Source organism: Jeotgalicoccus sp. S0W5 (assembly GCF_011634875.1).
Taxonomy (GTDB): Bacteria; Bacillota; Bacilli; order Staphylococcales; family Salinicoccaceae; genus Jeotgalicoccus; species Jeotgalicoccus marinus.
Genome location: NZ_SIRQ01000003.1, coordinates 57672 through 112983, shown reverse-complemented (window position 1 = coordinate 112983; position 55312 = coordinate 57672). Strand labels below are relative to the sequence as shown.

Here is a 55312-nt window from a genome sequence, read left to right as displayed (position 1 = left end):
TTTAGCGGACCGCTGTCAGTTTCACAGCGAGCCGATAAATCCCTAGCGGACCGCTGTCAGTTCCACACCGAGCCGATAAAGACAAACTACCTCCATCATTCAACAATTTTCACCCAATCTTTATATCTTATGTCCTTTATCGTCGTCATAGCTTCTTCAAAATCATAAAATTTAAATTTATAACAAGCAGTTTTCACACTTGTATCTCTAGTACAAAATTTTGCTAAATAACGTTTAATGGTAGTATCGGACAACTGATGATCCGCCAGCTGCAGCACCTTCCTCTTAGTCATTTTTTCATCAGGGAAGAGGAATTTAAAATCGCTAAAGGTACGTAAAACGTGGGTACTATTACTCTCCTTCGTCCCGCAATTTGCACACAAAAAATGGAATTGACCCTTCTCCAAATCAAAGTGCCCACAAACCCCACAATAAAGACCCAGCTTCAACGTCTTTATATCTACAGCATTTGGTAAATAGGGATTTTCAGCTATAGCAGTTTTAATTATTTCAGCTGCCTTCTTTGTACGATTGCCTACAAAACTACTACCCCGACTTGAAAAGTATGATCTAAGATAATTTCGTAACACGGTGGTCTTCCAGATCTTATCGTCGTCACTAATCAACCTAAAATCATCATTCACAAAGACAGTGGCTGACTCAACAATGTATTGAATGTTGTTCTCTGTCATTAGGCGCTGAAGTTTGTTTTTTGCTCGCACTGTTTGAACAAAAGGGTTATCACTCATCTGCCTTTGATTTCGATACCAATTACCATTTTCAAATCTATATTCACCGCTGTAGTTTTTGATTTCATTGAGTGATATTCTATCTTCAGCGATGATGATGCTATCAAACTGGGTATAACTTTTACCGATTTTCAAAAAGACATCACGAAATATATGCATATTTCTGTGGCCGGTTTCATCCAAAATCAAATCGTAATTCTTTTCTCCGATAAACCCCTTATGACTTGTTCTCAAGGCGGTTTGTTCTTCTTCTGTCAATACTCGACGTTTTCCTAAAGCGGCATAATGTAAAAGTTCGAATGGTTGCTTACGATGATTTAAGAACATTTTTCCTCCAATTTGTATATTTCCTCACTTCTATTTATACATGGAAAATATAGTTTTTCAGCTAAAAGCCCTCACAAATACAATAATGGCAAAAGTGTAAGTACTTATTTGAAAAATGGTAAAAAGCACCATACAAAAATCCCCCAGACTAGGAATTAGTCTGGGGGATTTTTTAAATACTATTTAGCGTATTCTATGGCCCTCATCTCACGGACAACTGTCACTTTTATGTGTCCTGGATATTGTAGTTCATCTTCTACTTGTTTTTTAATGTCTCTTGCTAATCGATGGGCTTTAAGGTCATCGATATTTTCAGGACTTACCATGACACGAATTTCGCGTCCGGCCTGAATTGCAAAGGTTTTTTCAACGCCTTCATAGCTTTCTGCTATGTGCTCTAGTTTTTCTAAACGTTTAACGTAGTTCTCGAGTGTTTCGCGTCTTGCACCTGGACGGGCAGCTGATAAGGCATCTGCCGCTGCAACAAGGATTGAAATGACGCTTGTTGGTTCAGCATCACCGTGGTGTGATTCAATTGCGTTGATAACTGTGTCTTTTTCCTTGTAACGTTTAGCAAGTTCAGCCCCGATTTCAACGTGTGATCCTTCTAGTTCATGGTCGATGGATTTACCGATATCATGAAGTAGCCCAGCACGGCGAGCGAGTGCAACGTTTTCGCCGAGTTCTGCTGCTAGGATACCTGCAAGATATCCAACTTCTATTGAGTGCTTGAGGACGTTTTGTCCGTAGCTTAGACGATATTTCATCTTACCTAAATGCTTAGAAAGTTCTGGATGTAAGTTATGAATGTCGAGTTCAAATGCAGCAGCTTCACCTGCGTCGCGAATTTCAGTTTCCATATTGCGACGGGATTTATCAACCATTTCTTCGATGCGTCCTGGGTGAATTCGTCCATCTTCTACGAGTGCTTCTAGGGCACTTTTCGCAATTTGACGACGAATCGGATCAAAGCCTGATAAGATTACCGCTTCTGGCGTATCATCGATGATGAGATCGACACCAGTCAGCGTTTCAAGTGTTCTAATGTTACGACCTTCACGGCCGATGATGCGACCTTTCATCTCATCATTTGGTAGGTTGACTACCGACACTGTGGACTCGCTTGTATATTCTGCTGCGTAACGCTGTGCCGTTAGAGCAAGCAGTTCACGCGCTTCTTTTTCTACATCGCGGGTCATTGCTTCTTTCTTTTCTTTTACCATTACAGCCATATCATGTGACAGTTCTTGTTCTACTTGAGAGAACAACTCTTCTCGCGCTTCATCACGAGTCAGTCCGGAGATGCGGGATAATTCTGTTTCTTGTTGACTAATTTTTTCATTAATCTCGTCATCCTTGGCATCTACCATCTGCTGTTTTTCTTCAATTTTAGCTTCTTTTTGTTCCAACGAGTCATCTTTCTTATCTAGCGTTTCGCTTTTACGATCTAAGGATGATTCTCGTTGAATTAATCTGTTTTCATATGCTTTCATCTCTGCGCGTTGACGATTCATATCATCATCGAAAGCTTCCTTCAGATTTTGGTTTTCTTCCTTCGCTTCGAGCAGCTTTTCTTTCTTGAGATTGTCAGCTTCTTTCTCTGCTTCTGAAATTATATGATCAGCTGATGTTCTCGCTTGTTGCTGCTTTTTCGTCAACATGTTATTGACAATAAAATATCCGATAACAACACCTAGAATAATACCAATTAGGATGAAGAGAATGTTCATTAAGTCCACAATAAACACCTCCCTATCTCGGTTCTAAAGTGTGTTAAATATAATATGAGTTGAATTAAAATATTATATATTACAATTTTAAATATAATGTTACATAAAAGCAAGCACGAGAATTTACATTTCCCGTGCTTGCCGACTTTTAATAAATTGCTATATAAGCTTATTTTAATTCATCTTCATCAAAGAGTGTACTTTCTTTCTCATCCTCTTCTTCAGTGACTTCAATATCTTCCCCAAAGCCGAGTGCCGAGCGCAGTTTTCTTTGGATTTCTTCGTATAGTTCAGTGTTTTCTTTTAGTGTATTCTTCGCATTCTCTTTACCTTGGCCAAGTCTTTCACCATTGTAAGAATACCAAGCACCACTTTTTTCAATGATGTCTTCTTCTACACCAAGGTCAATCACTTCACCGACGCGAGAAATACCTTCACCATACATGATGTCGACTTCTGCCACTTTAAACGGTGGTGCAACCTTATTTTTTACAACTTTAATCTTAGTACGGTTACCAACGATATCTTGACCGACTTTAAGACTTTCCGCACGGCGGACTTCAAGACGTACTGAGCTATAGAATTTTAGGGCACGTCCGCCGGTTGTTGTTTCTGGGTTACCGAACATCACACCAATTTTCTCACGAACTTGGTTGATGAATAAGGCAGTTGTGTTTGACTTAGAAATGGCACCTGAAAGTTTACGTAGTGCCTGAGACATCAGACGGGCTTGAAGACCCATGTGAGAGTCACCCATCTCACCTTCGATTTCCGCTCTAGGTGTTAGGGCTGCTACAGAGTCGATAACGACCATATCTACAGCACCACTACGTACGAAAGCTTCTGTAATTTCTAGTGCTTGCTCACCTGTGTCTGGTTGTGAAATATATAAATTATCAATGTCTACACCAAGATTCTTAGCATATTCTGGATCGAGCGCATGCTCTGCGTCAATGAAGGCACAGATGCCTCCATTTTTCTGAACTTCTGCAATCGCGTGTAGGGATACTGTCGTCTTACCTGAAGATTCCGGTCCATAGATTTCTATAATTCTGCCTTTAGGATAACCGCCTACACCGAGTGCTCTGTCTACTGTGACTGATCCTGATGAAGTGGTTTGTACCTTACGTCCAACGTCATCTCCTAGCTTCATTACCGAACCTTTACCAAATGATTTTTCCATATTTTTAATTACTGTATCTATCGCTTTATGTCTTTCGTCCATAATGTACCTCCAGTCGTGATTTCATATTTATTATATCACTCATAAAATAAAAAAGCGAATATATGTTCGCTTTTAAATACAAAATTTTAATTTTTGCTGACCATTTTCTAATTACCGCCAGGATTCATTACTAAACTTCACTTTTCTGTTGGTTTTTATCGACAATTTTTTATTTATGGTCTGCCTTAAAAACAGCACGGCCTTTAACAAAGTATTCGACTCCAGATAAGATCGTAAAGAAGACTGCAATGTACATTAATACCATACCTGGTGAAAATGGTAGGAAACTTGTCATAATATCACCGAAAAGTAAAAATACTAGTGCAAACATTTGAAAGACCGTCTTCACTTTACCAAGCTGGCCTGCTGCTGACACGTAGCCCTGCTCAATTTGTAAGAGTCTTAAACCTGTGACTGCAAATTCACGTGCGATGATGACGACTGCAATCCAGGATGAAATAACATGCCATTCAACTAGGACAATTAAACCGGTCGTGACAAGGAGTTTGTCGGCAAGCGGATCTAAAAATTTGCCCATGTTGGTAATGAGATTCCATTTACGGGCTAAGTAGCCATCTAAAAAGTCAGTCAATGCGGCAACGATAAAGGTAACAGCAGCAATGAGCTGTTCAATACGGATAACTTCCCCACCGAGGAAGGTCGTATTGCCAAAACCGAAATCGACTAAGGCAAAGATTAAGAAGACTGGAATAAGGATGACTCGAAACACAGTCAACCAATTAGGTATATTCATTTTGTCACTCCCTCGTTATGTTGAATTGATAATATATTGTTACCGTATCACCACGTAAGGAATTGTCGAGTGGCTGACCATCAATTGAGACATCAAAATTCGTAGAGTTTCCGAGTGCCAAATTTAATACAGACGCTTCTGGATCAATATCAAAAGTGCCACCTTCAGATTCCTCATATAGATAAGAATTTTCAAGGTCATCAGTTAGGCTAACCCAAGAAGGCTCATCTCCTGAAATTTCCACTGAAAAAGTGTCACTCGTCGTAATATTGTATATCAAAGTATTACCTTCACGATTGACAAAACTCACATCGGTTGTCGGCGCTTCTTCAGCTTCTTCCTCGCTTGTTTCCTCTGTTTCTTCTTCAGCTGTTTCTCCTTCTGGTTCTTCAGATTCAGCTTCTTCTTCTGGTGCTTCGGTCGATTCTTCTTCATTTGATGAAGCAATGTCATCAATAACTTCAGAGTCTGTTTCATAGACCCGTTTAGTTTCAAAGAGGTCACCTTCAGAACCGATTTGCAAAAGTACAAGCCAAACAACAAACAAGACTAGGATCATCGTAATAAAACCGATTAAAATTTTCTTTAAGTATTTAAAGTCCTGATCTTCTTTTTGATTTCTCTTCTGCTGATCTGTTGTCGCTTTTGGAAGCTCATCACTAAAACGCTCAAAGAGCATATCAGCATCGAGTTTTACGTAATCAGCATACTTTCTAATAAGGTGTTTGGTATGTTTCGGTTCAGGGAGTTTTGATAAGTCACCCGCTTCGATAATTAAGATGACTGATTTTTTTATACCTGAGCCACTTTCCATCTCTCTTAAAGTGATGCCGGATTTTTCCCTTTTATTTTTTAAGTAAGTCCCTAGTTTCATAATCTTTAGCTCCAATTAGAAAAAGTCCATGTTGTCACTTTCAAACCAGTGACGCTTCTTATGTTTTTCATAAGTAATTTCTTGACCTTCGTACTCACGTATTTCAATAATGTAATCAAAATCATCTTGAGTCAGTTTAAAGTAAGGATCTTCCATTAGTAAGTCAGGATGTTCGACGACAGTCGTACCCTCGTAGTTTATAATTTCGTTGACCAGACGTTTATGTTCATTATTTGTTGATTTAGATGTGACAGCACCGTCTATAATGTAGACGTTACCTTTGTCGTATTCCTGTTTGTGAAGACTCGTTCTTTCCGTCTGTTTTAACATTGTTGACGATAAGAACAACCACTTATCACCAGCTGTCACGCTCCCCGCAACTACGGATTCTGTCTTACCAACTCTTGGCATGCCGCGGACACCAATTAAGAAAGTATCATCAATCTCAAATAAACTCGCTAGAAAGTCAACAACAATACTAATTTCATCACGTGTAAAACTAAAGATATTCTTGTTCTCTTCAGCACGTTTGATGAATCGGCCATGACGTAGGGTCAAACGGTCAGTAATGGTCGGTTTTCTAATCTTTATAATTTCAATCTCATGGATGTGTCTGACGATGTTTTTAAAGCGTTCTAACTTCCACATATCGTCCGTACGAATCAACAGTGCACGCTGTGAAACTTCAACACCGTTAATCGTTTTAATTGAAAGACCAATATTACCTAAAAGACTTAGAATATCGCCCAGTAAACCTGGCCTGTCATCTAAATTTTTATATTCTAAATACACCTCTACTGTACGTTCAGGATAAAATTCAGGTTGTGTTGGATTCATGTAAACCATCCCCCGTTGATTTTTAAAACCTCTCCCGTAATGCTTCGTGCTTTACTAGATGCTAAATAAAGAGTGAGGTCTGCCACTTCTTCAGGCTCAATTAAACGGCCTTGCGGCAAATCTTCTAACATATACTTTATGTCTTCTTTACCTAGCTTTAATGTCATTCTACCACGGACCACACCAGGTGCTATAGCATTTACTGAAATTCCTGACGGTGCAAACTCCTTGGCCAAGGATTTGACCAAGGTCTCCTGTGCACCTTTAAAGGCACTATAAACACTTTCCATACTTGAGCCGTATGTCCCCCATACCGAGGACATGACGATAATCGATGCTTGCTCACTTTCTCTCAGCTTAGGAAGCAATATCTGAATAAAAGCGACCAAACTACGTATGTTTATATTGTACTGTTTATCGACAGTGCTTAAATCCGTATCTTGGATGAGTTCAAACAAAGCTTCTCCTGGAGTGTAAATTAATGTATCGATGACATCAATGTGTTGAAAGTATGACGCTAGATCGTCCCTTTCAATTGGCTGACTCAAGTCTAAATAATGATGGGTACTTTGAAATTTCGGCGCCTGTGTCTTTGAGAATGTGATGACATCATCATCTTTAAATTTCTTATGGACCGATGATCCGATATCACCACTTGCACCGACGATGACAACCTTAGTCATGTGGCTTCACGATGACACTTGAGACATTCATTTCATCGATAGAATTATTAAAGAATTCCTTCAAGTCATCTAAGCTAATACTATTGATTAGATCTGGCACTTCATAGAGATCGGCACCATCAAAGAGATACTTAGTAAACTGATTCGCAACGTATTCTGGAGAGTTTAAGCTCGTTAAATAATCACCTAATAACTCTCGCTTTTGACTCTGCAATCGCTTCTCGCTGAAGAAATCTGAGTCTTTAACTTCTTTAATAATGCGGATTATTTCTTGTGTAAATGTTTCTGGATGTTGAGTTTCCACAGCCATCAAAGTATGACGCACAAGATTATCTTCTTGATAAGAGAAATTAAAGGAATCATCTATAATGCCACGTTCTAAAAGATCCTCATAATAACTAGACTGTTCGCCAAAGACCATATCTAAGGCAAATAACATCGCTGCATCACGTTTTGATCTTAAATGACTATCTGCATCATCCGGGAGTGATTTAAAACCGAGCATCACTTTTGGTGTGGTCACTTGCAGATGAAGTTCTTGATTATAACGACTTACACCATAAGGTTCTTCTGGTAGGAAGCGTTCAATGTTTGATGGCGTCGTTGTCGGACGTTTATTTTGATGCGTTTCGATAAAGTTAAACGTTGCTTCGATATCGAAATCTCCTGCTAAAATCATGACCATATTATCCGGTGCATAGAATGTCTCATGGCATAGATATAAGTGTTCTGCAGTAATTTCAGAAATCGATTCTAAAGTCCCTGCAATATCAATTGCAACAGGTGAGTTTTCATACATTGAATTTAGGGTCTCATGGTAGAGTCTATAGCCTGGATTATCCTGGTACATCTTTATCTCTTCATTGATAATACCAATTTCCTTATCCACTTTTTCAGGTGTAAAATATGGAATTTCAACCATGTTCATCAAGAGCGTTAAGTTCTCTTCAAAATTTTCCGTAGCACTGAATAAATATGATGTCCGGTCCACTGAAGTAAAGGCATTGGCACTGGCACCCATTTCAGAAAACTTCGTAAAGACGTCACCTGATTCTTTGTCGAACATCTTATGTTCTAAAAAGTGAGCGATACCGTCTGGAACATTGTAAACCTTATCACCTGACTTAAAGTGATTATCAGTCGAACCATATTTAGTTGTATACGTTGCAAACTTTTTGTTATAACCTGACTTGTCGATAATATACACCTGTAAACCGTTATCCATTACCTGTTTATAGACGGTTTCATCAACGTGTTCATAGTATGTTTTTGTATACTTAGTCATCATTATTACCGCCTTTCAGCGTATATACTGTGTCCAGTTTAATCTTAGTAGCAAGGTTTATGATATCTGCCTTAGTGACTGCTTTTAATTGTTCAGTCCATTCTTTAACTTCTTTAGTCGTCGATTGATCTCTCAGTAAGCGATTATAATTTAAAGAGATCAAGCCTCTCGGCTTATCCATGGACTCTTTTCTTGAAGATAACATATTACGCTTGATTTCTTCGACGAAGCGCTCATCAAAATCACCATCTAAAACGCGATCAAGTTCTCGTTTAACTGCATCTTCAAAGACCTTGATATTGTCGTTATCTACCCCTGCTAGAACAAAGAGATAACCATTTTTAATATCCACTTGTGAATGGATGGAATATGCTAAGCTCATCTTCTCACGAATATTCGTAAATAAAAGTGATGAAGCAGAACCGCCAAACAATTGGTTGAAGACATTCAATGCCATGACATCACCAGGTTCAGAATACAGTACCCTAAAGCCTAGGTTAGCTTTCGCTTGTTCAATACGGCTTTCTGTCGTCTTGTACTTCACGTCCCCAGGTGCTTGTATTGGGTAGCCTTTATAAGGATAGAGCTTAGGTTCTTCTAATTGATGAACGTTCGCTAAGGCATCAAATACCTTATCATCCACTTTACCGGCAACTAGAATTGACATGTCGTTGTTAGCCATCATATCAGCATGAGCTGCTTTAACATCATCTAGCGTTAATTGTTCTAAGACTTCAATATCCCCAAATGATAAAATCCGGTACGGCTCATCATCAAACATAGTCTCTAAGAGAGACTCAAAGGCACGTTGGGCATAGTTATCCTTCATGCTCGTCAGACGATTTTTTAAAAGTCGCTTCTCTCTATCGAAAAATGCCTGATCTTCCTCACTATAAGAGAACGGTGAATACAACACATCTTTTAAGAGTGCTGTAATATCACCAAGCATATCCATATCTTCAAGAATAAACTTATCGTTTACAAATTCAATTGACACTTTTAATAGGTGGTCACTACCCTTCTTAATGACGTTAGAAGTTAAGTGTGCACCGTAATGCTCAGCTAAGTACTCAAGCAGTTTGGCATTAGTCGGATGTTCACTTGTTCTTTTGACCATCATACGACTGAGTAAACTCCTTGTTGTTGCCCCTTGTTCAGTCAGTGGCGTACGGAAGTAGATGCTGACGACAACTGTCTTAAACTTTTCGGTATATATTTTTACGATGGGTACATTATTAATAATTTTTTTCTCTACACCTTGCATAAGAAAAACTCCTAACTAATCTTCATGGTTTTCGATCAGGACACTCCGTGGTTTCGACCCGCTCGCCGGCCCAATTACACCGTTAGCCTCTAGGTCATCAACGAGGCGAGCGGCGCGGTTATATCCGACTCTGAACTGGCGCTGTAATAGACTGGCAGACGCGCGTTGTTCTTCGATGACGAACCACTTCGCATCTGGATATAGGTCATCATCGGATTCAACTTCTGATTTTTCTGCTTGTTTTTGATTCATGATGACAGATTTCTCATAGTTTGCTTTCATCTGCTCTGTTATAAATTCTACTATATCTGTGACCTCTTCATCATCTAGGAAGGCCCCTTGAACACGTAATGGCTTAGAGCGGCCTGATGGTAAGAAGAGCATGTCACCACGACCGAGCAGTTTTTCTGCGCCCATAGAGTCAATGATTGTGCGTGAGTCTGTTTGAGAGCTGACTGCAAATGCGATGCGGGACGGAATATTTGCTTTAATTATACCAGTAATGACGTCAACTGATGGTCTTTGTGTTGCGATGATAAGGTGAATTCCTGCAGCCCTAGCCATCTGGGCAATACGAGTAATCGATGCTTCTACATCTTTTGAAGCGACCATCATAAGGTCAGCGAGCTCATCGACGATGACGACAATGTACGGTAATTTTTGTACTTTTTTCGGATTATCAGCAGTCCGTTCTAGATACTGGTTGTAAGCTTCGATGTTTCTTGTATTAGAGTGACTAAATAAATCGTAACGTCTTTCCATTTCACTCACGATTCTATTTAAGGCATCGCTCGCCTTTTGTGGATTAGTCACTACAGGTGCTAAGAGGTGAGGAATGCCGTTATAGACATTTAACTCTACCATTTTCGGATCAATCATCATCAGTTTTACCTCATGCGGTTTAGCATTGAGTAAGATACTGACTATAATGCCGTTAATACATACTGATTTACCACTTCCTGTTGACCCAGCAACAAGTAAGTGCGGCATCTTATTTAACTCTGCCATAATCGGCGCACCGGAAATATCTTTACCGAGGGCAACCTCAAGTGGATTGTCGGATGATTTTCTCTTAATGACTTCTCTTAAGGTCACCATACTGACAACAGAGTTTGGCACTTCAATACCAACAGCTGATTTACCCGGTATTGGTGCCTCAATACGTATGTCTTTTGCTGCTAAACTCAGGGCGATATCATTTTGAAGGTTAATAATTTTGGAAACTTTGACACCGATATCTGGCTGAATTTCAAACTGTGTCACTGCCGGGCCAATTCTAATCTTAGAAACTTTCGCATTGACGCCAAAGTTTTTAAGCGTCTCTTCCAGCACTTTACCTTGCTGAATAACTTCCTTATTACTGACTTTAGCAGTCTGTTCAGCGTCATTTAAAATATCGATTGGTGGAAGTTTGTAGGCATTCAGTTCTCTTAACTCTTCTGCGTCAAATTCCTCAAACTCATCATCACCGACTTCGCCTTCTGGAATATCGTGAAGGGGACCCGCATCATCATCTTCATATTCTATTTCTTTTTTCTCACTAATTTCCTCTTCTATTGTTAAACCAGATTCTGAATCAGCTTGTCCAACTTCGTCTTTGGTTTCAGGTTCTTCACTGACGAGCTCATCGGATGCATAGACTTCTGGTTCGATATAAGTCTCCTCGTAGTCTGTATCCGAAACTTCTTCTTTTGCTGATTCATCCGTCTGATTAAATCTCGCCTCACGTTTTTTGTTTTTTCTTTTTGGTAAGGGTGCTTCGGCGCTCGCTTCTTCAATGACAGGGGCTGTTTTTCCAGTACTGGTTTTCTTCTCTTTAGCCGGTCTATTTTTAATTTTCTCATTGATTATGCTAAATAATGAGGCAATGCCTGCACCGATAGCTGTCAGTCCTTTAATGACAAAGGTGAAATCATTTCTTAGTGATTCTTCAATGCTCTTATTACGTACAATAATCAGGCTTAAATAGATAAAGATCAAGCTGATTAAGAGTGTGCCAAAGAAGCTGATTCCTGTTGATGAGAAGTTGAAAAGTGTCTGACCGATCACGCCACCGCCTGTAAATTCAAAGCCCGAAGCTCTTGTTAATTCGAGAATTTCTTGGAAGCTATAGTAGCTGTCTGTAAGTGCTCGATTTGTTAGGTACAGGATGGAATGTAGGAAAAATAAGAGTCCGAATTGCATTAGGGTGTAGCCAAACATGCGTTTCGTGAATGGGAATTTTAAGTTTGTCGCAAGATAAAAGGCTGCGAGTAGGAGTACGAAGTAAGTAAAGTATCGACTCGAGCCGAATAAATAATTGAATCCTGCATCTAAATATTCACCGACGACACCTAGGCTAAACACCGTAATGATAAGTAGGATAATAAGTATTAATGAAAAACTAGCATAGTATGTTTTTTTATCATTCTTTTTCTTCTTTGTGGTGCGCTTTCTTTTGGTCGCCATGGTTAACCACCTTTATTAACAGAATAATTATAACAACGGAGATATTAGGATAACCTCATATCTCCGTTGGATCTAACTTTATTATATTTCAGAAATGATTGGAATTATCATTGGACGGCGTTTCGTTTCATCGTATAAGAATTTTCCGAGGTCGTCTCTGATATTTTGTTTTAAGACGCTCCATTCAATCTTACCGGCGCTAATGTTTTCTTCAACAATACCACCAACGCGGCCAGCCGCTTCTTTTAATAATTCTTCAGATTCTTTGACGTAGACAAATCCACGTGATTGAATTTCAGGTCCTGCAATAATTTGACGTGTCTGACGGTCAATTGTGACAACAGCAATAAAGATACCGTCCTCACTAAGAAGTCTACGGTCACGTAAGACGATGTTACCAACGTCTCCAACACCGCTACCATCGATTAATACATTGCCTGCTTCAACCTTATCTTTAGAATACATCTTTGTACCGTCGTACTGAACGACGTCGCCTTTTTCAAGTAGGAATATATTCTCTGCCTTTACTCCTGTCTCTGTTGCAAGACGGGCATGGGCAATTTGGTTTTTAAATTCACCTTGAACAGGAACAAAATATTCCGGTTTAAAGACGTTTAGCATCATTTTTAGTTCTTCAGCTAAGCCGTGCCCTGAGGCATGAATTCTTGATTCAGGTGCCTTGATTGTCGCACCTGCTTTAACAAGTTCATTTTGAGTAGAGTATAAAACGACTTCCATACTAGAAGAAGGTGTCGTTAAGATGTATACTTCATCGCCTTCTTTAATGTTTGTCACTTCATGTTGTCCACGTGACATTTTACCAAGTGCTTCTATTGGCTCACCTTGTGAGCCTGTCGCGATAATGACAAGTTCATTATCCGGATAATCTTTAATTTCATGGCTTGGTACAAGTAAGCCTTCTGGAATGTCGAAGTAACCCAGTTTTCTAGCAACCTTAAACGATGATTCTAATGTACGTCCAAGGAAGGAAACTTTACGGTTAACTTTGGCAGCATTTGTTAAGACTTGTTGAATGCGGACAAAGTTCGAAGCGTAGCATGACACGATAATACGCTTTTTAGACTTTTGGAAGTTATCGAGAATGTGCTCTTCGATAATGTTCTCAGCCGTATTGTAGCCCATTTTCTCAGCTTCAGTAGAGTCACTGATTAAAGCGAGTGTCTTATTCTTTTGACTTAGGGCATACATCTTCGCCATATTATAGTCATAGTTTCCTGTTAAGCTCTGGTCGAACTTAAATTCACCTGTATAGACAATCGAGCCATATGGTGTGTTCATACTAATACCGTATGAGTCCGGGATGCTATGAGAAGTTTCAAAGAACTCCACATTCGTCTGCCCAAATTTCATAACAGATTCGCTATTGATAGCGTAAAATTTAACTTTCTTTTTAACGTTCTTCTCTTTCAGACGTTCTTTAATTAATGCAATTGTTAAACGTGAACCATAGATTGGCACGTTTAAGTCTTGGATAATATATGGAATTGCGCCGATCGAATCCTCGTGTCCATGAGTTACAAAAATCGCTTTAAGACGATCTTTATTCTCTAAAACATAGGAGATATCCGGGATGACAATGTCGATACCGAGCATCTCATCTTCCGGAAACATCAATCCTGCATCGAGGATAAACATGTCGTTGTCGACTTCAACAATGTACATGTTCTTCGCAATTTCTCCAACGCCGCCGAGAGGAACGATTTTCACATGTGCATCATTTTGCTTTTTTTTCACAGTGCTGTCCTCCAATTTCTTTCGGCAATTTATTTGTCTTCTTCATTGTTTGATTCTAATAACTCTTTACGTGAAGCGTTAACACGACCTTGGTTATCGATATTCGTTACCTTAACGAGGATTTTATCCCCCACTTTAACGACATCTTCAACCTTGTTGACACGTGTTGTATCAAGTTGAGAAATGTGAACGAGTGCATCTTTACCTGGGAAGAGTTGAACGAAGGCACCAAACTTCTCAATACGGCGCACTTCACCGTTATAAATTTCTCCAACTTCAGCTTCTCTGACAATATCTTCGATAATGGCACGGGCTTTCTTGATGGCTTCCTGATCACTTGCACCGATAAATACCGTCCCATCTTGCTCGATGTCGAGCTTAACGCCTGTCTCATCGATGATTTCGTTAATTTTCTTACCACCTGGTCCAATCACGTCACGGATTTTAGCAGGTTTAATATGCATGACTTCAATTTTCGGTGCATATGCTGATAGCTCAGTACGCGGTTTGTCAATTGTTGCTAGCATATGATCTAATATGTGCTGACGACCAAGACGTGCTTGTTCAAGTGCTTCTTGAAGAATCGCTTCACTTAATCCATCAATCTTAATATCCATTTGAATGGCAGTGATTCCTTTAGGTGTACCTGCAACTTTAAAGTCCATGTCACCTAGAGCATCTTCCATACCTTGAATATCAGATAGAATTGTGTAGTTTTCACCTTTCTTAACAAGCCCCATTGCAATACCTGCAACCGGTGCTTTAAGCGGTACACCTGCATCCATTAGTGCAAGTGTTGAACCACAGATTGATGCTTGAGATGATGAACCATTGGATTCTAATACTTCAGATACGACACGGATTGTATACGGGAATTCCTCTTCTGAAGGAATAACTTGTAATAATGCACGTTCACCTAAGGCACCGTGACCAATCTCACGACGGCCAGGTCCACGAATCGGTCCAGTTTCACCTACCGAGAAATTCGGGAAGTTGTAGTGGTGCATATAGCGTTTGTTCTCTTCTGTGCCTAAACCATCAATGATTTGGTGTTCTCCTAAACCACCAAGTGTGGCAACGGATAAGGCTTGGGTTTGACCACGTGTAAATAAAGCCGAACCATGTGCACGTGGTAACAGGCCTACATTAGAAGAAAGCGGACGAATTTCAGCTGGCTCACGACCATCCGGACGCACTTTTTCATCTGTAATTAATCGACGTACTTCAGCCTTAACGAGATCATCAAAAATCGCAGAAACATCTTGAACTTGAGCCTCGTAGTCTTCCGCTTCTTCATCAAGTGTTGCAATGATGTCTTGTTTAACTTCTGAAATGTTTGCTTCACGCGTTTGCTTATCGTTTTCTTGGATCTTAGCGTAAAGTCCCATCGCTTCAATTTCAGCTGTAATCTTCGTACGGAAGTCCGCATCAATTTCGTGAACAATGACTTCACGTTTTTCAGGTTGAACTTGTGCAATCGCTTCTTCTTGGAATTGAACAAGTTCCTTAATGTTTTCATGTCCGAAGAGAATCGCTTTTAACATGACATCTTCAGGTACTTCCTCGGCAGCAGCCTCTACCATGTTCACCGCATGTTTAGTCCCTGCTACTTGAAGCTCTAACTCAGATTTTTCCATCTGTTCTGCTGTCGGGTTAATAATAAATTCCCCATCGATTAAGCCAACCGTTACACCAGCAATCGGCCCATCAAATGGAATATCAGATACGCTTAAGGCCATAGAAGACCCTAGCATCGCTGCCATCTGTGGAGATGCGTCATTATCGACAGATAAAACAATCGAAATGACTTGAACATCATGTCTATAACCATCCGGGAATAGTGGACGAATCGGTCTGTCAATCAAACGACTCGTTAACGTTGCATCCTCACTCGGACGTCCCTCACGTTTATTAAAGCCACCTGGTATCTTACCAGCAGCATATAATTTCTCTTCGTAACCTACAGTAAGTGGGAAAAATCCAATATCCTTAGGTTCCTTAGAAGCCGTCGCCGTAGAGAGTACAACTGTATCTCCGTAACGTACCAACACAGATCCATTTGCCTGCTTAGCCATTTCACCATACTCAACTTTTAGTGGTCGGCCGCCCCACGTCGTTTCAAAAACTTGTTTATTTTGTTCATTCATAATTTGTTTTCTCTCCTTAGCTTGGCACTTATAGTTATCATATCATTTTTTTTTACAAATATATATATAAAAAGAGGTTGGTGTGTTGTGGCATATCGCTATAATTTAGATTGATATTGTATTATTGGGCCGCTATGGTCGTTACAGAGAGCTGATATTGCGTTGGCGGGTCGCTGTCAAATCCACAGGGACCCGATATTGCCTTAATTGGCCACTGTCACCGCCACAGTGGCGTGAGCCTCCCTTTTTACGTCACTGTCTCCCCTACAGCACCGCGATTTCCCCTTTTATCGTAACCGTCAAAAAACCATAAACAAAAAATCCCCTCTCAGACAGAGAGGGGATGAATATTCACAATTAAAATTAACGACGGATGCCTAATTTACCGATTAAGTCACGGTATCTAGAAACGTCTTTATTACGTAGGTACGTAAGTAGGTGTTTACGACGACCTACCATTTTAAGAAGTCCACGTCTTGAGTGGTGGTCTTTCTTGTGGAAACGTAAGTGTTCGTTTAATGTGTTGATTTCTTCAGTTAATACTGCAATTTGAACCTCAGGAGATCCTGTATCAGATTCGTGTACGCGGTATTCTTCGATTAATTCATTTTTTCTTTCTTTTGAAATTGCCATGAAAATTCCTCCTCATAAAATTATATTCACCAATATCCGAGCATGCGTCGGAGTTTCAACAATGCCAAGATAAGGTACTCGTAGTATTATACAATTTTTCTACTCTAAGTTCAAGTATTCTTTCGATAAAAACCCATCCTTTTCAAAAGTCACCTTGAGTTAAATATCGCTCAGCAGTTCGCGTGCAATCTTGGCATCTGAATCGATTGCTTCTATTAACGGTTCGATACCATCAAATTTTTCTTCATCACGAACGAAATGGTGCCAATGTATTGTGACGTTTTCACCGTAGATATCTTTATTGAAGTCAAAGAGATAGACTTCTGTCGTTAGACGTGCGTTGTCGTGGAAAGTGGGTTTGACACCTACACTTGCAACGCCCTTATAAACATTGTCATCGTTATCAATCGTCATCGTCACTGCATAGGAACCGTTCGCCGGCATGAAGTAACGATAGTTCGGTTCAATGTTCGCAGTCGGAAAGCCGATGGTCCGGCCGCGCTTTTCTCCTTGTACGACAATGCCCTCGATATCGTAAGCGCGGCCGAGTGCTTGATTCGCTTTAGCGAGCGCTTTTGTTTCCAAATACTCACGAATTTTTGTCGTTGATACTTTTTCCCCATCAAAATCAAGTTTGTCAACGACTGTCGTGTTGAACTCAGTATACTGTTTTAAATCTTCGACTGTGCCGCTACCTTTTTTACCATAAGTATAATCGAATCCAGAAATGACTTCTTTTACTTGTGTATTGATAATGTATTCCTGAACAAAGAAATCTTTATCTAGACCGGCAAAAGCACTTGAGAAGTTGATGATGAATAGGTAGTCGATATCTAGTGCTTCAAGTTTTTTAATCTTCACATCGATCGGTGTGAGATAAGTTGTACGCTGGCGTGTCGGATCTAAGACAACCGACGGATGCGGATCAAAGGTAATGACCGTTTTTTTTAGGCCTTTTTCTTCAGCAATGCCCTTCATAGTATTAATGACATCAAGGTGTCCACGGTGTAAACCATCAAAAAATCCAATCGCCGCTGCCGATAGCTCTATTGAAGATAAGTCTTGCTCATTTGGATAGTGCAATCTAAATATTTCCATAAGTCCCCCATAAGTTACTAAACATTTTAAATGGCTTAAGCTGATCCGGCTTATCTACGTGCGTTTTGTAGATGCCAATCGGCACGTTCTGATGCGTAAATAAAACCGTATCGAGTTCAGTTAAACCTAGCACATTTAATATATCACTTTTGACCAATTTTTGCCCGTTCGTGATTTTAAATTGTAAAGCTTGGTCGTCACTAATATCAAAATGAACTTGATCATCTAAAATATCAATAACCGGGATAACATTAACTGCCTCAGGGTTTTCAATTAAATCCTGAAGTGGCGTTGCATCATCAAGGGAAAATCCACAAGAAGCCGTCCGCTTCAAATAAGACATGTGTGCAGGATAGCCAAGCGCTTTACCAATATCAACTGCAAGTGTTCTAATGTAGGTTCCTTTAGAACACTTCACATCAATATCAAAAGATAAAGTACTCGAATCCTTCCTAATGTCAGAAGTCAATTTTATGTCCTCGATGTAGATATCTTTTACAGGACGGTCAACAATTTCGCCATTTCTCGCGTAATCATAAAGTTTTCTTCCGTTGACTTTGACTGAGCTGTACATAGGTACCATTTGGCTATAACCACCAATGAATGATTGAATTGCCTCGTTGACTGTGTCAATACTCATGTTTTCACCAACCACTTGACGTGCGGTAACATTCCCTGATGCATCTTCAGTATCTGTTGCGATTCCTAATGTAACTGTTGCACTATAGCGCTTGTCTCTCATTTGTAAGATCTCAGTGAGCTTAGTGGCATCACCCACTACGATTGGTAAGACACCAGTGACATCTGGATCGAGTGTTCCTGTGTGACCAACACGTTTTGTCTTCAGGACTTTACGCATCTTGAAGACGACATCATGAGAAGTCATACCGCTCGGTTTGTCCACCACCACAACACCATGTTTTTGGTTTGTCATAAGGTTTCCTCCATAAAAAGATAGCCGCAGCCGATCCACCGGCTGCGGCACTTTAAAATTATTCGTCTCGCTTCTTAATATCGCTTAAGAGTGACTCAATTCTCTGACCGTATTCAATTGAATTATCATACTTAAATTGAATTTCGGGTGCTTTTCTTAAACGAATGTTTGACGCTACAGTTTTTCTAAATAAGCCATTAAACTTATCAAGCGTCTCTTGGACGAATTCTTTATTATTGTTAAGGGCAGTGAAATATACTGTCGCTAATTCGTTTTCCTTAGTTACTTCGACTTCTGTGATTGTCACCATACCAATGTCAGGTTCTTTCTCTGTCACTGTTGTGCGGATTTCTTCACTGAGTACTTTTTTTATTTCTTCTGCAATTCTTTCATTTCTTTGTGACATATTATTTCCTCTCAATCTCTACCATAATGAATGGCTCTATTTGGTCGCCTTCTTTGATATCGTTGAAGTTTTTAATTGTCAGACCACATTCATATCCTGCAGTCACTTCTTTGGCATCATCTTTAAAACGTTTCAGTGTGTCGAGTTCGCCTTCAAAGATAACGATGCTATCACGAATTACTCTCACGCCGCTATCACGTGTAATCTTACCATCTGTTACATAAGCACCTGCAATGGTACCCACTTTAGATACTTTAAAGATTTCACGAACTTCGACATTACCAATAACTTGTTCTTCGAATTCAGGGTCTAGCATTCCTTTCATTGCTGACTCGATTTCTTCGATTACTTTGTAGATGATACGGTGTAATCTCATATCGATTTGGTTCTGTTCTGCTGCACGTTTCGCGTTGACATCAGGACGAACATTGAAACCGATAATAATCGCACTTGATGCATTTGCTAAAGTGACGTCAGATTCGTTTATCGCACCAACACCTGTGTGAATGATACGTACATTGACACCTTCAACATCAATCTTCATAAGTGATGCAGCTAGTGCCTCTACAGATCCTTGAGCGTCACCTTTGATGATAACGTTTAAGTCTTTCATTTCGCCCTCTTTCATCTGTTCAAACAGATTATCTAGAGACACTTTCTGATTGACTTCACGGTCACGCATAATCTTATCCTCGTGACGCGCTTCACCGATTTGGCGCGCTTTCTTATCATCTTTAAAGACTACAAAACGATCGCCTGCTTCAGGGACATCATTGATACCTGTAATTTCAACAGGTACAGATGGACCAGCGGACTTAATACGCTGACCTGTGTCACTTACCATTGCACGGACCTTACCATAAGTTGAGCCGACAACAATAGAGTCGCCCACTTTTAAAGTACCATGTTGTACAAGTAAACTTGCTGCAGGTCCACGAGATTTGTCTAATTCTGCGTCGATTACAGTACCGACTGCTGGCATATCACTCGTTGTTCTAAGTTCCGACACTTCAGAAACAAGATTAATCATTTCTAATAAGTCATCGATTCCATCACCTGTTAGTGCTGATAATTGAACAAAGATTGTGTCGCCGCCCCAGTCTTCTGGGTAAAGACCATGTTCACCAAGTTCTGTCATAACACGGTCTGGGTTAGCAGTTGGTTTATCAACTTTGTTTACTGCAACAATAATTGGTACCTCAGCTGCTTTAGCGTGGTTAATTGCTTCAATTGTTTGTGGCATTACACCATCATCTGCAGCCACTACAAGTACTGTTAAGTCAGTTACCTGTGCACCGCGCGCACGCATTGTAGTGAACGCTGCGTGTCCTGGTGTATCTAGGAAAGTAATTTTCTTATTCTCATGTTCAATTTGGTAGGCGCCGACGTGTTGAGTAATTCCACCAGCTTCACCTGCTGTTACTTTCGTATCTCTAATAGAGTCAAGTAAAGTCGTCTTACCATGGTCAACGTGACCCATGATTGTTACTACACTTGGACGTTCTTCGTCTAAGTTTTCTTCCTCTAAATGGAAGAAGTTTGTCAGATCACTATCATCGACTTCAACTGTCAGCTCTGAAGTATAGCCGTAGTTTTCAGCCACAATTTCAACTGAATCTTGGTCAAGTGACTGATTAATGTTTGTTACAATACCAAGCATGAAGAGGTCTTTAACAATTTTAGAAGGGTCTACATTGATTTTTTCAGCAAGCTCTCCTACTGTGATACCTTCTTCATAAGTGAAATGCTTACTGTCAGCTTCCTCTTTTTTAGGCGCTTCTTTTTTGGATGATTCTTTTTTAGCGGGTTTTTGATTTTTATTGTTTTCTTTAGCTTTTTGTTGTCTGCCTTTGTTATTTTGTTTCTGGTTATTTTGTTTTTGCTTTGGTTTGTTTTCTTTGTTGTTTGGCTTAGTTTCTTTAGATGTGTTTGATTCTTTGTTTTTAAATTTCTTATCAAGCATTACTAAGACATCGTCTTCGATTGAAGACATATGACTCTTAACCTCGACATTTTGTGATACTAAGAAGTCGATGACCTCTTTACTTGATAAGCCAATTTCTTTGGCATATTCATGAATTCTAGTTTTACTCATTGAACCAATCCCTTCTATGAGAGCTCTTTAATCTTTCGTGCAAAACCATGGTCGGTAATGGCAAGAACAACGCGGTTATAGGCACCCGTCGCTTTAGAGAGCTCTTCGTTTGTATACTTATCAATGATTGTGACATTGTAACTCTTACACTTATCATTCATTCTCTTACTTGTACTCTTACCCGCATCAGAAGCTAAAAACACAAGGGCAGCTTTGTTTGACTTGACCGCTTCAAGTGTTTTTTCTTCTCCATTGATTGTCTTGTTAGCGCCTGTTGCTAGACCGACATAATTTAGTATTTTATCGTTCATCGCTTCGGAATATCCTCTCTATAGATCAAACGGATAATTTCATCATAGACCGGATTTAAAGTTTCTGTATCTTTACCCAGCGCTTTTTCTAAAGCTTTTTTCTCTCTCGCTTTATTAACTTTTTCTAAATCTTTAACGACATAGCTACCTCGGCCATTTTTCTTACCTGTAGCATCAGCGAAAACTTCGCCTTCTTTCGTTTTAACGACGCGGATTAAATCATTTTTAGGATGCATTTCATTCGTTAAGATACATTTTCTCATCGGAATTTTCCGTGCCATTGTATACACCTCTAGTCGTTTTCGATGCTTTCTGCCTCAGCATCAGATTCACTTTTAATGTCAATTTTCCAGCCCGTCAGTTTCGCAGCAAGACGTGCATTTTGACCTTTCTTACCAATCGCTAATGATAGTTGGTGATCCGGGACAACAACTACAGTTGATTTGTTTTCCTCATCTACAGTCACACTGACAACTTGAGAAGGACTTAAAGCATTTTTCACAAATACTTTAGGATCTTCATCCCATAAGACGATGTCAATTTTTTCACCGTGAAGTTCATCCACAATCGCTTCTACACGCGCACCGCGTGAACCAACACAAGACCCGACAGCATCAACATCTGGGTTCTCTGCATGGACACTAATCTTCGAACGCTCACCCGCTTCACGAGCAACACTCATAACCTCTACTGTACCATCAAAGATTTCAGGAACTTCATCTTCAAATAGTCGCTTTAATAGATTCGGATGCGTTCTAGATACGAAGATTTGTGGCCCTTTAGTCGTTTGTTCCACCTTATTAACGTAAACTTTAATACGCTCATTTGGAATATAAGACTCATTTGGCATGCGCTCAGATTCAGCTAATACCGCATCTGTCTTCCCTAGTTGAATATACACAAAGCGGTGGTCGACTCTATCGATTAAGCCAGTTAAGACTTCATCTTCTTTGTCGATAAACTCATCGTATAGAATACTGCGTTCAGCATCTCTAATACGCTGCATGACTGCTTGTTTCGCTGCCTGTGCACCAACGCGATTAAAGTCCTTAGGCGTCACGTCTTCATCAAACGGGTCGCCGACTTCATATGCTGGGTTGTATTCTCTTGCAGTTAAGAGATCAATTTCTGCTGTTGGGTCCATTACTTCTTCAACAACATCTTTTCTAGAAATCACTCTATAACTTCCAGATTCCATATTTAAATCGATCGAGACATTTTTATGGTCAGCGTAATTCTTTTTATAAGCGGTAATTAAAGCAGCTTCAATCGCATCCACTAAGACTTCCATTGGGATATTCTTTTCCTTATGGATATATTCAACCGCATTGATCAATTCTTTATTCACTCAATTTTCCTCCATTCTAAATCAGTACAGCTTTTCTAATCGTTGCAATTTTTTCACGTTCTACGGTGATGGTTTTCTTACGAGTTTTCACTTTGTATTCAATAGTCACAGACTTGTCATCGTATTCTTTTAAGACACCAGTCCACTCTTTTTCACCGTCGATTTGTTGATAAGTTTTGATATAAATACCTTTTTCTAAAGTGAGTTCTAAGTCCTCATCATCTTTAATCGGACGTTCTGCACCAGGAGACGACACATCTAAATAATAGGCCCCTTGAACGATGTCCAAGTCATCAAGTTTCGCACTGATTATTTCCGAAAATGCTGCACAATCATCGAGTGTAATACCGCCTTTTTTGTCTAGGTAAACGCGCAAGAAGAAATCAGGTCCTTCCTTTACGTAGGAAACTTCAACTAGCTTTAAATCATTTTCTTTGGCAATTGGCTCGACATGGTTATATACTTCCTGTTCAGTTCGGTTCATGTCAAAATCCCCTTTCAAAAGTAAGAGAAGAACGGTATAAACCCGCTCTTCTCCTCACGACTGATTATTTAAATCAATAATATTATATCACACGTGCTTAACGACCGCAAGAACACTAGATGTCAAAGATTGACAACTGCGCTTTGTCTGGAAGGTGATCTAAACTTCCGAGCTCTGTTAAGTAGTCGATAAGTTTTTGAGATACACCTGCTTTCTTGTTCAAGTCTTCTTTAGATATAAAGCCACCATCTTCTCTTGCCTCAACGATACGGGTCGCCACAGAACGCCCAAGTCCTGGAACAGATTCAAAAGGCGGAATTAGCGTATCACCCTCAATGATGAAGTCCGTCGCATGTGATTTGTCGACGTTGACTGGCTGCATTCTATAGCCACGTTGCGTCATTTCATTCACAAGCTCTAAGACGACTAATGTATCTTTCTCTTTTTTAGAGAGTTCTTGGAAATTTGCATTCATCTCTTTGACTCTATGCCGGATCGTATCTTTATCTTTTACGAACGTTAACAAATCAAAGTCTGATGCTCGGACTGTAAAGTACGATGCATAATAATAGAGTGGATGATGTACTTTAAAATAAGCAATACGTACTGAGTTTAATACGTAAGCTGCGGCATGGGCTTTCGGGAACATGTACTTGATTTTCTTACAAGAATCGATGTACCAGCTCTCAACGCCGTTTTCTCTCATGGCAAGTTCGTGTTCGGGAGTGAGTCCCTTACCTTTACGCACCTTCTCCATAATGTTGAAGGCTAGACTCGGTTCAAGTCCTTTATACATCAAGGTCACCATGATATCGTCACGACAACCAATTACATTAGATAAGTCGCAAATCCCTTTTCTAATGAGGTCTTGGGCATTGCCTAACCAAACATCGGTACCGTGAGATAATCCTGAAATTTGTACGAGTTCTGAGAACGTTGTCGGTCTCGTGTCCTCTAACATCTGACGCACGAACCCTGTACCAAACTCTGGTATACCTAAGGTTCCGGTCTTACATAAAATTTGATCTTGGTCCACACCGAGTGAACTCGGTGATGAAAACAGCCCCATCGTTGCCTTGTCATCAGTTGGTACTGTTGTTGGATCGATACCAGATAAGTCTTGTAGCATGCGAATCATAGTCGGATCATCGTGTCCAAGTATATCCAGTTTCAATAAGTTATTATCAATAGAGTGGAAGTCAAAGTGTGTCGTCTTCCATTCTGCTTCAATATCATCTGCAGGATATTGGATCGGCGTAAAGTCATAAATATCCATGTCATCTGGAACAACAATTATCCCACCTGGATGCTGACCTGTTGTACGTTTTACACCAGAACAGCCAATGACGAGCCGGTCAATTTCAGCAGCACGCTTATGCAGACCATTATCGTTTAAATACCCTTTAACATAACCAAAGGCCGTTTTTTCTGCAACTGTACCAATCGTTCCCGCACGGTAGACATAGTCCTCACCAAACAATTCTTTCGTATAGTTGTGCGCTTTAGGTTGATAAACACCAGAGAAGTTTAAGTCAATATCTGGAACTTTATCCCCTTTAAAGCCAAGGAAGGTTTCAAAAGGAATATCTTGGCCTTCTTTAATCAAGTCGACTTGGCAGTTTTCACACTGTTTGTCCGGTAAATCATAACCAGAAGAGACTGAACCATCTGTAAAGAACTCAGACTGCTTACATTTTGGACAAACGTAATGCGGTGGTAAAGGGTTAACCTCCGTAATCTCGGTCATAGTGGCAACTAAGCTTGAACCAACTGAACCCCTTGAACCTACGAGATAACCATCATCAAGTGAACGTTTTACAAGTTTATGTGATATTAAATAGATGACGGCAAAGCCGTTACCAATAATACTCTCAAGTTCTTTCTCTAAACGCTCGACAACAATTTCAGGCACATCTTCACCATAAAGCGCCTTAGCATTGTTGTATGACATATCTCTAATTTCTTGTTCTGCTCCTTCAATTTTAGGTGGGAAGAGATCTTTCTTAATCACTTCAACTCTATCAATTTTACTCGCGATTTTACGTGTGTTCGTCACAACGATTTCATAGGCTGTATCTTCATCTAAAAAGTCGAACAGCTCTAACATCTCATCTGTCGTTCTAAAGTGAGCATCGGGTAGGTTCCCTCTTGATAAGGGATTACCAGGATTTGATTTGACTAAAATATCACGAGAAAGCTTATCTGACTCATCTAAGTAGTGAACATTACCTGTTGCAACGACTGGTTTGTCAAGGTCCTTACCAAGCTTAATCATGTTTTCTATTATTTCTTCTAAGACCGCTTCATCTCTGACAACTTCACGGTCTAAAAGTCTCTGATAGAGTGGTTTTGGAAAGACTTCTATATAATCATAGAAATACGCTTTTTTCTTCGCTTCTTCATAAGACTTCTGCATCATAGCAGTAAAGACCTCACCGTTATCACACGCACTACCGATAAGTAAGCCCTCACGGTGCTCTTCTAGTACTTGTCTTTTAATTCTAGGTGATTTATAGAAATTATCCGTTAATGATAGGCTGACTATTTTAAAGAGGTTCTTTAAGCCAGTATTATTTTCTACAAGAATCGACACGTGAGAAGGCATAGCACGTTTATATGAATCACTATTCGATAAGCTACGGTTAATATCCTGGTGATTCGTTACACCGTAGTCTCTTTTTAGCTGTGCCATCATCTTAATAAAGATATAAGCTGTCGCTTCGGCGTCGTAAATGGCTCTATGGTGCTGAGTTAAATCTACGTTATAGTGCTTGGCTAAGATATTTAATCCATGCTTTTTCATCTTCGTATTAATTGTACGTGACAACTCTAAGGTATCAATGACACCATTTGTAGATTCACCAAAACCTTGTTTTTCATAGGCTTCATCTATAAAGCCCATATCAAAGCTCGCATTATGAGCAACAAAAATTGCATCTCCGACCCATTTTTTGAAGTCAGTAATGACTTCACTAATATCAGGGGCTCCGACAAGCATATCATCTGTGATACCTGTTAATTCTTTGATCAGTTCAGTTAATTTTTCACCTGGATTTGCAAAACGTTCAAACTTATCTACAACTTCCCCGTTTCTTACCTTAACTCCAGCAAGTTCGATAATTTGATCATATTTAGATGATAGTCCTGTTGTCTCGACGTCAAAGACCACAAAATCATGTGTGTCTAGATTATAATTCTGAGGTCTATAGGCAATTGGTGCACCGTCATCGACGAGCATGCCCTCCATGCCAAAAATCATCTTAAAGTCCTCATCACCTGCAGTTGCATTAAAGGCTTCTGGGAAGGCTTGAACATTATTATGGTCTGTAATCGCTAGAGCATCGTGTCCGAAAGATTTCGCGCGTTTGATGTATTCACTGATACTCGTCATACCATCCATTTGACTCATGGCAGAATGAAGGTGTAATTCTACGCGTTTTTCATCTCCGTAATCTTTTTTCGGTTTCTTATTGACTGCGGTAAGATTTCTAATATTTAAGACCATATCACGTGTAAATTCATCGTATTCAACACGGCCTTCAATTATCACCCAATCTCCCACTTCTAAAGCACCGAATACATCCTCATCGTTTTTACCATGGCGAGAGAACATCTTAGCCATAATAGAATCCGTATAGTCCGTTAGCTTTAATTGTAAAATTTGACGGCCACTTTTTAGCTCACGGATTTCCTTATCAAAAATATGACCTTCTATTTTGACACTGTTTTCCTCATCAAAAATGTTTTCTAATGGCCGTACTCCGTCAAATGTCTGCGGTTTACCGATTTGTTTTTGAACATCTTTTTTAGTGTCTTCTGCTTCACTCTCTTGTTCACGTCTATTAATGAATTCAGATATCAGCGCTTCTCTTTCATCATTGATTCTATTTTCTAGCGCTTCTGTACGAGTGTTTTGAAGTTCATCATCGACGGTCACTTTTACACCTTGTAGATGAATACCAAAATATTTATAGGCCGTCGTTAAGTTGCCGTTGATATGTTTGTTAAAGTGCGCTTCTTCAATACTATTCTTAACCGCAATAAAAAGGGTTTCATCTTGTAGTTTTTTTGCAGTTCCCTTTAACTGATGCTTTATATTGTCGTTTATAGTTAAACTATCTACTGCAATATCAAAATAATCTAAGACAGTCTGTTCATCAAAATCTGCCGATGACATAATCAATTCTGTTGTCGCGATATCTTTAAAAGCTGCTTTAATATTTTGATTCATGAGCTGATAGAGTGTGCTCGGAATGATTCTAGACGTTTTCAAATGAAACTGCCACTTACGAGACTGATCATCGACAACAACTTTTGTCAGTGATGCATCTTCTAAATAGTTATTCTGTTGGATATTCGCCCGCTGAAGCAAAATACTTAATTTATCTTGTCCTTCCACTTACATAACACTCCCGGTTAAAAATTCTATATACACGCCTTAGAAAAACGCGTAAATCAAGGATTTACGCGTAGTTATTGTCAGTAAGGTATGATGTTAAGTCAGCGATTTGCACTTCAGTAGATTCTTCGTCTCGTCGACCTTTTACTTCAACAACGCCATCTTTAGCGCCGCGGCCAACGACAATTCTTACTGGTAAGCCAATCAATTCAGAATCGGCAAATTTAACACCTGCACGCTCGTTACGATCATCGTAAAGTACTCTATAGTTTTTCGATAAAATGTCATAGAGCTCCGCTGCTGTGTCTACGATAGTCTGATCTTTTGTATTAGCTGTAATGATATGGATATCAAATGGTGTAATAGACTTCGGCCAGAAGATACCTTTATCGTCATGATGACTTTCTACGACAGCTGATAATACACGTGAAATACCGATGCCATAACAACCCATCAAGACTGGTGTTGAACGTCCATTCTGATCAAGGACGTTAAAGTTCATCGACTCTGAATATTTAGTGCCGAGTTTAAAGACCTGTCCAACTTCAATACCGCGCATGAATTTTGCTGGACCTGAACCATCTTCAACCATTTCCCCTTCATTAATAAAGCGGAAATCTCCTGTGCCGTCTGGAGTAAAATCACGGCCATGGTTAACGTTTAATAGATGGTAACCCGTTTCATTTGCGCCAACTGGATAGTTCTTCATCACTTCAACTTGATAATCGATGTAAACTGGAATTGTTGCATTAACTGGGCCAAGGGACCCTGGTGAAGCGTTTAATTCATGTCGAATTTCTTCATCAGTAGCCATCTCAACGATAACTGAATTAAAGAAGGCTTTCACTTTAACATCGTTGAGTTCCTGGTCCCCTCTAATGACTATCATTTTAAGACCATCATCGACCTTAACCACCATTGTCTTGGTTGTAAGTGTTAAGTCAGTCTCTAAAAGTTCTGCTAACGCTTTAACAGTTGCAATATTTGGTGTTTCTAGTTTTTCTACATCTTTTAATTCTGCTTCACTCACCGTTGTTGGTTTTGGTGATACTGCCTTTTCAATATTTGCAGCATAATCGCTCTCATCTGTATAGACAATCGTATCTTCACCAATATCGGCTAAGGCCATAAATTCGTGAGTATGACTACCTCCAATAGAACCACCATCCGCTTCAACCGCTCTATAGTTTAAATCTAAACGGTCAAAAATGCGTGAATATGCATTGTACATATCATTGTATGTTTGGTCTAATGATGCTTCATCAATATGGAATGAATAAGCATCTTTCATTATAAATTCACGTCCACGTAGGAGTCCGAATCTTGGTCTTAGCTCGTCACGGAATTTTGTCTGAATCTGAAAGAGTGTCAGTGGTAATTTCTTATAACTCTTTAACTCATCACGTACAAGATCTGTAATGACCTCTTCATGAGTCGGTCCGAGTGCAAATCCTCTACCATGACGGTCTTCTAAACGCATGAGTTCTTTACCATAAGCATCCCATCTGCCTGACTCTTCCCAGAGTTCTTGTGGATGCAGTACAGGTAAGTGGACTTCAGCACCACCAATTGCCATCATTTCCTCGCGGACGATGTCTTGGATGTTGTTTAATACTAATTGGGTAATCGGCAAGTAGGCATAAATACCTCGTGCGAGTTGTTTAATCATGCCGGATTTTAGCATCAGGCGATGACTTAAACTCTCAGCTTCTGTTGGTGTTTCCCGCATAGTTGGGATGAACATTTGTGATTGCCTCATTTAAATCCACTCCTATAAGAAAAATGTTTTAATATCATTCCAGGTGACCAGCACCATGATGATTAAGACGAATAGTACGCCGATAAGTTGTATGTTCAATTCTACCTTACGGTTTAATGGACGTCTGAAGATTCCTTCATATAAAACGAATAAAATACGTCCACCGTCTAAAGCAGGAATTGGTAATAAGTTCATTATACCTAAATTCACACTTAAGAGTGCGGTAAATCTCATTAAAACAAGTATGCCTTGTGCAGCAACTGTCTCTGTAACCTTATATATTCCAACTGGACCATTCAACATATCAAAGCTGAATGTACCCGCAAAAATAGTACCAATCATTCTTACAACAAGTTCGAAGATCAAACTCATACTCGAGACAGTTTCTTGAATCCCCCACCATATCGGAGCGATAATACCATTTTCAAAGTAAGCACCAACGCCGATAATCAGTCTTTCATTTACTGTTCCGTCAGGTAATTCTGTTGATTCAATCACAGGTTCAAGGTTTTCAGTTCTCTGTTGTCCATCTGAATCGATCAATAGTTCTTGAGATTCACCTTGGCCTTGTTGAATTAGGCTAGTCATATGAGACCAGCTTTCCACTTTTTGACCATCAATTTCTAAGATGCGGTCTCCCGATTCAAGATTAATCTCTTCAGCGGGTGTGTCTTCAACTACTTGACCAACAATCGGTTCATCACTTGCCTTACCTTGTATATAAAACAGAATTGTAAATAAGAAAAAGGCAAGTAAGAAATTGAAAAGTGGTCCAGCAAATAAAGTGAGGAAACGTTGCCAGACTGACTTCGATTCAAATCGACCGGAAAGTGGTGCGATACGTTCAAGTTCTGCATCCTCAACAAAGTATGTCTCTTCGCTAAAGTAATAAGTCACTTCTTGATTGTCTGTTAGCCTGTAAGCACGAATGTACATTTCTTCTGAAATGTCGCTATCGATCACCTCAAGCTCTTCTGCAAATTGGAAATTGTGTTTATCATCTAGGAGAATGTGTGTAATTTCATCTCTGTTATTTAACTTAACTTGTACTCTCATGCCTGCATTTAATGGATTGATTTCCATATCTTTTGAAGCCATTCTTACATAGCCACCAATCGGTAATAGACGAATGGTGTACTGTGTATCATTATATTTATAAGAGAAAATCTTCGGACCCATACCGATTGCGAATTCTGGACACATTATACCCGCTCTTTTTGCAAAGAACATATGACCAAATTCGTGGACGGTAACGAGGAGCCCAAAGACTACTATAAATGCTAAAATTCCTGCCACTTATGTCACCTCATATTAGATTTATACTGAGCGTCAAGGCTTAAGATTGTCTCAAGATCTGGGTTTTGAATATTGTCATGCATCATCATGCGACGTTCAACAATTTCTTCAATTTCTAAAAAGCTAATCTGACCTTGTAAAAATTGACCAACAGCAAATTCATTCGCTGCATTCATAACAGTCGCTAGCGTCCCACCAGCCTCGAGTGTATCGTATGCGAATTTTAACATTTTAAAGCGGTGAAAATCCATTGGTTTGAAGTTCAATTGATGTAGTTCCGATAGTTTTAATGGATTGTTCTTATGTAGACGCTCTGGATGCGTGAAGGCATATTGAATCGCTGTACGCATATCTGAATTACCAAGTTGCGCAATCATACTATTATCAATAAACTCTACCATTGAATGAATGATGCTCTCCTTATGAAGTACCGTTTGGATTTTTTCTGTCGGTAAATCAAAGAGGTGCTTGGCTTCGATGACTTCAAAACCTTTGTTCATCATCGTCGCTGAATCAATGGTAATCTTTTGTCCCATAGACCAGTTTGGATGATTTAGGGCATCTTTTAAGGTGACATGCGTTAGTTCTTCACGTGTTAAATCTCTAAAAGAACCACCACTCGCAGTGATAATTAACTGTTCAACTTCTTTAATGTTCTCACCCTTTAGGCATTGAAAGAGTGCAGAATGCTCAGAATCAACGGGGATAATCGATACATTATTTTCCTTAGCACGACGCATTACAATATCGCCGGCTGCAACGAGTGTTTCCTTGTTAGCAAGCGCAATGGTTGTCTTATTGTCGATGGCTTTTAAGGTCGGCTTTAAGCCGATACTTCCCATGATAGCGGTAAGTAGTATATCACATGAGGATGACGCAACATCCAAAAGACCTTGTTCTCCATAGGTAAATTCAATGTGTGGATAATCTGATGTTAAATCTTTTACTACACTTTCGTCTTGTACAGATACCAAGTGTGGCGTGAAATCAGTTAAAATTTCTCTTAAACGATTTATATTACGCCCGATAGATATGGCCCCGAGTCTAAAGTGTTCCGGATTATTTTTTATGACATCAAGCGCTTGAGTACCAATAGACCCTGTCGCACCTAATATAGAAATTGTCTTAATCATTTTATTCACCTATTTTATGAAATAATCGGCAGAATATTCATGAGTGGTAACACGAATATAAAGCTATCAAAACGGTCTAAAATACCGCCGTGGCCAGGTAGAAAATTACCAGAGTCCTTAACATCAAAGTGACGTTTTAAGGCTGACTCAACTAAATCCCCCATCTGGCCAAATATGCTAAGAATTATTGTAAATGGAATAAGAAACCATAATGATCCTTCTAACCATCCAAAAGAAACAAAAATGATTGGAATGAGTGTGGAAATCAATGTACCACCAAGTGAGCCTTCAATAGTTTTGTTCGGGCTAATCTGTGGCCATAATTTTCTTTTACCAAATGCCTTACCGAAAAGATAAGCACCGGTGTCTGTTAACCAAACGATTAATAGCGCATATAGAATATAAAAGATACCTGCTTCTCTAGTTTCATAAAAGTACATAAAACCAATCCCTATATAGGCGACTGCTAGAACGCAAAAGCCCATGTCGACAAAAGTAAATCTATTTTTAGAGACCACCGTTGTCGATAGCATAATCAGTGCGAGTCCAACAATGATTTCCAGTTGAAATTCACCGACTAAGGGAGAGAAAGATTCCTTAGGTATTAAAATCATACAGAGTCCGATTAAGGATAAGATACCTGGTAATGAAATGATATGAATGTGATTCATCTTTAATATCTCATACAGGCCAGTAATTGCCATCAGATAAACAAGAATCAACAATGGCCAATTGCCAATAATGACAATTGGGATAAATAACAACAGTGCAATAACTGCAGTTACTGTTCTAGTCCTCATTCACATCCTCCTCCTCATTCAATCCTCCAAAACGCCTTTCTCTGTTTTGGTACTGGGAAATCAGTTCATCCATTTCTTCAGTAGTAAACTCTGGCCAAAACGTATGCGAGAAAAATAATTCACTGTAAGAGGATTGCCATAATAGAAAATTACTTAAGCGATATTCCCCAGACGTTCTAATAATCATTTCTGGGTCTGGTATATCTCTTGTCATCAAATAATCGTCAATTTTTTGATTGTCAATATCATCGATAGATAAGTGCCCCTGTTCTACGTCTCTAATCATCGCTTTTAGAGCGTCTTGAATTTCGTCTCTACTGCCGTAGTTCAAGGCAAAGATTAGATTCAATCCTGTGTTATTCTCAGTCTTATCTATTGCGGTTTGTACTGCCTTCTTCGTATGTATAGGTAAAGCATTAAAATCACCAATTGTTGTGACCTTAACGTTTTTCTCCATGAGCTCAGGTAAAAATGTACCTAGAAAGTCAGTCGGCAACTTTAACAGGTATTTCACTTCACTATTTGGTCGTGTCCAATTCTCTGTTGAAAAGGCATATAGTGTTAAGTACTTTATGTTGATGTTAGCTGCGTGCCGGACGATGCGTTTAACATTTTGCATCCCTTCATAATGCCCTTTAATTCTAGGCATTCCCATACGCTTCGCATATCTGCCATTACCATCCATAATCATAGCGATATGTTCAGGTAGTGGTCTATTTGTCTCTGCTTTAATTTTTTCGGAATTAAACATGACGATCCTCCGTGCTGTATATGTTGCTTTGTACATTTTTATATACTTATCAATTATTTAATTTTAACATAGTTAATCAATAAAAAAACAGGTAAGTCCCCTTACCTGTTTGAAAGTTAAACTGCTAAGATATCTTTCTCTTTATCGTCACATAACGAATCTACTTTAGCGATAAACTTATCAGTGAGTTTTTGAACATCGTCTGTGTAATTACGTAATTCGTCTTCAGAAATATCGCCTGCTTTTTCAGCTGCTTTTAATTCATCATTAGAATCACGACGTACATTACGGATGGCAACTTTTGCATTTTCGCCTTCTTTACGTGCATCTTTAACAAACTCTTTACGACGCTCTTCTGTAAGCTGAGGCACAGTAATTCTGATTAATGTCCCGTCGCTTGTTGGGTTAACACCAAGGTCTGCAATTTGTATTGCTTTTAAGACATCATCTACTGAACTTTTGTCATAAGGTTGAACAACTAGCATACGTGCTTCAGGCACTGAAATACTTGCTAATTGGTTGATTGGTGTTGGTGCACCGTAGTAATCCACAGATACTCTGTCAAGCATGCTTGAGTTTGCAGCTCCTGTTCTAATGCCAGCAAGTTCTCTTTGTAGGTTATCAATAGACTTATCCATTTTTTCTTCTGTCGTTTTTAACACAGCTTCACTCATTATAATATCTTCTCCTATTACTTTGTAATTGTTGTACCGATCGTTTCTCCTGATACAGCACGTTTGATATTACCGTCTTCTGTAATTGAAAATACCACAAGCGGAATGTTGTTGTCCATACAGAACGATGATGCAGTGGAATCCATCACCTGTAAATTATTTTGTAGCATCTCCATATACGTTAGTTTCTCGTATTTAACTGCATCACTATTTGTTTTAGGATCTGCAGAATACACGCCATCAACGTTATTTTTACCCATTAGGATAACATCAGCTTCTACTTCTGCTGCTCTAAGTGCAGCTGTAGTATCTGTAGAGAAGTATGGATTACCAATACCAGCCGCAAAGATAACAATGCGACCCTTTTCTAAGTGACGTATCGCACGTCTTCTAATATAAGGTTCCGCGACTTGTTTCATTTCGATAGAAGTCAGCACACGTGTTTCATGACCGAGCTGTTCTAGACTATCTTGTAGTGCTAAAGAATTCATTACAGTTGCAAGCATGCCCATGTAGTCAGCAGTCCCACGGTCCATACCTAAATCGCTACCGATTTTACCTCGCCAAATATTGCCACCGCCGACGATGATTGCCATTTCTACACCGAGTTTTTGTGCTTCTGAAACTTGCTCTGCAATATTTTTAATGACAACAGGGTTGATACCAAAGCCGTCATCACCAGCAAGTGCCTCACCACTTAACTTTAAAACGATACGATTGAATCTAGAAGTTTCAGCCATGTATTTCAATCCTTTTCCTTAAATTTTCAACTTAGAAAAAAAGACACCGAAGTGTCTTTTAAAAAAGCTTATTTTTTAACCTGACCAAGTACTTCGTCAGCAAAGTTTTCTTCACGTTTCTCCATACCTTCACCGAGTTCATAGCGAACGAAAGTACGTAGTGACGCTTTTTGTGCATCTAAGTACTGTTGTACTGTTTGGTCTGAATCTTTAACAAATGGTTGGTCTACTAAGCAAATCTCTTCAAGATATTTGCGGATACGACCTTCAACCATTTTGTCAACGATATTTTCAGGTTTACCTTCATTTAAGGCTTGTTGACGCAATACTTCACGTTCGTGATCAAGCTCAGATTGGTTAACTTGGTCGCGTGAAACATATTTAGGATTTAATGCAGCTGCGTGCATTGCAACATCTTTAGCTACATCTTCACTTGTTGTACCTTCAACAACTGTAAGTACACCAATGCGTCCACCCATGTGCATGTACTGACCAAAAGCATCATCATCAGTTTTTGTCTCAACTGCAAAACGTCTGATGCTTAATTTTTCACCGATAGTTGCAACAGCATTGTTCATTACAGAAGTTACTGACTCACCATCGATTTCAGAGTTATATAATTCTTCAACATCTGCAGGTTTAGTTGCTAGGATGTGAGAAGCAATCTTTTTAACTAGTTCTTGGAAGCTTTCGTTTCTCGCAACGAAATCTGTTTCAGAGTTAACTTCAACGATTACAGCATCGTTACCTTCAGAAGTGATGTAAACAGCACCTTCTGCAGCAATACGATCTGCTTTTTTAGCAGCTTTAGCAATACCATTTTCACGTAGGTAGTCTACTGCTTTGTCGATGTCACCATCTGTCTCCATGAGCGCTTTTTTACAATCCATCATACCTGCGCCAGTTTTTTCACGTAGTTCTTTAACTAATTTTGCTGAAATAGCCATGTTCTCAGTCCTCCATAACTTTGTTTTAAAAAAAGGTGATAAGTTTTGACGCTTATCACCAAGATTGTTCTTACTTATTACTCGTTATCTTCTGAAGTCTCAGCTGAAGCTTCTTCTTCTGTTAAGTCGATATTTTGTTCCTCTGCAACTTCTTCATCAGAAATTCCGCGTTGACCTTCTAAAACAGCGTCAGCCATCTTACTAGTCATTAATCTTACAGCACGGATTGCATCGTCGTTTGCTGGGATTACGTAGTCAACCTCATCTGGGTCACAGTTTGTATCTACCATTGCAACGATAGGAATGTTTAATTTTTTCGCTTCAGCGATTGCATTACGTTCTTTACGTGGGTCAACGATGAAGATTGCACTTGGCATTTTCTTCATGTCACGAATTCCGCCTAGGAATTTGTTTAAACGTGCATACTCTTTACGAAGTTCAACGACTTCTTTTTTAGGAAGTACGTCAAATGTACCGTCAGCTTCCATTTTTTCGATTTCAGAAATTCTCTTGATACGTTTACTGATTGTTTGATAGTTCGTTAAGATTCCACCTAACCAACGTTGGTTAACGTAAAGTTGGCCAGCGCGTTCAGCTTCCTCTTTAATAGCGTCTTGAGCCTGTTTTTTAGTTCCTACAAACAGGATTTGTCCGCCTTCTTCAGATACAGATTTTACGAAATCGTAAGCTTCTGCAACTTTCTTAACTGTTTTTTGTAAGTCGATAATGTAGATACCGTTACGTTCCGTAAAGATGTATTTAGACATCTTAGGGTTCCAACGGCGAGTTTGGTGTCCGAAATGTACACCTGCTTCAAGCAATTGTTTCATAGTAATTACTGCCATGATTTGTTTCCTCCTAAATGGTTTATACCTCCAACTTTGCGCTACGTGACCACCTAAAAAGGCACCGGTCAAGCCCCTACAAAGTTGTGCGTATTTGGTCTAATGACCGTTTTATATAATATCATATTTCTAAAAGTCGTGCAAGCTTAGCTTTCTTTTCTTAATTCAGGTAGGAAGTCTTCCTTTTTAACTTTAATAAATGTACCCTTCATACCAAGTGAACGTGATTCGATCACACCTGCACTTTCTAACTTACGAAGTGCATTAACGATTACAGAACGCGTAATGCCCACTCTATCTGCAATCTTAGAAGCGACGAGTAAGCCCTCATCCGCATCTAGCTCATCAAAGATGTGCTCAATTGCTTCTCTTTCTGAGTAAGATAATGAACGGATTGCCATAGAGATGCTTGCCTTATCACGGGCTTTTTGTTCAATCTCATCGTTTTTCTCGCGGAGAATTTCCATACCAACAACAGTCGCTGTATATTCTGCTAACACTAAGTCATCTTCAGAAAACTCTGTTTCACTACGTCCTAATACTAGAGTTCCTAAGCGATTACCCCCACCGTATATCGGTACGATGCATGTTTCTGAATCTTGGTAGGAATCTTCTGTCGGGAAAATTGTTAACTCATCTTCAAAAGCAATATTTTCACGTGTTTCTGTTAAACGCATAATTTGGCTGACATAGTACTCAGGGAACTGTCTGTTTTCTAACATCTCAACGATACGCACATTGTCGATCGCTTCGATTTGTCCGACACCGAGTAACTTACCTCTCTTTGATACGACAAAGGCATTACATTCTAGAGTACGGCTGACCTTGTCTGCAACCTCTTCGAAATCTACCTTAATGCTTGAACTGCTTTGAATTAGTGCATTAATTTCACGTGTTTTTTGTAATAAACTGACCATTTCATTCACTCCTATTAGTTATAATATAAATTCGCTTAAGTTTTTATCAGTTGAAATATGGGATAACTTAGATTCAACATACTGCTTAGTTATTTCAACTTGTGCCCCTTTGATATCACTTGCTTCAAATAGCAATTCTTCAAGCAGGGTTTCTAAAATTGTATGCAAGCGTCTCGCACCAATATCATCATTTGATGTGTTCACATTATAGGCAATCTCAGCTAAGGTTCTTACTGCTTCATCAGTGAATGTGACTGTCACATCCTCAGTTTGTAGTAAGGCTTGATACTGTTCTAAGAGAGAGTTTTTCGGTTCCCTTAAGATTTTTTCAAAGTCATCAACTGACAACTTGTTCAGCTCAACCCTTAGTGGGAAACGCCCTTGTAATTCTGGAATTAAGTCACTTGGTTTAGCAACATGGAAAGCACCTGCACCGATGAACAAAATGTAATCCGTTCTAATCGTACCGTATTTCGTTTGGACTTGTGATCCTTCGACGATCGGTAAAATATCTCTTTGAACACCTTCACGAGAAACGTCACCCGAGTTTTGACTACCTTTAGCGATCTTATCTATTTCATCGATAAAAATAATGCCCGTTGTTTCAGCTAATTCGATTGCCTCATCATTTACATTTTCACCATCGATTAACTTCTCAGCTTCTTCGTCTTTTAAATACTGACGTGCTTTTTTAACTGTCATTGTACGCTTTTGTTTTTTCTTAGGCATCAGGTTTTGTAACATGTCCCCCATACCGTTATTATCCATTCCTGGCATCATCATACCAAGTTGGTTGGATTCTTCAGTCACTTCGATCGTAACCTTTTCATCTTCTAACTGACCAGCTTCAAGCTGGCTTTTGATATCTCTTCTCTTTGTTCTAACACTATCATCGACTTCTTCAATCTCTTCATCTTGATTGGATTGATTCATCAACATTTCGAAAGGGTTATTAGAAGCAGGCTTTTTAATTTTTTTACCTGGAGCTAATAGCCCAACAAGTCTTTCATTCGCAAGGTTCAAAGCATCGTCTTCGACTTCATTTTTCTTCTGTTCTTTAATCATTCTGACAGATGCTTCGACTAAATCTCTGACCATGGACTCAACATCTCGTCCAACATAGCCGACCTCAGTATACTTAGTTGCTTCAACTTTTGTATAAGGACTGCCAGTAATTTTTGCAATCCGTCTAGCAATTTCCGTCTTACCGACACCTGTCGGTCCTATCATTAGAATATTTTTAGGAATAACTTCTTCTTGTAGCTCATCATCTAAAAGCATACGTCTATAGCGGTTACGCATAGCGATTGCAACTTTTCTTTTTGCTTCACTTTGTCCGACAATACTCTCGTCGAGACGACTAGTGATTTCTTTTGGAGAAAGATTTCTGTTAGACATACATCTCACCTTTATATTTAGTCAATTGTTTCTACTATTATATTGCCATTTGTAAAGACACAAATTTCACTTGCCAGTTCCAAGCTTTCTTTGGCAATTGTTTTAGCATCTAGATGATCCCCGTATTTCACAAGCGCACGTCCAGCAGCAAGTGCATAGTTACCGCCAGAACCAATGGCCAATATACCATCATCTGGTTCGATGACCTCTCCTGTACCAGAGACTAGGAGAAGATTATCCTTATCCATCACAATGAGCATCGCTTCAAGTTGTCGCAGCATCTTATCCCCTCGCCAATCCTTAGCAAGTTCTACAGCAGCACGAGTTAAATTCCCATTATATTCATAGAGGTTCGCTTCAAATTTTTCAGATAGTGTAAACGCGTCGGCCACACTACCCGCAAATCCTGCAGCGACCTTGCCGTTGAATAGGCGTCTGACTTTCTTAGCTGTATGTTTCATAACAACCTGATTACCAAGCGTTACCTGACCGTCTCCAGCCATGGCGACTTGGCCCTTGTGTTTTAATGCAAATATCGTTGTCATCTTGTCACCTCTTCTTATTGCCCGGATGGGCATTTAAATATGTCGCTTTTATTTGTTCTGTCGTCACATGGGTATAGCGCTGAGTTGTCGATAAAGACTCATGACCTAAGAGGTCTTGTACAGCACGTAAATCTGCACCGTTATTTAATAGATGGGTTGCAAATGTGTGCCTGAAGGTGTGTGGGTGTACATCTAGATGTAAGGCACTTCTCTTAACAAGCATATCAATAATGTGTCTTAAGCCACGTACAGTTAACTGACCTTGACGTTGGTTGATCCATATTGTATCGATTCCTTTAATGGGTGTAGAAAATTCATCAAGGTAGTCTTTAAGACTTTCACGTGTACTGTTGTTAAAAGGAACAACACGCCACTTTCGACCTTTCCCTAATACCTTGAGTGCTTGAGCAGTAAAATCAATGTCACTCAATTTTATGTTAATTAGCTCACTTGCCCTAATGCCTGTCGCATATAAGAGTTCGATGATTGCACGGTCTCTCAGATACATTTTGTGACCAGTGTCCATCGAGTCAAAAAGAGCATTAATCTCATTATCATACATAAAATCAGGTAACTGACTTTCTTTTTTAGGGAATGGTAAGTTCGAAAATGGGTTAATTTCAACAGCATCTCTATCTAATAAATAATTATAGTAGCTTCTAAGTGACGATATCTTTCTAGATACTGTCGCTTTTTTTAAGCCCCGGTCATATAGACTAGACAAATAGCTTCTAGCATCACCATATTCAAATTCTTTAACAGATAAATTCTCAGTCCATAAAAAAGTTATGAATTCATGAATATCATGATCATAACTTTTAATAGAATGGGGTGAAAAATTACGTTGAAATTCTAACATCTTAAGAAAATCTTTGACGTAAATAATAACCACCTCTATCTTTGTCTGAATTTTATCATAATTAAGAAAATATATCCAAAATATATGTCAGATGATTCGTTCCCATTAATTCCATTAGTAATTTTAAACCATTTGAATATAAATTGCACGAAATTGTACAAATATTTATAATTCAGCCACAAAGTAAAACAGTTTTAATTATTCAATTAAAAAAACCGTGATTCTATTAAGAATCACGGTAATCAATTAACTTGCATCTTCTGTGTAATCACAGTTGGTACATTTAACCTGTGCCTTCTGTCCTTTTTTCTTTTCAATTAAGTAGTGTTCGCACTTCGGACAGTTCCTGCCAATTGGGCGATCCCAAGAGACGAAATCACAATCAGGATATTTGTCACAACCGTAAAAGATTCGACCACGCTTAGATTTTCTTTCAACCACGTCGCCTTCCTTACATGTTGGGCAAGTCACACCAATCGATTTAACGATGGCTTTTGTATTGCGACACTCTGGGAAATTAGAGCACGCCATAAACTTACCATAACGGCCCATCTTGTATACCATTGGTGAACCACATTTTTCACAATCTTCACCAACGGGTTCGTCCTTGATTTCAATTTTCTCCATCTCTTCTTCTGCGCGTTCAACCTGAGGCTCGAAGCCTTTATAGAACTCATCGATGACTTGACGCCACTCTTTTTCGCCTTCTGCTACAGCATCTAGACTATCTTCCATATTTCGTGTAAAGGCAACATCGATAATATCAGGGAAGTATTCAACAACTTGCTCGTTGACAATTTCTCCAATTTCCGTAGGGATAAATCGCTTCTGATCCATTCTTACATAGTTACGCTTTTGAATCGTATCAATTGTCGGGGCATACGTTGATGGTCTACCAATACCTGACTCTTCTAAAGTCTTAACTAACCTCGCTTCTGTATATCTTGGTGGTGGTTGAGTAAAGTGCTGAGAAGGTTCAATTTTTTCTTCTGTTACCGTTTCACCCTCTTTTAATTCTGGTAAACGGTTATTTAAATCATCTTCAGCATCATCGGTGCCTTCAATATAAATTGTCATGAAACCTTTAAATTTAATTGTTTGTCCGGTACTTCTAAACAGCACACCATTATTACTCAAATCAACTTTTACCGTATCGAGCACTGCTGGTGCCATTTGACTCGCAATAAAACGATCCCAAATCAGTTTATATAGACGGTGTTGGTCACGGCTTAAATATTGCTTCATATTTTCAGGTGTACGATTAGCAGATGTTGGTCTCACGGCTTCGTGTGCATCTTGCGCTGCTTTTTTTTCCTTTTGCACGCCTGTATATTCTTTACCATAAGTATCATTAATAAGTTGGTAAGCTTCTGCTTTAGCTGAATCTGAGATACGTGTTGAATCAGTTCTCATATAAGTAATCAGACCCACTGTACCTTCTTTTTTAATATCGATACCTTCATATAATTGCTGGGCGAGCATCATTGTCTTACGTGCCTTAAAGTTCAACTTACGTGCTGCTTCTTGTTGTAGTGAAGAAGTTGTGAATGGTTGTGCTGGGTAGCGTTTCTTTTCTTTCTTCTCTACTTTTTCGATTAAATAATCCTTACCACTAAGCTCTTTTAATACGTTATCAACATCGGCTTTAGTTTTTAATTTCGTTTTTTCCTTATCTCTCTTCAACTTGTTAAACTTACCAGTAAACTTCGAACGCCCTGTCTTAAAGGTGCCTTCGATCGTCCAGTATTCTTCTGGAACAAAGTTTCTGATTTCATTTTCACGGTCGATAATGAGCTTAAGTGCGACTGATTGAACACGTCCTGCAGACAAACCTTTCTTAACTTTTTTCCATAGGACTGGAGAAATGTTATACCCTACCAGTCTATCTAAAATGCGTCTAGCCTGCTGGGCATCGACCAATTGCATATCTATTTCATTCGGGCTTTTAAAACTTTCTTTAACCGCATCTTTAGTAATCTCATTGAAGACGACTCGGTAATAATCATTATTATCACCAAGGGCATGACTGAGATGCCATGCGATTGCTTCTCCTTCTCTGTCGGGGTCACTTGCGAGAAATACTTTCTTCGCTTTTTTAGCTTCTTTCTTTAAATCTTTTAGTAAGGGGCCCTTACCTCGTATAGTTATATATTTTGGTTCATAGTTATTTTCTGTGTCGATTCCAGTTTGACTACGTGGTAAATCTCTCACGTGTCCCATAGATGCGACAACTTTATATCGTTTACCGAGGTACTTTTCAATCGTTTTTGCTTTCGCGGGTGATTCCACGATCACTAAATTGTCTGCCACACTCACGACCTCCATTCGTTATTATCCACTCAAGTCCAAATGATACACAGATAAATTTTACTTTGTCAATTAAAATAATTCTAATCACGTTCTATAAGTGACAATTTAATTGTAATCTAAAAGTATATCATCAGCACTCAAAACAAGCATTGCACCGTCTTTTATTCTCAAATTTGTACCTCTTGAAAAGTCAGAAGTAATATTTCCTGGTAGGCAATAGCCATTTCTATTTTCATCTAATGCCATCTCTAAAGTTATCAAACTTCCACTTTTCTCTTCAGCTTCCGTCACTAAAACACCCTTAGCACAACCTGCAATAATTCTATTTCTAGCTATAAATCGCCATTTTTCAATCTTTGTACCTGGTGGATATTCACTGATTGTTAAATGTTCCTTTTCCATCAGAGCACGTACTTTTTCAGTTGTTTTAGGGTAATGAATATCATGGCCAAATGCAAGCACGCCAATAGTCTTTAAATCATTTTTGATTGCGATACTGTGTGCCATTTCATCAGCTCCATATGCCAGACCTGAAATAATTGTAATATCCTTTAGTTTTGGAAGAATATCTAGTAGAGCATTTTTCGTATAAAGCGTCGCCTTTCTACTCCCTACTACCCCTAACATATCTGTTTGTAACAAATTGATGTTACCTCTGTAATATATAATGTAAGGAAAATCATAAATTTCTTTTAGGAGTTGTGGATATTTCCTATGTTTATAGGTCATGAAATTCACATTGAATGACTGTAGTTTACCTAATATTTCCTCACGATTTAAAGATTTTGCATAGGCTAATTTTTTACTTAAATCAGGCTTAATATATTCATGGTTTGTTATGGATAAAAATTCTTTTGCAGTCACCCCAGCGTACGATAAAAGTAATAGATCCACATGTTTCCTCCTGACAAATATTATCCCCTATATTATAGTAGAAAATTGTCTCATTTTACTTTTCAATTTACTGACAAACACTACCATAAAAATACAAAAAAGAGCGGTAATCCATGATGATTACCGCTCTTTTTAATCACTTAACTGATTTATATTTCATTTATTTTACTGTTAGACATTTTTCGTATAAACCGTCTTCTTTCTTGATACGGTTGATTAATGTTTCACCAATTTCAGATGGTGTATCAGCAGTTTCAATTCCACATTCGTTCATGATGCGGATTTTTTCATCTGCTGTACCTTTACCGCCAGAAATAATCGCACCAGCGTGGCCCATACGTTTTCCTGGAGGGGCAGTTTGACCACCGATGAATCCAACAACAGGTTTAGTCATGTTGTCACGAACCCATTCAGCAGCTTCTTCTTCTGCAGTACCACCGATTTCACCGATCATAACGACAGCGTAAGTTTCTGGATCTTCATTGAACGCTTTAAGTACGTCGATGAAGTTAGTACCGTTAACAGGGTCCCCACCAATACCGACAGCCGTTGTTTGACCAACGCCTTCTTCAGATAACTGATGAACCGCTTCATATGTTAATGTACCAGAACGTGAAACTACACCAACATGTCCTTTTTTGTGAATATAACCAGGCATGATACCAATCTTAGTTTCATCAGCAGTGATGACACCTGGACAGTTTGGTCCGATTAAACGTGTATTCTTATCTTCTAAATAACGGACAACTTTAACCATGTCTAAAACAGGAATGTGCTCAGTGATACAAATCACTAATTCAATTTCTGAATCCGCAGCTTCCATAATAGAGTCTGCAGCAAATGGAGCTGGTACGTATACTACAGAAACTGTTGCGCCAGTTTCTTTTTTAGCTTCTTCTACTGTGTTAAATACAGGTACACCTTCAACTTCTTGTCCACCTTTACCAGGTGTAACACCAGCAACGATTTGAGTACCATACTCTAACATTTGCTTAGTGTGGAAGAGTGCTGTTGAACCAGTAATACCTTGAACAATTACTTTCGTATTTTTATCAACAAATACAGCCACAATATATTCCTCCGTTATTATTTATTTTCGTTAACAGCAGCGATAATCTTTTCTGCACCTTCAGCCATAGTACTAGCTGGAGTAATTTCAAGACCAGATTCTGCTAGAATTTTCTTACCTTCTTCAACATTCGTACCTTCTAAGCGTACGACTAAAGGAATTTCTAGACCAACGTTGTTTACAGCTTCTACAACACCTTGTGCAATTACGTCACAACGCATGATTCCTCCAAAGATGTTTACAAAGATTCCTTCAACTGATTTGTCACTTAAGATAAGTTTGAATGCTTCAGTAACTTTCTCAGCAGTCGCGCCGCCCCCTACGTCAAGGAAGTTGGCTGGTTTACCACCGAAGTGGTTGATTGTATCCATAGTTGCCATCGCAAGACCTGCACCATTTACCATGCAACCGATATTACCATCAAGTGCGATGTAAGCAAGGTCGTGTTTTGATGCTTCAATTTCTTTTTCATCTTCCTCGTCGAAGTCACGTAATTCAACAACATCTTTGTGTCTGAATAGTGAGTTCGCGTCGAAGTTTACTTTAGCATCAAGCGCGATAACTTCACCATCACCTGTAGTTACAAGTGGGTTAATTTCCATAATTGATGCGTCTTTACTGATGAACACATCGTAAAGTGAAAGCATTAATTTAGCAGCTTTGTTTACTGAACCTGTTGGAATATTGATATTAAAAGCGAGTCTCTTCGCTTGGAATGGTAGTAATCCAACTGCAGGATCTATAACTTCTTTGAAAATCTTTTCAGGAGTTTTTTCTGCAACTTCTTCGATTTCCGTTCCGCCTTCTTCAGAACCCATTAATGTAACGCGGTTCGTCGCGCGGTCGATAACGAAACCTAAGTAGTATTCGCTGTCGATATCGCAACCTTCTTCAATAAGAAGACGCTTGATTTCAGTACCATCTGGACCGTTTTGATGAGTCACTAATACTTTACCAAGTAGTTCCTCAGCATATGCTTTAACCTCATCTAACGATTTAGCGATTTTTACACCGCCAGCTTTACCACGGCCACCTGCGTGGATTTGAGCTTTTACTACATAGACATCTGAATCAAGTGTTTTTGCAACTTCAACTGCTTCATCAGGTGTAAGTGCAACGCCGCCATCAGGCACGTTTACACCCATAGAGCGAAAAATTTCTTTTCCTTGATACTCATGGATATTCATGATTTTCCTCCTAAGACTTTTAATAAAGCTTACATTCTCAATTATAAGAAAATTGATGTAGATTGTAAACTTTCAAATCCTTCTCCTCATTATTTTATATGTAATAAGTTACTCAAAAACGAAATAGCTTAAAAATATCTCTTAATCGGTTCAAAAGAACGTCTATGAATACTACATGCTCCATAATTTTTCAGCCCTTCGAGATGGTCTTTCGTCCCGTATCCCATATTCTTTTCAAAGGCGTAATCAGGATATCTTTTTGCATGCTGAATCATCATTTCATCACGCGTCGTTTTGGCAATAATAGAAGCTGCTGCAATAGAATTAGAAATCGCATCCCCTTTAATGAGTGATGTTTGTTCAATACCATTATCCAGGGTCATCGCATCGATGAGAAGATGCTCTGGGGTGTGTTTCAAATTTTTTACAGCCCTGTCCATTGCGAGTTTGGTCGCTTCGTAAATGTTGAACGTATCAATCTCCTCAACAGTTGCTACACCGATACCATAGTCCGCATATTTCATAATCTCTTCACGTAGCGCTGCACGTTTTTTTGCTGGAATTTTCTTTGAATCATCAAGGCCTAAGAAATCATGTTCTAAAGGGAGAATCACTGCTGCTGCAACAACCTCCCCTGCAAGTGGACCTCGCCCCGCTTCATCAATGCCTGCAATGATCTTGCCGTAGTGCTGGTTTTCGTATCGCATCATTCTTTTATACTTTTCAATTAATTCGACTTCTTTTTGAAGTGTGCGAGCCCTTGATTTAAGCGCGTTTTGAACCCCTTTTCTTTCATCTAAATGAAATTCAGAGGCCGCTAAATCGTCCAGGGTTTTTATCTTGTTGAGGGCTAATTTTATATCTGAAATCTTCATTAGATTAGTTATCCTCCGGGAAGTCGAACGTCATGAGGTCAATCTTAGCGTCTCGTGTATCGTAAATGACACGTTCTGTGACGCGCTCATAGTCGATTTCGTTTCCGCTCATTTTGAAACCGCGAGACTGTCCGATAGCATCGAAAATTTCGACGATTTCTGAGTCTTCGTCTATATTGATATTATAAAATTTGTTCAGAGCCTTTAGATGGTGTGCTTGCATAAATTTTAAGGCGAAGATTGCCACTTCATCTAGGTTAACCACATTGTCTTTGATCGCACCTGTAAGTGATAATTTTAAGCCTACCGTCTCATCTTCAAACTTTGGCCAAAGTACGCCTGGGGTATCTAAGAGTTCCATCTTACCTCCAGCTTTGATCCATTGTTGAGCCTTTGTCACACCTGGTGTATTTCCTGTTTTCGCAACTTTTTTCTTTGCAATATTGTTGATAATCGTTGACTTTCCAACATTCGGGATCCCGACGATCATTGCACGAATGGCGCGTGGATTGATGCCCTTACGTTCCATTCTCTCAAAAATTTCTTTAGTCGCTTCTACGACGACACCTTCAATTTTCTTTAAAATATTAGGCTCCTTACCATTTATTGCAACAGGATAAAGTCCCTCTGCCTTATAGTGATTCATCCAGCGGTCTGTTTCACTTTGACTCGCCATATCTTTCTTATTTAAAATAATGACTCTCGGCTTTTCACCAATAACTTGGTCCAGCATCGGGTTTTGTGATGCATATGGAATCCTCGCATCTAAAATTTCGATGACAACATCTACTTTTTTTAAACTTTCCTCGATTTGCCTACGTGCTTTTGCCATATGTCCAGGGAACCAATTAATCGACATACATTTCCCTCCGTTTTCTTCATTTCATGTCCTTTATTTTATCATTTTTTTAGCTTACGCGCCTTGATTGATTGGGCGCTCGAGAGTATTTCCGTTTGCGCCCCAACGGTGCTCTCTCATTGGCGTGTATTTCTGTTTGCGCGCCAACGGCGCTCTCTCATTGGCGCGTATTTCCATTTGCGCGCCAACGGCGCTCTCTCATTGGCGCGTATTTCCATTTGCGCGCCAACAGCGTCTGCTCATTGGCGCGTATTTCTGTTTGCGCGCCAACGGTGCTCTCTCATTGGCGCACATCGTAGATCACCTAATCTATTCTATCCTTATATCGTATATTTCTAGGTTGTTTCGACATCGCATCTTCGAAATCGTAGTATTTAAATTTATAACTCGTCGATTTATAAATTCCCTCTCGATCACAATACTTAGCCAACAATCTTTGAACAGAACGCTTGCTGAACTTATAATTTGTAAATTCCATCATACGATTTGTTGTCATCGGCAATTTTCCGAACAAGTATTTATAGTCACTAATTGCACGGACAAAATGAGTTTCTTTGGTTTCATATGAGCCACAGGATGAACACCTAAAATGAAATCGCTCAGAATCGACCTCAAACCCGGCGCATTCACTACAGTAGATACCGTGACGGACGTCATCAAAGTCGACTGCTGATTTGAAGTAGGGATTGACAACGATATGTTCAGTAATCACTTCACAAATTTCCCGAGCGAAATTTCCGCTAAAACTGTTCTTAAAACGAGCTAAGTATCGTCTCAAATTACTTCTAATTATAATATTTTGTTTCAATAACTCATCGGCAATAATTAAAGTACATTCTTCATTAGGAAATATTAACTTGCCACTGACTTTAAATTGTAAATCGGACGATAAAGATAATCGTCTCATCTTACCAATAGCACGACGCAGCTGTGCGAATGGATCGTCGGGTAACTCAAAATTTCCTTTTGCCCAGCTGTCATCACTTACGGTATAGGTCCCGCTAAAGTTTTTAATTTCGTTGACGACGACACCTTCTTCGGTAACGATTAAACTATCGTACTGAGTGGTGCTGTCTTCAATGTTCAAATAGACATCTCTATAAATATATGAATTATCATGACCAACTTCATTAAAGATATTGTCATAGATACATTCACCTTCATAACCTCTCCGAAGATTTTCTAACTGATTGTGGTTTTTATCATCTAATTTTGAGCGGCTAAACATAGCTTCCATGTGCAAAAGTTCAGAGGGACGATGACGTTCTGTTATGAACAATACTTAACCTCCATTTTTCATTTACATATCATTTATACAACATTATTTAACGTTTGACCATATGTATTAGAGGCATTTCCTCTTTCGCTTAAAAACAGAAATTTTCCCAACAAAAAAACCAAACCTCGGCTGAGGTTTGGTTTTCTTAAAGCATTATTAGCGGATTTCTCTAATACGTGCAGCTTTACCACGTAGGTTACGTAGGTAGTAAAGTTTAGCACGACGAACGCGTCCGCGACGTGAAACTTCGATTTTTTCGATTTTTGGCGTGTGAATTGGGAATGTACGCTCAACACCAACACCGTAAGATACTTTACGGACTGTGAATGTTTCTGAGATTCCACCACCGCGGCGTTTGATTACAACACCTTCGAATAGCTGGATTCTTTCGCGATCTCCCTCAACGATACGTACGTGAACTTTTACTGTGTCTCCTGGTTTGAAATCAGGAATATCAGTTTTTAACTGATCTTTGACAATAGAATTTAATAATTCTTGTGACATATTATATCTTCTCCATTCTTCCAGTTATCTTGCCGACGAACTTTGGCAGCGGATGACTGTGATATTTACGTGTATTTACACTCGTATTATATTACCATACAAGTGGTGACCATTCAATCACTTTTAGAAATAAAATTAACTTTTTACTCCCCTAGTAAATCAGGGCGTCTTTCTCTCGTGCGTTTTAAACTTTCAGCTTGTCGCCACTCTTCAATCAACTTGTGATTACCGCTTAATAGAACATCGGGTACCTTCATACCGCGGTACTCTCTAGGTCTAGTGTAATGCGGATGTTCAAGCATTCCTGTAGAGAACGAATCTTCTTGATGACTTTTTTCATTACTTAATACATCTGGAATTAGACGTACGATTGCATCTGTCATCGTCATAGAAGCAAGTTCGCCTCCGGTTAATACGTAGTCACCGATTGACACTTCGTCTGTAACAAGTGAGCGTATGCGTTCATCATAGCCTTCGTAATGGCCATTGATGAAAACAATATTCTCTTCATGAGCCAGCTCTTCCGCTAATTTTTGATCAAAGGGTTTACCTTGAGGACACATTAAAATCACGCGCTTGTTTTCTAGCTCTAAACTGTCCATGGCATTGAAGACAGGCTCTGGTTTTAAAACCATACCTGCACCACCGCCGTACGGATAATCATCGACTTTGTTATGTTTATCATTTGAGAAATCTCTAAAGTTAATGAGGTGATAATTCACAATGCCTTTGTCCTCAGCACGTTTTAAAATAGATGTTCCTAGGACCCCTTGGTACATTTCAGGAAACAAGGTTAAATAATAAATATCCATTAGTCTAACAATCCTTCAAGTGGTGTAATTTCAATAATACCTTTATCGAGGTCTACTGTCTGAACAACTTGCTCGATATAAGGAATCAAATATTCCTTATCGCCCTCTATCACCCAAACATCATTTGCTCCAGTGAACATGACATCTTTAACCGTCCCAAGCGTCTGATTATCATCCAAGTTAATGACCTTTAATCCGATGATATCTTTTACGTGGAACTCGTGTTCGTCTAGTGTTAAGTCATCTGCATTTTCATCGATAAAAACCGTTTCACCCTTTAAGTGCAGAATATCATTCATATTACTCACACCTTCAAAGGTTAGTAAGTGAAAATTTTTATGTTTACGGTAAGATTTTATTGTGTAGGTCTCACCTTTAATCTCAACTGTTTCACCGCTTATGAAACGGTCTTCTAAAAAGTCAGAATCACTCATGATTTTAACTTCACCTTTAACGCCGTGAAAACTGACTAATTTACCAATTTTAATACTCAAGATATACACCTCTTAGTAAAAAATAAAAGACACACTAGAAAAGTGTGTCTCTTAATGCAAATCAACAAACACTTTCTTTGATGCATCTCTTTCAGCATTTGACATGATGATACGAATCGCCTTAATTGTACGACCGCCTCGACCGATTACACGACCTGCATCGGCTTCATGAACACTGATTTTGTACGAAATCTTCGCTGGCGCATCTTCCGTTGTAATAACGAGCGCCTCCGGATAATCTAGCATCGGTTCAAGAATTGTTTGAAGTAATTTGTCCATAGGAATTATTTCCCGAATTTAGCGTTGTGGAACTGTTCCATAATGCCTTTGTCACTGAAGATATTTCTTACAGTGTCGCTTGGTTTAGCACCTTTTTGTAACCAATCAAGCGCTTTGTCGTTGTCTAAAACAACGTTATCTTCAGATTTTGAAACCGGGTTGTATGAACCGATTTGCTCGATGATTCTACCATCTCTTGGGCTGCGTGCATCTGCAACAACGATACGGTAGAAAGGATTTCTTTTAGAACCCATACGAGTTAATCTAATTTTTACTGCCATGTGTGAAAACTCCTCTCTTTACTATCTTTTCGACTTATATATCATAACAAATCAAAATAAATGTGTAAAGAGTTTTTTCTTTACACATTTATTTTATTAGAATGGTAAGCCCATATTACCAAACGGATTCTTACCTTTTTTCTTGCCACTTGTCATTTGTTTCATCATTTTCTTCATGTCGTTAAACTGTTTTAAGAGGCGGTTAATTTCCTGTAAGGAACGTCCAGAACCTCTAGATATACGTTTTTTACGACTCGCATTCAGCTTTTCAGGGTGCTCTCTTTCTTCTAGAGTCATCGAACGTATAATCGCTTGTACGTGATCGATTTCCTTGCCGCTGAACTGCATTTTATCTAGTCCTTTTATCTTGTTGGCACCAGGCATCATCTTCAATAGTTCATCTAATGGTCCAAGTGTTTTCACCTGATCCATTTGTCCAAGGAAGTCATCGAGTGTGAATGATGAATCTTTCAACTTTTTCTCAAGTGCTTTTTGTTCATCTTCATTGATATTATCCTGTGCTTTTTCGATGATTGACAGTACGTCACCCATGCCGAGAATACGAGATGCCATACGTTCAGGGTGGAAGGCTTCTAAGCCGTCCATCTTCTCAGAGACACCGATGAATTTAATTGGTTTTTCTGTGACTGAACGAATGGAAAGTGCGGCACCACCACGTGTGTCGCCGTCGAGTTTAGTTAAAGTTACACCTGTAATGTCCAGTAAATCGTTAAAGCTCTCGGCAACATTGACCGCATCTTGACCGGTCATTGAGTCGACGACGAGCATGATTTCGTTCGGATTAGCAATTTCCTTAACATTTTTCAATTCATTCATCAGTGCTTCATCAATATGCAGACGACCCGCAGTATCAATGATGACTGTATCTAAGTGTTCTTCTTTAGCATGAGCCAAGGCACGTTCTGTAATTTCTTCAGGTTTGACTTGATCACCAAGTGAAAAGACTGGGATATCAATCTGCTTCCCTACAGTTTCTAACTGGTCTATAGCAGCTGGTCTGTAAATATCACCAGCAACTAAGAGTGGCTTTTTGTTATGTTTTTTACGTAAATGAAGTGCGAGCTTACCAGCCGTTGTTGTTTTACCTGCCCCTTGTAAGCCGACCATCATGATAACTGTTGGTGGTTTGTTGGCCATGTTAATCCGTTGGTTTTCTCCACCCATCAACGCTGTCAATTCTTCTTGTACAATTTTAATGACCTGTTGGCCAGGTGTTAAGCTCTGCATAACATCTGAGCCTAAGGCACGTTCTTTAACATCATTGATGAACTGTTTGACTACTTTGAAGTTAACATCTGCTTCAAGTAAAGCCAGTCTTACTTCACGCATCATTACTTTGACGTCGGATTCGGTTACTTTACCTTTACCCTTAATACGGTCCATTGTGGACTGCAGTCGTTCTCCAAGTCCTTCAAATGCCATGTATGTGGCCTCCTTAATCTAGGTTTTCTAGACGATTTAATATGTCCTTTACTTCTGTACTCGTATCATCACCAAGCGCTTCTTTTAAATCCTTGTAGAGTTCAAGTCGCTTATTAAAGTTCTTATACATACTGAGTGTCTCTTCATAGTGTTCTAAAAGATCTCTCGACCGCTTTAAGTTATCGTAGACTGCTTGACGTGTAACATCCATTGCTTCTGCAATTTCCGAAAACTGAAAGTCTTCAAGATAATATAATTCTATATATTTTTGTTGTTTTTCTGTGAGTAAGGTCTGATAAAAATCATAGAGATAATTCATGCGCATCGTGCGCTCTAAATCATTAGTCATCAGCATCTTCCTCTAATTTTTCTTCGAGCGTTTCTGAGTCTTCAATCATATCAGCAAATAGACCATAAACATAGTTTTCTGCATCAAAAGGCTGAAGATCATCCAGTTTTTCACCGAGTCCTACAAACTTAACTGGTATTCCGAGTTCATTCTTAATCGCTAGAACGATCCCACCTTTGGCCGTCCCGTCTAATTTGGAAAGAATAATGCCGGTAACGTCAGTGACTTCTTTAAAGGCTTTGGCCTGGCTCAGTGCATTTTGCCCAGTTGTTGCATCGAGTACTAAGAGGACTTCATGAGGTGCTTCTGGGACAACTTTTTGAATGACTTTCTTAATCTTACCGAGCTCATTCATCAAGTTTCCTTTGTTCTGTAGACGGCCTGCAGTATCACATAAAAGGATGTCTGCACCGCGTTTTTTTGCAGCACTTACTGCATCGAACATGACTGCTGCAGGGTCAGAGCCTTCTGCCTGTTTAATGACATCTACACCGACTCTATCACCCCAAACTTGCAGTTGGTTGATTGCACCGGCACGGAAAGTATCACCCGCAGCGAGCATTACTTTTTTGCCTTCTTGTTGGTATTTATAGGCAAGTTTACCGATTGAAGTTGTCTTACCTACACCATTTACACCGACCATTAATACAACGGTCAACTCATCATTTTGAATGTTCATCTCTTCAGATAAGTCACCGTTACGCTCATAGATTTCTACCATTTTTTCAACGATGGTCTCTCGAAGATCAGCCGTCTCTGTGATATTTTTCAACTGTGCTTCACGGCGTAGTTCTTCAGTTAATTCAAGTACAGTATTAAAACCGACATCCGCTGAGATAAGTACTTCTTCTAATGCTTCAAAGAAGTCTTCATCGACTTTACGGTAACGTGACATCAAAGCATTGATATCTGCTTGGAACTTATCACGGCTCTTTTTAAGCCCTTGTTCAAATTTATAGCTGAGCTGTTCTTGTTCCCACTCTTCAAATTCATCTAAACTAATCAGCCCATCATCAAGCTTGTCTGTCTGTGTTTCTAAATTTTCAGGGGTTTCTTCACTTGTTTTTTTCTTACGTCTGAAACGATCAAAAATACCCATTAAACTCTTCCTTTCTCTTCATTAACTCCAGGGTCAACATAGTTTTTCAAATCGACACTGATTAACTTCGTCACACCTTTTTCTTGCATGGTTACACCAAACAAGCGGTCTGATTCTTCCATAGTGCCTTTTCTATGAGTAATAACGATAAACTGCGTATCGTGAGATAGTTTTTTCAAGTATCTTGCATATCTTATCACGTTTGCTTCATCGAGTGCCGCTTCAACTTCATCTAAAATTATAAACGGACTTACCTTAACTTTCAGCACACTAAAGAGTAAGCTGATTGCTGTCAAAGCACGTTCCCCACCGGATAATAAAGATAGGGAGGATAACTTCTTGCCAGGTGGCTCCGCAAAAATCTCTATACCAGAATCTAAGTAATTGTCGGGTTCTTGTAATCTGAGTTCAGCACGCCCACCGCCAAACATCTCACTAAAGACATCTTGGAAGTAAACATTGACTTGAATGAAAGTATCCTTAAAACGAACCGAAACTTCTTCATCCATTTCAGCAATAACATCTAATAAGGTTTGTCTTGCATCAATTAAGTCCGCTTCTTGTTCTTTTAAGAAGGTAAAGCGTTCATTAACTGTCTTAAACTCTTCGATTGAACCCAAGTTAACCGGTCCGAGTTCTTCAATACTCTTCTTGTTTAAAGTGATTTTTTGACGTTTTTCTTCAATGTTTTCAAAACTATCGAACTTACTGAGTGCTAACTCATAAGTCATCTTGTAGTTATCACTAATATAAGTCAGTTTGTTCTCTAATTTAGTATCGACACCTTCTAATTCTGCTGACTGTCCACGGAGTCTGGATTGACAGTCATCAATTTCTGCACGAAGCGCTGTTTCTTTACTTGCGATAGATTTTAGTGCGTCCTTAACAGTGACCAGTTTTTCATCATTTTCTTGTTGAGAAGATTTAATGGTCGCGACAGTCTGTGTTAACTCGGTTTTGTTCGTCTCTAATTCTTCAATATTCATAGCAGATAAGTCATCATCCACCATGCTGATTTCACTTTCAATATTCGCAACTTGATTTTCAAGATCTTCAATTGACGCTTCAATTCTGCTAATCGATGCACGTGTGTAACGCACATCACCGTCTTTACTTATTTTATCATTA

Annotated in this window: 51 protein-coding genes (1 of these 51 running past the window's edge); all 51 read right to left on the bottom strand. The window is 39.2% G+C overall.

Annotated elements, in window-relative coordinates:
- Nucleotides 1-95: 95 nt before the first annotated feature.
- The gene (locus tag EYB29_RS02935) at nucleotides 96-1076 is read right to left on the bottom strand and encodes a nuclease-related domain-containing protein (protein ID WP_166626523.1); all 981 of its coding nucleotides are present in this window, start codon (nucleotides 1074-1076) and stop codon (nucleotides 96-98) included.
- Nucleotides 1077-1255: 179 nt separating this feature from the next.
- Entirely contained in the window at nucleotides 1256-2806 is a 1551-nt protein-coding gene (gene rny, locus EYB29_RS02930; RefSeq protein WP_371807496.1) for a ribonuclease Y, read from the bottom strand.
- Between the two features lie 169 nt (nucleotides 2807-2975).
- The gene (gene recA, locus EYB29_RS02925) at nucleotides 2976-4031 is read right to left on the bottom strand and encodes a recombinase RecA (protein ID WP_166626521.1); all 1056 of its coding nucleotides are present in this window, start codon (nucleotides 4029-4031) and stop codon (nucleotides 2976-2978) included.
- Nucleotides 4032-4200: 169 nt separating this feature from the next.
- Complete coding sequence (gene pgsA / locus EYB29_RS02920; protein WP_166626520.1) at nucleotides 4201-4785, bottom strand: CDP-diacylglycerol--glycerol-3-phosphate 3-phosphatidyltransferase; 585 nt, start codon at nucleotides 4783-4785, stop codon at nucleotides 4201-4203.
- Nucleotides 4786-4789: 4 nt separating this feature from the next.
- Entirely contained in the window at nucleotides 4790-5659 is an 870-nt protein-coding gene (locus tag EYB29_RS02915) for a helix-turn-helix domain-containing protein (RefSeq protein WP_166626519.1), read from the bottom strand.
- Between the two features lie 15 nt (nucleotides 5660-5674).
- On the bottom strand, nucleotides 5675-6496 hold the full coding sequence (locus EYB29_RS02910) for a DUF3388 domain-containing protein (RefSeq protein WP_166626518.1): 822 nt from the start codon (nucleotides 6494-6496) through the stop codon (nucleotides 5675-5677).
- On the bottom strand, nucleotides 6493-7179 hold the full coding sequence (locus EYB29_RS02905; protein WP_166626517.1) for an SDR family NAD(P)-dependent oxidoreductase: 687 nt from the start codon (nucleotides 7177-7179) through the stop codon (nucleotides 6493-6495). The genes EYB29_RS02910 and EYB29_RS02905 overlap by 4 nt, the downstream gene beginning before the upstream one ends.
- Nucleotides 7172-8467 (bottom strand): EF-P 5-aminopentanol modification-associated protein YfmH, encoded by a 1296-nt coding sequence (yfmH, locus tag EYB29_RS02900; RefSeq protein ID WP_240921820.1) that lies wholly within the window; start codon nucleotides 8465-8467, stop codon nucleotides 7172-7174. Before yfmH ends, EYB29_RS02905 begins: the two co-directional genes overlap by 8 nt.
- Nucleotides 8457-9728 (bottom strand): EF-P 5-aminopentanol modification-associated protein YfmF, encoded by a 1272-nt coding sequence (yfmF, locus tag EYB29_RS02895; protein WP_166626516.1) that lies wholly within the window; start codon nucleotides 9726-9728, stop codon nucleotides 8457-8459. The genes yfmH and yfmF overlap by 11 nt, the downstream gene beginning before the upstream one ends.
- Before the next feature lie 15 nt (nucleotides 9729-9743).
- Nucleotides 9744-12176 (bottom strand): FtsK/SpoIIIE family DNA translocase, encoded by a 2433-nt coding sequence (locus tag EYB29_RS02890; protein WP_166626515.1) that lies wholly within the window; start codon nucleotides 12174-12176, stop codon nucleotides 9744-9746.
- A gap of 81 nt (nucleotides 12177-12257) precedes the next feature.
- Nucleotides 12258-13931, bottom strand: coding sequence for a ribonuclease J (locus EYB29_RS02885; protein ID WP_205710589.1), 1674 nt, complete (start codon nucleotides 13929-13931; stop codon nucleotides 12258-12260).
- Between the two features lie 29 nt (nucleotides 13932-13960).
- On the bottom strand, nucleotides 13961-16078 hold the full coding sequence (gene pnp, locus EYB29_RS02880) for a polyribonucleotide nucleotidyltransferase (protein ID WP_026867616.1): 2118 nt from the start codon (nucleotides 16076-16078) through the stop codon (nucleotides 13961-13963).
- A 363-nt stretch (nucleotides 16079-16441) separates the two neighbouring features.
- Nucleotides 16442-16711 carry a 30S ribosomal protein S15 gene (gene rpsO / locus EYB29_RS02875; protein WP_166626514.1) on the bottom strand — a complete coding sequence of 90 codons (270 nt, stop codon included), beginning with the start codon at nucleotides 16709-16711 and terminating at the stop codon, nucleotides 16442-16444.
- A gap of 159 nt (nucleotides 16712-16870) precedes the next feature.
- Nucleotides 16871-17809, bottom strand: coding sequence for a riboflavin biosynthesis protein RibF (gene ribF, locus EYB29_RS02870; RefSeq protein WP_166626513.1), 939 nt, complete (start codon nucleotides 17807-17809; stop codon nucleotides 16871-16873).
- Nucleotides 17796-18743 carry a tRNA pseudouridine(55) synthase TruB gene (truB, locus tag EYB29_RS02865; protein ID WP_166626512.1) on the bottom strand — a complete coding sequence of 316 codons (948 nt, stop codon included), beginning with the start codon at nucleotides 18741-18743 and terminating at the stop codon, nucleotides 17796-17798. Before truB ends, ribF begins: the two co-directional genes overlap by 14 nt.
- 58 nt (nucleotides 18744-18801) lie before the next feature.
- Nucleotides 18802-19149 carry a 30S ribosome-binding factor RbfA gene (gene rbfA / locus EYB29_RS02860; RefSeq protein WP_026867612.1) on the bottom strand — a complete coding sequence of 116 codons (348 nt, stop codon included), beginning with the start codon at nucleotides 19147-19149 and terminating at the stop codon, nucleotides 18802-18804.
- 1 nt (nucleotide 19150) lies between these two features.
- A complete protein-coding gene (gene infB / locus EYB29_RS02855) occupies nucleotides 19151-21244 on the bottom strand; it encodes a translation initiation factor IF-2 (RefSeq protein ID WP_166626511.1) in 2094 nt (697 codons plus the stop codon).
- A gap of 14 nt (nucleotides 21245-21258) precedes the next feature.
- Entirely contained in the window at nucleotides 21259-21555 is a 297-nt protein-coding gene (locus EYB29_RS02850; protein ID WP_026867610.1) for a L7Ae/L30e/S12e/Gadd45 family ribosomal protein, read from the bottom strand.
- A complete protein-coding gene (rnpM, locus tag EYB29_RS02845) occupies nucleotides 21552-21836 on the bottom strand; it encodes an RNase P modulator RnpM (protein ID WP_035857278.1) in 285 nt (94 codons plus the stop codon). The genes EYB29_RS02850 and rnpM overlap by 4 nt, the downstream gene beginning before the upstream one ends.
- Nucleotides 21837-21847: 11 nt before the next feature.
- On the bottom strand, nucleotides 21848-22903 hold the full coding sequence (gene nusA, locus EYB29_RS02840; protein WP_026867608.1) for a transcription termination factor NusA: 1056 nt from the start codon (nucleotides 22901-22903) through the stop codon (nucleotides 21848-21850).
- A 16-nt stretch (nucleotides 22904-22919) separates the two neighbouring features.
- Nucleotides 22920-23387: a ribosome maturation factor RimP gene (rimP, locus tag EYB29_RS02835; protein ID WP_026867607.1), complete on the bottom strand. Its 468-nt coding sequence runs from the start codon at nucleotides 23385-23387 to the stop codon at nucleotides 22920-22922.
- A 115-nt stretch (nucleotides 23388-23502) separates the two neighbouring features.
- The gene (locus EYB29_RS02830) at nucleotides 23503-27786 is read right to left on the bottom strand and encodes a PolC-type DNA polymerase III (RefSeq protein ID WP_166626510.1); all 4284 of its coding nucleotides are present in this window, start codon (nucleotides 27784-27786) and stop codon (nucleotides 23503-23505) included.
- Nucleotides 27787-27850: 64 nt separating this feature from the next.
- Nucleotides 27851-29545, bottom strand: coding sequence for a proline--tRNA ligase (locus EYB29_RS02825; RefSeq protein ID WP_026867605.1), 1695 nt, complete (start codon nucleotides 29543-29545; stop codon nucleotides 27851-27853).
- Between the two features lie 12 nt (nucleotides 29546-29557).
- On the bottom strand, nucleotides 29558-30841 hold the full coding sequence (gene rseP, locus EYB29_RS02820) for an RIP metalloprotease RseP (protein WP_166626509.1): 1284 nt from the start codon (nucleotides 30839-30841) through the stop codon (nucleotides 29558-29560).
- A 5-nt stretch (nucleotides 30842-30846) separates the two neighbouring features.
- Nucleotides 30847-31971 carry a 1-deoxy-D-xylulose-5-phosphate reductoisomerase gene (locus EYB29_RS02815; RefSeq protein ID WP_166626895.1) on the bottom strand — a complete coding sequence of 375 codons (1125 nt, stop codon included), beginning with the start codon at nucleotides 31969-31971 and terminating at the stop codon, nucleotides 30847-30849.
- 17 nt (nucleotides 31972-31988) lie between these two features.
- Nucleotides 31989-32774 carry a phosphatidate cytidylyltransferase gene (locus EYB29_RS02810; protein ID WP_026867602.1) on the bottom strand — a complete coding sequence of 262 codons (786 nt, stop codon included), beginning with the start codon at nucleotides 32772-32774 and terminating at the stop codon, nucleotides 31989-31991.
- Nucleotides 32764-33561: an undecaprenyl pyrophosphate synthase gene (locus tag EYB29_RS02805; protein ID WP_371807492.1), complete on the bottom strand. Its 798-nt coding sequence runs from the start codon at nucleotides 33559-33561 to the stop codon at nucleotides 32764-32766. The genes EYB29_RS02810 and EYB29_RS02805 overlap by 11 nt, the downstream gene beginning before the upstream one ends.
- A gap of 80 nt (nucleotides 33562-33641) precedes the next feature.
- Nucleotides 33642-34199 (bottom strand): ribosome recycling factor, encoded by a 558-nt coding sequence (frr, locus tag EYB29_RS02800; RefSeq protein WP_026867600.1) that lies wholly within the window; start codon nucleotides 34197-34199, stop codon nucleotides 33642-33644.
- Nucleotides 34200-34216: 17 nt separating this feature from the next.
- Nucleotides 34217-34939, bottom strand: a complete 723-nt coding sequence (gene pyrH / locus EYB29_RS02795; protein ID WP_026867599.1) for a UMP kinase — start codon at nucleotides 34937-34939, stop codon at nucleotides 34217-34219.
- A gap of 68 nt (nucleotides 34940-35007) precedes the next feature.
- On the bottom strand, nucleotides 35008-35886 hold the full coding sequence (gene tsf, locus EYB29_RS02790) for a translation elongation factor Ts (RefSeq protein WP_026867598.1): 879 nt from the start codon (nucleotides 35884-35886) through the stop codon (nucleotides 35008-35010).
- Between the two features lie 77 nt (nucleotides 35887-35963).
- A complete protein-coding gene (gene rpsB / locus EYB29_RS02785; RefSeq protein WP_026867597.1) occupies nucleotides 35964-36731 on the bottom strand; it encodes a 30S ribosomal protein S2 in 768 nt (255 codons plus the stop codon).
- 146 nt (nucleotides 36732-36877) lie between these two features.
- Nucleotides 36878-37648 carry a GTP-sensing pleiotropic transcriptional regulator CodY gene (gene codY, locus EYB29_RS02780; protein ID WP_166626507.1) on the bottom strand — a complete coding sequence of 257 codons (771 nt, stop codon included), beginning with the start codon at nucleotides 37646-37648 and terminating at the stop codon, nucleotides 36878-36880.
- 18 nt (nucleotides 37649-37666) lie between these two features.
- The gene (hslU, locus tag EYB29_RS02775; protein WP_035857277.1) at nucleotides 37667-39046 is read right to left on the bottom strand and encodes an ATP-dependent protease ATPase subunit HslU; all 1380 of its coding nucleotides are present in this window, start codon (nucleotides 39044-39046) and stop codon (nucleotides 37667-37669) included.
- A 17-nt stretch (nucleotides 39047-39063) separates the two neighbouring features.
- The gene (gene hslV, locus EYB29_RS02770; protein ID WP_035857275.1) at nucleotides 39064-39591 is read right to left on the bottom strand and encodes an ATP-dependent protease subunit HslV; all 528 of its coding nucleotides are present in this window, start codon (nucleotides 39589-39591) and stop codon (nucleotides 39064-39066) included.
- Nucleotides 39592-39595: 4 nt separating this feature from the next.
- Nucleotides 39596-40477 (bottom strand): site-specific tyrosine recombinase/integron integrase, encoded by an 882-nt coding sequence (gene xerA / locus EYB29_RS02765; RefSeq protein WP_256370654.1) that lies wholly within the window; start codon nucleotides 40475-40477, stop codon nucleotides 39596-39598.
- Nucleotides 40478-40696: 219 nt separating this feature from the next.
- The gene (topA, locus tag EYB29_RS02760; protein WP_166626505.1) at nucleotides 40697-42760 is read right to left on the bottom strand and encodes a type I DNA topoisomerase; all 2064 of its coding nucleotides are present in this window, start codon (nucleotides 42758-42760) and stop codon (nucleotides 40697-40699) included.
- A 105-nt stretch (nucleotides 42761-42865) separates the two neighbouring features.
- Nucleotides 42866-43654 (bottom strand): DNA-processing protein DprA, encoded by a 789-nt coding sequence (gene dprA / locus EYB29_RS02755; RefSeq protein WP_084145830.1) that lies wholly within the window; start codon nucleotides 43652-43654, stop codon nucleotides 42866-42868.
- A gap of 160 nt (nucleotides 43655-43814) precedes the next feature.
- Nucleotides 43815-44723 carry a succinate--CoA ligase subunit alpha gene (sucD, locus tag EYB29_RS02750; protein ID WP_026867590.1) on the bottom strand — a complete coding sequence of 303 codons (909 nt, stop codon included), beginning with the start codon at nucleotides 44721-44723 and terminating at the stop codon, nucleotides 43815-43817.
- Nucleotides 44724-44740: 17 nt separating this feature from the next.
- Nucleotides 44741-45910 carry an ADP-forming succinate--CoA ligase subunit beta gene (gene sucC / locus EYB29_RS02745; RefSeq protein ID WP_026867589.1) on the bottom strand — a complete coding sequence of 390 codons (1170 nt, stop codon included), beginning with the start codon at nucleotides 45908-45910 and terminating at the stop codon, nucleotides 44741-44743.
- 128 nt (nucleotides 45911-46038) lie between these two features.
- Nucleotides 46039-46785 carry a ribonuclease HII gene (locus EYB29_RS02740; protein WP_026867588.1) on the bottom strand — a complete coding sequence of 249 codons (747 nt, stop codon included), beginning with the start codon at nucleotides 46783-46785 and terminating at the stop codon, nucleotides 46039-46041.
- Between the two features lie 4 nt (nucleotides 46786-46789).
- Nucleotides 46790-47644 carry a ribosome biogenesis GTPase YlqF gene (gene ylqF, locus EYB29_RS02735; RefSeq protein ID WP_026867587.1) on the bottom strand — a complete coding sequence of 285 codons (855 nt, stop codon included), beginning with the start codon at nucleotides 47642-47644 and terminating at the stop codon, nucleotides 46790-46792.
- Nucleotides 47645-47948: 304 nt separating this feature from the next.
- The gene (locus tag EYB29_RS02730; RefSeq protein WP_166626504.1) at nucleotides 47949-48923 is read right to left on the bottom strand and encodes a nuclease-related domain-containing protein; all 975 of its coding nucleotides are present in this window, start codon (nucleotides 48921-48923) and stop codon (nucleotides 47949-47951) included.
- Between the two features lie 156 nt (nucleotides 48924-49079).
- Nucleotides 49080-49427 (bottom strand): 50S ribosomal protein L19, encoded by a 348-nt coding sequence (gene rplS / locus EYB29_RS02725; protein ID WP_026867585.1) that lies wholly within the window; start codon nucleotides 49425-49427, stop codon nucleotides 49080-49082.
- Between the two features lie 143 nt (nucleotides 49428-49570).
- Nucleotides 49571-50239: a tRNA (guanosine(37)-N1)-methyltransferase TrmD gene (gene trmD, locus EYB29_RS02720; protein ID WP_035857271.1), complete on the bottom strand. Its 669-nt coding sequence runs from the start codon at nucleotides 50237-50239 to the stop codon at nucleotides 49571-49573.
- Entirely contained in the window at nucleotides 50239-50733 is a 495-nt protein-coding gene (gene rimM, locus EYB29_RS02715) for a ribosome maturation factor RimM (RefSeq protein ID WP_026867584.1), read from the bottom strand. Before rimM ends, trmD begins: the two co-directional genes overlap by 1 nt.
- Before the next feature lie 51 nt (nucleotides 50734-50784).
- Complete coding sequence (locus EYB29_RS02710; protein WP_166626503.1) at nucleotides 50785-51012, bottom strand: KH domain-containing protein; 228 nt, start codon at nucleotides 51010-51012, stop codon at nucleotides 50785-50787.
- A 5-nt stretch (nucleotides 51013-51017) separates the two neighbouring features.
- Entirely contained in the window at nucleotides 51018-51293 is a 276-nt protein-coding gene (gene rpsP, locus EYB29_RS02705) for a 30S ribosomal protein S16 (protein ID WP_026867582.1), read from the bottom strand.
- A 96-nt stretch (nucleotides 51294-51389) separates the two neighbouring features.
- The gene (ffh, locus tag EYB29_RS02700) at nucleotides 51390-52736 is read right to left on the bottom strand and encodes a signal recognition particle protein (RefSeq protein ID WP_026867581.1); all 1347 of its coding nucleotides are present in this window, start codon (nucleotides 52734-52736) and stop codon (nucleotides 51390-51392) included.
- A gap of 13 nt (nucleotides 52737-52749) precedes the next feature.
- Nucleotides 52750-53088 (bottom strand): putative DNA-binding protein, encoded by a 339-nt coding sequence (locus EYB29_RS02695; protein WP_156889194.1) that lies wholly within the window; start codon nucleotides 53086-53088, stop codon nucleotides 52750-52752.
- Nucleotides 53078-54184, bottom strand: a complete 1107-nt coding sequence (gene ftsY, locus EYB29_RS02690) for a signal recognition particle-docking protein FtsY (protein ID WP_026867579.1) — start codon at nucleotides 54182-54184, stop codon at nucleotides 53078-53080. Before ftsY ends, EYB29_RS02695 begins: the two co-directional genes overlap by 11 nt.
- On the bottom strand, nucleotides 54184-55312 hold the 3' end of the coding sequence (gene smc, locus EYB29_RS02685; RefSeq protein ID WP_166626502.1) for a chromosome segregation protein SMC. It continues 2429 nt past the right edge of the window; the window shows 1129 of its 3558 coding nt (coding positions 2430-3558); the start codon falls outside the window, past its right edge; the stop codon is at nucleotides 54184-54186. Before smc ends, ftsY begins: the two co-directional genes overlap by 1 nt.

Coding starts and splice junctions, on each gene's coding strand:
- EYB29_RS02935 (WP_166626523.1), bottom strand. CDS start 1,076: ATGTTCTTAAATCATCGTAAGCAACCATTCGAACTTTTACATTATGCC.
- rny (WP_371807496.1), bottom strand. CDS start 2,806: ATGAACATTCTCTTCATCCTAATTGGTATTATTCTAGGTGTTGTTATC.
- recA (WP_166626521.1), bottom strand. CDS start 4,031: ATGGACGAAAGACATAAAGCGATAGATACAGTAATTAAAAATATGGAA.
- pgsA (WP_166626520.1), bottom strand. CDS start 4,785: ATGAATATACCTAATTGGTTGACTGTGTTTCGAGTCATCCTTATTCCA.
- EYB29_RS02915 (WP_166626519.1), bottom strand. CDS start 5,659: ATGAAACTAGGGACTTACTTAAAAAATAAAAGGGAAAAATCCGGCATC.
- EYB29_RS02910 (WP_166626518.1), bottom strand. CDS start 6,496: ATGAATCCAACACAACCTGAATTTTATCCTGAACGTACAGTAGAGGTG.
- EYB29_RS02905 (WP_166626517.1), bottom strand. CDS start 7,179: ATGACTAAGGTTGTCATCGTCGGTGCAAGTGGTGATATCGGATCATCG.
- yfmH (WP_240921820.1), bottom strand. CDS start 8,467: ATGATGACTAAGTATACAAAAACATACTATGAACACGTTGATGAAACC.
- yfmF (WP_166626516.1), bottom strand. CDS start 9,728: ATGCAAGGTGTAGAGAAAAAAATTATTAATAATGTACCCATCGTAAAA.
- EYB29_RS02890 (WP_166626515.1), bottom strand. CDS start 12,176: ATGGCGACCAAAAGAAAGCGCACCACAAAGAAGAAAAAGAATGATAAA.
- pnp (WP_026867616.1), bottom strand. CDS start 16,078: ATGAATGAACAAAATAAACAAGTTTTTGAAACGACGTGGGGCGGCCGA.
- rpsO (WP_166626514.1), bottom strand. CDS start 16,711: ATGGCAATTTCAAAAGAAAGAAAAAATGAATTAATCGAAGAATACCGC.
- ribF (WP_166626513.1), bottom strand. CDS start 17,809: ATGGAAATATTTAGATTGCACTATCCAAATGAGCAAGACTTATCTTCA.
- truB (WP_166626512.1), bottom strand. CDS start 18,743: ATGACAAACCAAAAACATGGTGTTGTGGTGGTGGACAAACCGAGCGGT.
- rbfA (WP_026867612.1), bottom strand. CDS start 19,149: ATGTCACAAAGAAATGAAAGAATTGCAGAAGAAATAAAAAAAGTACTC.
- infB (WP_166626511.1), bottom strand. CDS start 21,244: ATGAGTAAAACTAGAATTCATGAATATGCCAAAGAAATTGGCTTATCA.
- EYB29_RS02850 (WP_026867610.1), bottom strand. CDS start 21,555: ATGAACGATAAAATACTAAATTATGTCGGTCTAGCAACAGGCGCTAAC.
- rnpM (WP_035857278.1), bottom strand. CDS start 21,836: ATGGCACGGAAAATTCCGATGAGAAAATGTATCTTAACGAATGAAATG.
- rimP (WP_026867607.1), bottom strand. CDS start 23,387: ATGAACCGAACTGAACAGGAAGTATATAACCATGTCGAGCCAATTGCC.
- EYB29_RS02825 (WP_026867605.1), bottom strand. CDS start 29,545: ATGAGGCAATCACAAATGTTCATCCCAACTATGCGGGAAACACCAACA.
- EYB29_RS02810 (WP_026867602.1), bottom strand. CDS start 32,774: ATGAGGACTAGAACAGTAACTGCAGTTATTGCACTGTTGTTATTTATC.
- EYB29_RS02805 (WP_371807492.1), bottom strand. CDS start 33,561: ATGTACAAAGCAACATATACAGCACGGAGGATCGTCATGTTTAATTCC.
- frr (WP_026867600.1), bottom strand. CDS start 34,199: ATGAGTGAAGCTGTGTTAAAAACGACAGAAGAAAAAATGGATAAGTCT.
- pyrH (WP_026867599.1), bottom strand. CDS start 34,939: ATGGCTGAAACTTCTAGATTCAATCGTATCGTTTTAAAGTTAAGTGGT.
- tsf (WP_026867598.1), bottom strand. CDS start 35,886: ATGGCTATTTCAGCAAAATTAGTTAAAGAACTACGTGAAAAAACTGGC.
- rpsB (WP_026867597.1), bottom strand. CDS start 36,731: ATGGCAGTAATTACTATGAAACAATTGCTTGAAGCAGGTGTACATTTC.
- codY (WP_166626507.1), bottom strand. CDS start 37,648: ATGGTCAGTTTATTACAAAAAACACGTGAAATTAATGCACTAATTCAA.
- hslU (WP_035857277.1), bottom strand. CDS start 39,046: ATGTCTAACAGAAATCTTTCTCCAAAAGAAATCACTAGTCGTCTCGAC.
- hslV (WP_035857275.1), bottom strand. CDS start 39,591: ATGACAACGATATTTGCATTAAAACACAAGGGCCAAGTCGCCATGGCT.
- sucC (WP_026867589.1), bottom strand. CDS start 45,910: ATGAATATCCATGAGTATCAAGGAAAAGAAATTTTTCGCTCTATGGGT.
- EYB29_RS02740 (WP_026867588.1), bottom strand. CDS start 46,785: ATGAAGATTTCAGATATAAAATTAGCCCTCAACAAGATAAAAACCCTG.
- ylqF (WP_026867587.1), bottom strand. CDS start 47,644: ATGTCGATTAATTGGTTCCCTGGACATATGGCAAAAGCACGTAGGCAA.
- rplS (WP_026867585.1), bottom strand. CDS start 49,427: ATGTCACAAGAATTATTAAATTCTATTGTCAAAGATCAGTTAAAAACT.
- trmD (WP_035857271.1), bottom strand. CDS start 50,239: ATGGATATTTATTATTTAACCTTGTTTCCTGAAATGTACCAAGGGGTC.
- EYB29_RS02710 (WP_166626503.1), bottom strand. CDS start 51,012: ATGGACAAATTACTTCAAACAATTCTTGAACCGATGCTAGATTATCCG.
- rpsP (WP_026867582.1), bottom strand. CDS start 51,293: ATGGCAGTAAAAATTAGATTAACTCGTATGGGTTCTAAAAGAAATCCT.
- ffh (WP_026867581.1), bottom strand. CDS start 52,736: ATGGCATTTGAAGGACTTGGAGAACGACTGCAGTCCACAATGGACCGT.
- ftsY (WP_026867579.1), bottom strand. CDS start 54,184: ATGGGTATTTTTGATCGTTTCAGACGTAAGAAAAAAACAAGTGAAGAA.